This window comes from Blautia sp. MSJ-19, assembly GCF_018918125.1.
In the GTDB taxonomy this organism is placed as follows: Bacteria; Bacillota; Clostridia; order Lachnospirales; family Lachnospiraceae; genus Blautia_A.
The window spans coordinates 1-57,671 of sequence record NZ_JAHLQA010000007.1; the positions used below are offsets into that span (position 1 = coordinate 1).

Below are 57,671 nucleotides of genomic sequence, written 5' to 3' on the forward strand. Positions count from 1 at the left end.
TAGCAAGTAAAACTACGCGTGGCTGGCAGGCCAATAAAAGACCCACTTGTGGGTGGCTAGTAGTAAAGGGCTATGCCCGAAACCGAAAAACCACCCGCTATGCGGGTGGATAATTATTTCTTGTTATACGTGCAAAGGAAATCTCTGACTGAATATGGAGGTTTCTTTTGCACATATGACAATTTGTGATTTTGTGATATGGAAATCAGATCATAAAGGGATGTCTTTATGATTGGGATAAAAGGAGGGAATGACAGTGGGAGAAACTTATGCACTTGAACTTAAGGATATTTCCAAGCGTTTTGGATCCGTCCAGGCGAATGATCATGTAAATCTCACGCTGAGAAAATCAGAGATTCTTGCGATCCTGGGTGAAAACGGAAGCGGCAAGACAACTCTCATGAATATGATCTACGGAATTTATTATCCGGATGAAGGACATATTTTTGTAAATGGCAAGGAGGTAACAATCCGTTCTCCAAAGGATTCCTACGAACTTGGAATCGGTATGGTACATCAGCATTTCAAACTGGTAGATGTACTGACAGCAGCCGAAAACATCGTCCTGGGTCTGCCGGGCAAGGCAAGACTTAACATGAAAAAGATTACCGAGGATATCCAGAAACTTGTCAATAAATATGGATTTGACCTGGACCTTTCAAAGAAAATCTATGAAATGTCCGTTTCTGAGAAACAGACCGTTGAAATCGTAAAAATGCTTTATCGTGGTGCAAGAATTTTGATTCTGGATGAACCGACAGCCGTGCTGACACCGCAGGAAGCCGACCGATTATTTGATATTCTTCGAAATATGAGGGATGACGGATGTGCGATCATCATTATCACACATAAGCTGCAGGAAGTTCTTGCACTGTCTGACCGTGTTGCGATCCTCCGTAAAGGTCAGTATATTGACACTGTGGAAACTGCCCAGGCAAATGTGCAGAGCCTTTCTGAAATGATGGTTGGCGCAAGAGTCGATCTGAATATCGAACGTCCGAAGCCGGAGAATGTAAAGCCGCGTCTGATCATTGAAGGCGTAAACTGTAAGGACAAAGATGATGTCAAAACTCTGGATGATGTGGATCTGACAGTAAATACAGGTGAGATCCTTGGTATTGCCGGTATTTCCGGAAGCGGTCAGAAGGAACTTCTGGAGGCAATCGCCGGTCTGCAGGATGTAGAAAGTGGTTCGATCCGACTTCTGGATGACAATGGAAGTGCAATGGAACTTTCCAAAATGGATTCCATTTCTATCAATGAAGCAGGAATCAGCCTTGCATTCGTTCCGGAGGACCGTATCGGTATGGGACTTGTCGGCGACATGGATATGACTGACAATATGATGCTTCGAAGCTATCGTAATGGAAAGGGACCTTTCCTTGATCGTAAAGGTCCGCGGGCCCTTGCACAGAAGATTAAAGATCAGCTTGAAGTTATGACCCCAAGTATTTCTGCTCCGGTCCGTCAGATGTCCGGTGGAAATGTTCAGAAGGTTCTGGTTGGACGAGAAATCGCGCAGAATCCGAAAGTTCTTCTTGTTGCATTCCCGACACGAGGCGTGGATATCAATACTTCGCATGTTATCTATCAGCTTCTGAATGAACAGAAGAAAAAAGGCGTTGCAGTTGTCTGTGTCATTGAGGATCTGGATGTTGTACTGGAACTCTGTGACCGTATCGCAGTTCTCTGTGGAGGCAGGATCAGCGGCGTGGTTGACGGAAGAACAGCGACTAAAGAGGGAATCGGTCTTCTCATGACGAAACACGAAAAAGGAGGGGCTGTCAATGAATAAAGAACCTTTCTTACAGGTAAGTAAACGAAGAAACAAAGCCGGATGGCAGGAAAGACTTCTGATCCGTTTCATCGCACTGATTCTTGCACTGATCGTGTGTGGTGCGGTGATCGTGGCACTTGTCAAAATGAATCCGGTTGATGTATACAAGGCAATCTGGGATGGAGCCATGGGTTCCGAACGCCGTATCTGGCAGACAATCCGTGATACGATGATCCTTCTGTGTATAGCGATTGGTCTTGCACCGGCATTCAAAATGAAATTCTGGAACATCGGTGCAGAAGGTCAGATCCTGATCGGTGGAGCATGCTCCGCGGCAGTAATGATCTATGCAGGGGACAAAATGTCACCACTTCTGCTTCTGATCGTAATGTTTATTGCAAGTGCCATTGGAGGCATGATCTGGGGAATGATCCCGGCAGTGTTCAAGGCATACTGGAACACAAATGAGACATTATTCACACTGATGCTGAACTATGTTGCGATGCAGGTCGTTACCTACTGCATTGTTTTCTGGGAAAATCCAAAAGGATCCAATACCGTCGGTATCATCAATCAGGCAACGCAGGCAGGATGGCTGCCGGAACTCTTTGGACAGAAATATGGATGGAATGTGCTGATCGTTCTGATTCTGACTGTCGGTATGTTCATTTACCTGAAATACTGCAAACAGGGTTATGAGATCGCTGTAGTTGGCGAGAGTGAGAATACTGCAAAATATGCAGGTATCCATGTAAAGAAAGTCATTATCCGTACAATGGCGATTTCCGGTGCAATCTGTGGTATCGCAGGATTTGTAATTGTCAGCGGCGCAAGTCATACGATTTCCACTGCAACAGCAGGTGGACGTGGATTTACTGCGATCATCGTTGCATGGCTTTCCAAATTTAATACGTTTATTATGGTAGCTGTTTCTTTTGGTATCGTATTCATGGATCAGGGTGCAGTCCAGATCGCTACCCAGTATGGACTGAATGAGAATGCATCTGATGTTATTCTTGGTATCATTCTGTTCTTCCTGATCGGAGCAGAATTCTTTATCAATTACAGTGTTAAGCGTGCAAAGAAATAGGAGGAAGATGCAATGAGTGTACTGACCATTTTTATTCAAAAAGCAATTGTCCAGGGCATCTGTATTCTGTATGGTGCGCTTGGAGAGATCATGACGGAAAAATCGGGTAACCTGAACCTTGGTATCCCGGGAATCATGTACATGGGAGGTATCGCCGGACTGATGGGAGCCTTCCTTTATGAAAAAGACAATCCGAATCCGAATGCTTTTGTCGGAGTTCTGATATCGTTTGTATGTGCATTCGCATGTGCAATGATCGGCGGACTGATCTACAGTATCCTGACGATTACGCTTCGTGTAAACCAGAACGTAACAGGTCTTGCCCTTACCATCTTTGGTACTGGTTTTGGTAACTTCTTCGGTGGTTCCATCTCCAAACTTGCCGGTGGTGTCGGACAGATTTCTGTTAAGGTAACAGGAAGTGCCTATACGGCCAAAATCCCCGGATTATCCAGGATCCCTGTGATCGGACCGATCTTATTTAACTATGGATTTATGACTTACCTCTGTGTGATCGCAGCAATCGCATTGTCATTTTTCTTATTTAAAACAAGAATGGGACTGAATCTCCGTGCAATCGGTGAGAACCCGGGAACAGCGGATGCAGCAGGTATCAACGTTATCAAGTACAAATATCTGTCAACCTGTATCGGTGCAGGTCTTGCAGGACTTGGCGGTCTGTATTTTGTAATGGAATACTCAGGCGGAACCTGGACAGACAACGGCTTTGGTGACCGTGGATGGCTTGCAGTCGCACTGGTTATCTTTGCACTGTGGAAACCGCTCAATGCGATCTGGGGAGCATTCCTTTTTGGCGCACTGTACATCCTGTACCTGTATATTCCGGGACTCGGAAGAAGTATGCAGGAAGTATTCAAGGCACTGCCGTATGTTGTAACGATCATCGTGCTTGTGTTCACAAGCTTCCGAAAGAAGAAAGAACATCAGCCGCCGGCCGCGTTGGGATTGCCGTATTTTAGAGAAGAGAGATAATAAAGAGAATAAAGGATTCCCGGTGAGAGGGAATATATGAAACTCCGGGGAGGGGACTTGCTGTGAGTTATCCGCTGTACTCGTCTCAATTCAGAACTTCTAAGATACCAGGATATCCAGAATTTTGCTAAAAACGATACAGAAAAGAGCTGAACTCGCTACGCTCAGACAGCAGCATTTTCTGTATCAACGCAAAGTCCTGTATAATCCGGTATCTGAACGAAGTTCTTCAGGCGAGACGGATACAGAGGATAATCACAGGCAGTCTTCCTTGTTGGAGTTTTTCTATTTATATTCCTATTTCACCGTACTTTATTTGGGGTAAGGTGATAGCCGCCGGGAGCGGCGGAGCAGGGCCAGCGCGAAGCGCGTCCGTGGCGGGTCCACCCCACGGTAATATGCAGGAAGGGGAAAGTCGGATATAAATATATCGTATGAAACACTGCCATCGGGTATATCCAGGAAGAATGGTATTCATGTGCAGAGGACAGAAAATGCCTGCGAGGCTTTCGTGATGACGTGCAGCGCGGAGCGCGAGCCAGGTGGGGGACCCATGGCAATATAAAATAGAAGATATTGGAAATACACAGGAAGGGGAGAAACTGGATATAAACATATCGGATATAGAAACATCTGCAAGAGTCATTAGAAATACTTGGGTATATACTGGATGCGTTATGGAGAAAAAGCACATTGTTTGAGCCGGTAGGTGAGTTATGTGCTTTTTCTTCATGTTTTTAGCAGACAGGATGTAACCTTAGTATTTCTGGACGATGAAGCCGTTTCAGTATCCGATATGTTTAATAAACAGTTCCCCCTTCCGTCATATACCAACAAATCTTTAATTTTATATTGCATTCTCAGAAAGTTAGTTATATAATACAGACATATAAAAGAAAATTCTTCGGGGCAGGGTGACCGACCTACAAGCAATCGGAATTCCCTACCGGCGGTATAGTCCGCGACCCGCGTAATGCGGCTGATCCGGTGACTGATTTACAGATAGTCAGAATTCCGGAACCGACAGTAAAGTCTGGATGAGAGAAGAACACGAATAATTCATACGTGCTCAGTACCCCGGGAAGATTATCCCGGGGATTTTTTATGCAGTAAAACCGCTTTTACAATAGAAACGCTTTCCACTGCATAACGTAGAATTTTCTTTTAAAAAAAGAACAATTCAAAGGAGAGACAAGTATGAGTGAACAGGTTTTAAGAAATGGAAACGTAATGGAGAGAAGCCGCACCAGGACGATCACACAGATCGCAATGCTCGGTGCACTGGCTGGAGTATTAATGAATATCGAGTTTCCGATTCCGTTCCTGGCACCATCCTTTTACCAGCTGGATTTCTCAGAGATTCCGGTGCTGGTAGGAACATTTGCCATGGGGCCAGTAGCAGGTATTCTGATTGAAGTTGTAAAGGTGCTCGTACACCTTGTAACAATGGGAACCGTAACCGCAGGAGTCGGTGATCTTGCAAACTTCATCTTCGGATGTGCATTTGTAGTACCGGCAGGCCTGATCTACAGACTGCATCATACCAAGAGCCGCAAACACGCCGTACTCGGAATGGCAGCAGGAACCATTCTCACAACAGTTGCAGCCTGCTTTATGAATGCATTTGTACTGCTTCCGGCATATGGCAAAGCATTTGGAATGCCGATTGAAGCATTTATTGAAATGGGCGCTGCAGTTAACTCATCCGTACACAACCTTCTCGGATTTGTAGTACTGATCATTGTTCCGTTTAACTTATTTAAATACACCCTCACTTCTGTGATCGTATTCTTTATTTATAAGAGAATCCGTGTTATCCTTAAAGGAGACTGATAGTGGCTGCCTGTAGGTTTTATCTGCATACAGTTACAGACTGATCAATAAAATGCATGGTATAACCCATGCAGAAAAGAGGAAACCTATGGGAAAGATTCATAATGTAGAAAAAATGACCGACAATCGTTTTGTCAATCTGTATCATGTGGATGCGACCAGCGTACACAATACACCAGTGTCCTATTATGTGGCGTCCAGAGCTAAGGATATTCCGTCACTGAAGCTTAAGACAGGCCGTAATGATCCGGATGGTGTGATCATCTACAGCATTTATGGAGAAAAAAAGGACAAAGTAGTTCTTGTCCGTCAGTATCGCTATACGTTGGGTGACTATATTTATGAATTTCCGGCAGGACTCGTTGAGCCGGGAGAAGATTTTCATGAAGGTGCAGTCAGAGAAATGTTTGAAGAAACTGGACTCAGACTGGAGCCTCTGAAAGTAGATCCTGCTTATGAGAAACCTTTTTTTACCACAGTCGGCATGACAGATGAGTCCTGTGCAACGGTATATGGTTATGCAAGTGGGGAAATCAGTAAGGCTGCTCAGGAAGATACCGAAGAGATTGAGATCGTTCTGGCAGACAGAGAAGAAGTAAAACGAATCCTCAAAGAAGAACGCGTGGCAATCATGTGTGCTTATATGCTGATGCATTTCCTGAAAGATGAAGAACCATTTGCATTTCTTGAGGACTAAATTTCCGGCAGATCACAAAGTTGCATTTGCATGCAGGAGAGTAATGATTCCTGTCAGGATATATTGATGCATAAAAGGTATAAAAAAACACCATAAAAACTATAAAATTACAAAAAGAGCGGGTTGACAAAAACTCGATGACCATGTTATATTTTGTTTGGTTGTAGTGTGTAACTCGATTTTAGGAGGCATTAACTATACATAACGAGGAGTGTTTATGTATATTAGTGCCTTTTTTTGTACAAAAGTTGCTGTAAACAGTAATAAAAACCGGTTGAAAACGCCTTTTATGCATACTCACTTCTATCAAATATATAGAAGGAGAGTCTCAAGATGAAAGACAAGATTTTTAGTGTTTTACAGCGAGTTGGTCGAAGCTTCATGCTTCCGATCGCGATCCTTCCGGTAGCCGGACTTCTTCTTGGTATCGGAAGTTCCTTTACGAACGCAACAACGATCGAGACTTATGGTCTGACAAAGATCCTTGGCGATGGAACAATGCTCCATTCTCTGCTGGTGATCATGAACAGCGTAGGAAGTGCAGTATTTAACAACCTGCCGTTGATCTTTGCAGTTGGTGTTGCAATCGGTATGGCATTAAAAGAAAAAGAAGTTGCAGCTTTATCCGCAGTTATCGCATATTTCGTAATGAATACAGCAATCAATGCGATGCTGACAGTTACAGGACAGATTCTTGACAATGGTGAGATTGCAGAAACTGTTCTTGAAGGAACGATTACTTCTGTCTGTGGTATTCAGTCACTGCAGATGGGTGTATTTGGCGGTATCATCGTAGGTCTTGGAGTAGCAGCCCTGCATAACAGATTCTACAAGATCCAGCTTCCGAATGCACTGTCATTCTTTGGAGGTACCCGTTTCGTTCCGATCATTTCCACGATCGTTTATATGTTTGTGGGAATTCTTCTGTATTTTGTATGGCCGGTAGTTCAGAACGGAATCTATGCTCTGGGCGGTCTCGTAACAGGATCCGGCTATGTTGGAACACTTATTTTCGGACTTATCAAACGAGCACTGATTCCATTTGGTCTTCATCATGTATTCTATATGCCATTCTGGCAGACTGCTGTCGGAGGCACCATGGAAGTGGCAGGACAGATGGTACAGGGTGGTCAGAATATTTTCTTTGCACAGCTTGCTGATTCTGCAAATATTGCACATTTCAGTGCTGATGCGACAAGATACTTCTCCGGAGAGTTCATTTTCATGATCTTCGGTCTTCCGGGAGCAGCACTGGCTATGTATCAGTGTGCAAAACCTGAGAAGAAAAAACAGGCAGGCGGACTTCTTCTGTCTGCAGCACTTGCATGTATGGCAACCGGAATCACCGAGCCACTGGAATTCTCTTTCCTGTTCGTAGCTCCGGCACTGTTCGCTGTTCAGGTTGTTCTGGCGGGAACTGCATACATGATCGCACATATGTTGAATATTGCCGTAGGACTGACTTTCTCCGGTGGACTTCTTGACTTCTTCCTGTTTGGTATTCTTCAGGGAAATGCCAAGACAAGCTGGGTAAGAGTTATTCCGGTTGGTATTATTTATTTCTTTTTATATTATTTTATCTTCAAATTCATGATCAAAAAGTTCAATTTCAAGACACCTGGTCGTGAAGATGATGATGTCGAAACAAAACTTTATACAAAGGCCGATGTAAATGCCCGTAAGGAAGCTGCTCAGAATGGAACAGATACGTCTGCATCTTCTGATCCTGTCAGCGAGGCGATCACACGAGGCCTTGGTGGTAAGAAAAATATCACTTCTGTAGACTGCTGTGCAACACGTCTTCGTTGCTCTGTTCAGGATGCAGATCTGGTAAATGATGGTATATTAAAGGCGACAGGTGCATCTGGTGTCATCCATAAAGGACAGGGTGTACAGGTTATTTACGGACCGAATGTCACCGTTATCAAATCAAACCTTGAGGATTATCTGGAAACAGCACCGGATACTTTGGAAACATCGGCAGAAACCGTCGAAACACAGGAAGTAAGCGAGAAGAAAGAAGAATCCGAAGCGAAAGTCATTGATCGTATCGTAATCTCAAGCCCGATCACTGGTACAGCTGCAGATCTTGCAACAGCACCAGATGAAGCGTTTGCCCAGAAGATGATGGGTGACGGTGCGGTAGTTACACCGGAAGATCCATATGTACGCGCTCCTGAAGATGGAGAAGTTGCCTTTGTCTTTGATACCAAACATGCAATTGGATTTGTAACAGAATCCGGAATCAGCCTGCTGATTCATGTGGGAATTGATACTGTAAAATTAAATGGTGAAGGATTTGAGGCGCTGGTAGAAAGTGGTCAGGAAGTGAAGAAGGGCGATCCGATGCTGAAACTGGATCTGGACTATCTGAGCAAGAATGCACCTTCTATTGTATCTCCGGTTCTTTGTACAGAGCTGGAGGATAACCAGAGAATCCATCTGTTAAATGAGGGTCAGGTCAAAGCCGGAGAGCCGCTTTTCGAAATCGAGGTTCTTCAGTAAGAACCGAACCCGGATGGGGAAGAGAAGCGGATGTTGTACAGGATAGCAAAGATTTTAAATCACAATTCCTTTATGGGAATTCAGGATAAAAACCACCAGGAATGTCTGGTCATGGGAAAAGGAGTTGCTTTTGGCAAAAAGGTCGGACAGACAGTTCCGGTTCCTTCGGAGGCAACAGTCTATTCGCTGAAAGAGATGACGGAGCGGGGAGATGCAAGAGATATCCTCAAAACGGTCTCACCTCTTTGCCTGGAACTTGCGAATGAAGTTTTGAATCAGGCAGAGCAGGAATTCGGAAAGGTTGATCGTTCTATTCTTTTTACCATGGCGGATCACCTGGATTTTGCCGTCCGCCGTGTCCGGAAGGGCGAGCAGATCAGCAATCCGCTGACAGATGACATTCGTGTCATGTTTTACAAAGAATATAAAGTAGCCAGCTGCATTCAGGGTCTTCTGAGAGAAAAGCTTCAGATTGAGATTGATGAGCATGAGATTGGCTATATCGCCCTGCATGTGCATGCGGCCATCGTAGATGAGAATGTTTCGCAGGCAATGGAAATTGCCAGAACAGTCCGGGAATGTATTTCTCTTGTTGAGAAAGAAACGGGCAATTCCATCGATGTCATGTCATTGGGATACAATCGACTGATGAATCATGTGCGCTACATGGTGGCACGTGCCATTCATGGCGAGAAATTAAAAATGAATCTGAATGAATATATGTCCGTGAAGTTTCCGGGACCATTTATGGCGGCAGAGCGCATCTGTCGTCAGATGGAGAAAAGCCTGAAACTTCCAATCCCGGATATTGAGATCGGATATCTCGCAATGCATCTCGAAAGAATGTTGGATACAGATTCTAATGAGTAAGAAAGATAGGGCAAAATGCATCACCGAAGGTGAGTTGCAAATAAAAAATATAATATAAAAGGAGAACAACATTATGAAAACATTTGAGTACACAATTAAAGACGAACTGGGAATCCACGCAAGACCGGCAGGACTTCTTGTAAAAGAAGCAAAGAAGTATGAGTCCGAGTGCACAATTACAAAAGATGGCAAAACAAAAAAACTGACACAGCTTATGATGCTGATGTCCCTTGGCGTAAAACAGGGTGAGACAGTTACTGTAACAGCAGAAGGTGCAGATGAAGATGCTGCAATCGCAGGTCTGAAAGAATTCTTCGAGGCAAATCTGTAATCAGTTTGAGCTAAGGCTTGGATGGGTGTAACATAACAGTAATGCAGGAGGAAGTAAGGATGCAGTGTTTTCAGGGAAAATCTGTATATAAAGGAATTGCGATGGGGCCGATCGTGGTTCTCAAGAAAAATGATTATCAGGTAAAACGTACCAGGATCGAAGATGCAGAAGCAGAAGTAAAACGTGTGGATGAAGCATTAAAAGCTTCTCAGGAGCAGCTTCAGAAACTGTATGACAAAGCGGTCAAAGAAGTTGGAGAAGCCAGTGCAGCAATCTTCGAAGTACATCAGATGATGCTGGAGGATGAGGATTATCTGGAAGCAATCCAGAATATGATCCGCACCGAACAGGTCAATGCCGAATATGCAGTAGCAGTTACCGGCGATAACTTTGCAGAAATGTTTGCTTCCATGGATGATGATTACATGAAAGCACGTTCCGCAGATATCAAAGATATTTCCGAGCGTCTTGTACGTAACTTAAGCGGACAGGGCGATGTAGACTTAAGCTCCATCGAGCCGTCTGTGATCGTGGCAGATGACTTAAGCCCAAGTGAAACCGTACAGATGGATAAGGACAAGATCCTTGCGTTTGTAACTGTTCATGGATCTACGAATTCTCATACAGCGATTCTTGCACGTATGATGAATATTCCGGCACTGATCGGAGTAAAAATGGATCTGGAAGCGCTGCAGAGCGGCATGACTGCTGTTGTAGATGGTTTCCAGGGAACTGTTACCTTTGATCCGGACGAAGAGACAAAAGCACAGACAGAAGCCAAGATGCAGGAAGAAGCAGAGAAACTGAAACTTCTTCAGGAACTGAAAGGCAAGGAAAACGTTACTCTGGACGGACGTAAGATCAATATTTATGCAAACATCGGAAGTGTTGGCGATATTGGCTACGTAATGGAGAACGATGCCGGTGGAATCGGACTTTTCAGAAGTGAATTCCTGTACCTCGGAAGAAACGATTTCCCGACAGAGGAAGAACAGTTCCAGGCATATAAACAGGCTGTTCAGATGATGGCAGGTAAAAAAGTTATCATCCGTACACTGGATATCGGAGCTGACAAACAGGTGGATTACTTCAACCTGGGCAATGAAGACAACCCGGCAATGGGATATCGTGCGATCCGTATCTGCCTGAAACAGCCGGAAATCTTTAAGACACAGCTTCGTGCACTTCTCCGTGCAGCTGTTTATGGAAATCTTTCCATTATGTATCCGATGATCACTTCTACTGAAGAAGTAAAGAAGATTTACGAGATCGTGGCAGAAGTAGAGGAAGAACTGAAAGCACAGGAAATCCAGTACAAGATTCCGGAGCAGGGAATCATGATCGAGACTCCGGCAGCAGCCATGATCAGTGACAGACTTGCTGAGATGGTTGATTTCTTCAGTATCGGAACCAACGATCTGACCCAGTATACTCTGGCGATCGACCGTCAGAATGAGAAACTGGATGAGTTTTACAATCCGCATCACGAAGCAATCCTTCGTATGATTCAGATGGTTGTAGATAACGCACATAAATGTGGTAAATGGGCAGGTATCTGTGGAGAACTTGGCGCAGATGCTACCCTGACTGAGCAGTTTGTACGTATGGGACTGGATGAACTTTCTGTAGCACCATCCATGGTTCTGAAACTTCGTAAGATCGTAAGAGAGATGAAAGTGGAAGAATAATTCATAAAGTGGATAACAGAGACCCGTCTGTTACAGAGATGTGGATAACATCTTCTGTGACAGGCGGACTTTTTTTAGTAAAATGAAAACCGTTTTCATATTGACACTTCATCAGAATGTGCTATAATATGATAACGGTTTTCAATTTATACCAGGTAGGATTGTGAGCGTGCATAGCATGGAACAATCCGCAGGTATTATATTGCATAAAAAGGGGAAGGAACTATGGGAACGAAAGCACCTTATCAGACTAAGCAGATGGCACAGATCGTATCTTATCTGAAAACAGTAGAAGGAACACATGTGACCGCTGCTGATGTCTGTTCTTATTTTAAAGAAAAAGGAATCAATATCGGAACCACTACGGTTTATCGCAATCTTGAGAAGATGGTGGAACAGGGGCTGGTTGCGAAGTACAACGTGGACGGGACGAGCAGTGCCTGTTTTGAATATCTTGGAGCAGAGGAACATTGTCACAAAATGTCCTGTTTCCACTGCAAATGTGAAAAATGTGGAAAACTGATCCATCTTCACTGCGAAGATGTGGTTAAACTGGAACAGCATCTGATGGAGAGTCACGGATTTCAGATGGATCCGTGCAGAACTGTTTTTTACGGAATCTGCGAGGAATGCAGAGGCGTAGAAGATGGAGAAAAGGAGCCGGAAACCGTACATATCAGGGCAAAATGAGTTAGATATAAAGGAAATGAAGCAGACAGGCAGGATATGTGAGGGAATGGTTTGCAGTCAGATTGGCAGGAATATTTTGAGTTATCAGAAAGAGTGAGTAGAAAAATGAAAAAATGGATCACAGGTGCACTTGCGATTTTCCTGGGTGTGATGAGTATTGCAGTTCCTTTTTCGGGAATGCATACAGCAGAAGCCGGGACAAACGATAAGTCAGACAAAAAATTAAAGATTGTAACAACCATTTTTCCGGAATATGACTGGACGAGAGCAGTACTTGGTGAACGGGAGACAGATGTCGACCTGACCATGCTTCTTGACAATGGAACGGATCTTCACAGTTTCCAGCCGGCGGTGAAAGATATTATGAAAGTATCAAGCTGTGACCTTTTGATCTATGTGGGAGGTGAGTCCGATCAGTGGATCGAGGATGCTCTGGAATCCGCACAGAATAAGGATATGAAGACGATCAATCTGATGGAAGTTCTCGGCGATACGATCAAGGAAGAAGAAACTGTCGAGGGTATGCAGGGAAACGGACATGACCATGAGGATGAAGACGAGAAAGAATATGATGAACATGTCTGGACATCCATGCGAAATGCCTCTGTGATCTGTGATTCGATCGCAGAGACCCTGGAGGAAATGGACCCGGAGAATAAAGAGGTCTATGCATCCAATGCAGCAGCTTATCAGACAGAACTTTCGAAGCTGGATGCAGAATACCAGAATACAGTGGACAGCGCGAAACAGAATACACTTCTCTTTGCAGACCGCTTTGCCTTCCGCTATCTGGTAGATGATTATGGACTGAACTATTATGCGGCATTTTCCGGTTGTTCCGCAGAATCTGAGGCAAGCTTCAAAACGGTGACATTTCTTGCAGGCAAGCTGGACGAACTGGGACTTAAAACAGTGCTGACGATTGAAAAATCAGATGACCGGATCGCGCAGACCGTGATCGAAAATACCAAGACAAAAGATCAGAAGATACTGGAACTGAACTCTATGCAGTCAATCACATCCGATGAGATCAAAGACGGAGTGACATATCTTTCGGTGATGAAAGATAATCTGGATGTTCTGAAAGAAGCACTGAACTGAATAATTGCAGGTGGAGACCAAAAGTCATCTGCCTGATACGACAAACTGTCCATGACAGGAGGGAAAACGATGGCACAGCTTACATGCAAAAACCTTACTTTGGGATATGATAACCGGGCGATTCAGGAAGACCTGAATTTCTCCATTGATGCAGGAGATTATCTCTGTATCGTGGGTGAAAATGGTTCCGGTAAATCTACTTTAATGAAAACACTTCTTCACCTGCAGCCGCCGATCAGCGGCACGATCGAACTGGGAGACGGACTTAAGAAAAATGAAATCGGATATCTTCCGCAGCAGACACTGGTGCAGAGAGATTTTCCGGCATCGGTGCGTGAAATCGTACTGTCCGGATGCCAGAGCCGCTGTGGATGGAGGCCTTTCTATAATAAAGAAGAAAAAATAGTTGCGCAGAAAGCCATGGAAAAAATGATGATTCAGGATCTCGCAGATTATTGTTACAGAGAACTTTCCGGTGGGCAGCAGCAGCGCGTGCTCCTTGCAAGGGCACTGTGTGCAGCACAGAAGATCCTTCTTCTCGATGAGCCGGTTTCCGGTCTGGATCCGCGAGTGACCGCAGAGATGTATCAGCTTATCAGGGACTTGAATAAAAAAGATGGAATTACGATCATTATGATCTCGCATGATATTGCAGCAGCAGTAAAATATGCGACGCATATCCTGCATATCGGAGAGCATTGTTTCTTCGGTACCAAGAAACAATATCTGGAGAGTAGTCTGGGCAAGGCGTTTACCGGTCGGGAAGAGGAGGAAGAGTAAGATGTTTGAGACACTTCATATGTATTTTCAGTATCCGTTCGTGCGATATGCACTGATCGTTGGTGTGCTGATCGCTCTGTGTTCTTCCCTTCTGGGTGTTACACTGGTTTTGAAAAGATTTTCCTTTATTGGAGACGGACTTTCTCACGTGGCATTTGGTGCTATGGCGATTGCGTCTGTGCTGAATATTACCAATAATATGCTGTTCATCCTGCCGGTGACCGTGATCTGTGCGATTTTACTCCTTCGTGCAGGGCAGAATACAAGAATCAAGGGAGATGCGGCGATCGCGATGATCTCTGTCGGTGCACTGGCGATCGGGTATTTGCTGATGAATCTTTTTTCTACCAGTCCGAATATTTCCGGAGATGTGTGCAGTACGCTGTTTGGCTCTACTTCCATTCTGACTCTGACAAAAGGTGAGGTATGGTTGTGTGCGATTCTTTCTATAGTAGTTGTTGCGATTTTTATTCTTTTTTATAATAAGATTTTTGCGGTGACGTTTGATGAGAACTTTGCCAGGGCGACAGGCACAAGGGCAAATGCCTATAATCTGCTGATTGCAGTTGTGATTGCAGTGATCATTGTACTTGCGATGAATCTGGTAGGATCCCTGCTGATTTCAGCACTTGTGATTTTTCCGGCATTGTCAGCGATGAGATTGTTCAAATCTTTCCGCTCTGTGACGATCAGTGCGGCGGTGATGTCTGTCCTCAGTGCGACAGCCGGAATCCTGATTTCCATTCTGGCCGGAACCCCGGTAGGATCCACGATCGTGGCAGTGGATATTGCGGTATTTCTGATTTCTTATGGTATTGGAAGAATTACAGGAAGATAAAAAAATTCACAGGAACAGAATTTCTGTGACGAGAAAGAAAAACACAAATCTCAGCCGGAGCATACCTTTCGACTGAGATTTGTGTTATATTGACTTATAACAGGAATTTTTGCAGAACTCAGATTTCTACGAGGATTCCTTTTTCTTTGTCATAACGGCAGTATTTGCCATTTTCGGAAATGAATGGCTGGTATGTATCGGTTCGTGTGTCTTTGACATAAACGATACCGGTTGCGATCATCTCAACGAGAGAGAAGCGTTTACTTAAACTGGAGATCCACGCATAGGTTTTCTCACTGTCAGAATCTGCAGCGATCAGGCTGTAACCACCCTCACAGGATTTCAGTGAGAAATAGATTTTTTCCGGTTTTATGGTTTCCTTAAAGACCTGGCTGGTAATATAAGAAGAGAAATTCTCTTTTACAAATTTCTGGAAGGTCTTTGTGGTATAAACTTCTCCGGATACTTCATCTGTGATTCTGTCACCACGTTCCAGACGGTTCTTGATCAGAGTCAGCACTTCGATCGTCCAGTTGATAAAGGAGATGCTGCTGTAGGTCATGCTTTCCTGTAGCTGGTCGATCAGTTTCTTTGTCAGGACGTTTGATTTCCCCGCTTCGTTAAAAAGTTCTTCGTTCATAGTGTTCCCTCCATATAAAAGTATGTGGTAATTGATAATTTTTATTATAAAATGTGGTTGTGCAAAAAGCAATGAAAAACAATTGAAATAGTATAAAAATTGTGTAAAATACACAGATGAAAAAGATCCGGTTGCGTAGAAAATGATTTCAGGGATTTGTCATATCTGTTCTGAGCTTGGTATATTATGTTGCCAAAGAAGAAGGAATCGGATACAATGGGAATATCTATGAAGAAAAATTTCGAGCAGCAGACAGAATATAGAATGTTGTGAATACTTCAGACAATCGGCAGGATGGATATGGGATGAAGAATACAGAGAAGAAAGAAACCTACTTTTTAAGAGGGGCGATGATGCTCTTCACAACAATACTGATCGCGTTGTTCTTTGTGATCATGGTCATGGTAGGCAGGATCCAGGGAACGGCTCGTGTCATTAATTATGCAGGACTGGTGCGCGGCGGTACGCAGCGTATGGTCAAGCTGGAGATTTCCGGGGAGCCGCAGGATAAGATGTATGAGACGATCTCGTCTTATATACAGGGGCTGCGTTATGGAAGTGACGAGCTGAACTTTGTGCGCCTTGCGGACAAGGATTTCCAGAGCAAGATGGATGAACTTGCACAGTATTTTGAGGAAGAACTCAGAAGAGAACTTCTCCTTGTCAGAGAAAATGGCTACGAAAACACCGATATTATTTCGAAGAGCGAGCATTTTTTCCAGATATGTGACGAAGCAGTTAGCTATGCAGAAGTGTATTCTCAGAAAAAAGCCACCGCGCTGGATCATCTCGAAAAGGTTGTTCTGGCTGATATTCTGGGTCTGATACTGATCATCGGAACGGAACTTGTCAAGGCAGTCCGCTTTGCCGCACAGAACAGGATCCTGCAGAAAAAAGTCTACCTCGATGAGGCGACCGGGCTTCCGAACAAGAATAAATGTGAGGAGATCCTTAATGATCCGGATCCGATCCCGGCAGATGAACTGGTTGCGATGTGCGTATTTGACCTGAACAATCTGCGAACGATCAACAATAATCTTGGCCATGACAAAGGTGATGAATACATTCGCTCTTTTGCAATACAGCTTCGTGAGGCTGTCCCGGAGGAGTTTTTTGCAGGGCGTGATGGCGGCGATGAATTTATTGCAGTTCTGAAAGGACTGGATCACGCGGGAGTGAGGGAAGTTTTGCAGAGTATTCGTAATCATGCGGCAGAATACTCACGCAAAAATCCGGAAATGCCGATCAGTTATGCGGCAGGGTATGCATTGTCCGGTGATTTTGAAGGCAGTACCATGAGAGAGCTGTTCCGTTTTGCTGATAAGAATATGTATATTGACAAGAACCGTGCAAAGATAGAAGAAGCAGCGGAAAAACAGAAGATGAATATTCGGCTTCTGGAAGAGATTACGGAACAGGGATTTCATTTTTCAGACTGTATCTACTGTGATGCATTGCTGGATCAGTATTATGTCCTGCGTGCAGGTTCACAATTTTTCCTTGCAGAAGATGGAAGCTATTCCGGGGCGGTAGAGCAGATCATTCAGGAACTGGGAATGGATGCTAACCGGAAGAATATGAGAAATGAACTGCAGATTTCTTATCTCGCAGAGCATCTTAAGGAAAAAGGGCAGAAAACAGAACTTCCATACCAGTACGAAAAAGATAACCGGCTTCACCGCGGCAGGATGACGGCACTTTTTACGAATAATACAGAAGATGGAAGACTTCATCATTTCATTCTTGGTTTTGAACCATTCCAGAACAAAAATGAAAATACGGCAGATGAGAAAGCGCGTCTGAACCGGTATTATGAGCAGTTGAAGCAGTCGATCGTTGAGAATGGGAACTATGCGGAAGCTCTCCTCCAGACGGCAGATGCGGTATATACGGTTGATCTGACGAATGATAGGCTGGAAAGTGTATACTACCATGAATCAGCTGTTGAATTTGACAATGATACACAGGCACCATGTTCTTATACGGATTACTGCCGTGAACGGAATCAGTATGTGACAGAAGACACCCTTGAGAATTACAGGATCGTAGATTCTTCTTTCAAACTGCTGAAACGATTTGTGACCGGTTCCCGGCAGATTACCGTGGAATACTGTGAGAAGGGGCTGAAAGACCGGCTGATATGGCTGCAAAAGACAGTTCTGATGTCCAGAGACACGGTATATGATGCAAATACGGATAAAGAAAGTTCTGTAGTCCATGGAATCATCCTGTTCAAAAACACATCAGATTTCCATGAGAAAGAGCAGCAGGAGAAAGAACGTCTGCAGATTGCTTTTCAGGAGGCAGACTCTGAAAACAAAGCCAAAACAGAATTTATGAATCGAATGAGTCATGATATCCGAACCCCGATCAATGGTATTATGGGAATGGTAGAGATCATTCGTCGAAACAGAGAGAATCAGGCAAGAGTTGATGACAGCCTGGAGAAGATCCAGCTTTCGACAAGACATCTGCTGGAACTTGTCAGCGATGTACTGGATATGAGTAAGCTGGAAGCAGGAATGTTTGAAATCAGTGAAAGTCCATTTGATATAAATGAGCTTATGGCGGAAGTAGCTGCACTGGTGGAGGCACAACTGGTGGAAACAGGCATTACACATCGCAAACACCGCAAAAATATCCGACATTCTGCACTGATCGGAAGCTCATTGCAGTTACGCCGAATTATGCTCAATCTTCTGAGTAATGCGATTAAATACAATAAGCCAAATGGCTGCATTGACACTTATGCAGAAGAACTTTCCAGTGTGGATTCGGTTGTATGGTATGAATTCAAAATCGCAGATACCGGAATCGGAATGAGCGAAGAATTCATAAAGGAGCAGCTGTTTAAACCATTCACACAGGAAAAAAATGACGCGAGAACATCATACAGGGGAACCGGGCTCGGGATGTCTATTGTCAGGGCACTGGTTGAGAAGATTGGTGGTTCCATTCAGGTCGAGAGTGAGCTGGACGAAGGAACAACATTTACTTTCAGGCTTCCATTCAGAGTGGATGAGACAGTTCATACTGAAACAACAGAATCAGCAGAATTTGAAAAAAAGACGCTTTCAGATAAGAAAATCCTTCTGGTCGAAGATAACGAGATCAATATGGAGATTGCAGAATTTTATCTGACAGATCTCGGCGCATCCGTAGACAAGGCCTGGAATGGAAAAGAAGCTGTGGAGAAATTTGAAGATTCCGCACCGGGAAGCTATGATGTGATTCTTATGGATCTGATGATGCCGGTGATGGGTGGACGCGAAGCGGCACGCCGCATTCGTGCACTGGCACGGGAAGATGCCGCGACAATTCCGATTTATGCCATGACGGCTCAGGTTTCCTCTGAAAGTGTAAGAAAATGCCTGGCGGCCGGAATGAATGGTCATATTGCCAAGCCGATCGATGAGAAAAAACTCCTTGAAAAACTCTTGACCTGAACCTTACTTCAGGGCTTATAATTAAAAATAAATCGTATGTAATTTTTTAAGATATATTAAGGAGGGCAAAACCATGTGCGAGACATGCAGCGCAAAAAAAGTACCGGGAACAGATGGAGATAAGTATATTCCATTCAGCGAGCGTACAGGAGAAACTTCTACCGTATATTTTACAAGAGATCTTTCTGCGGCAGGTTTACAGAAGATATATGATAAGATCCAGGAAAATCTGAAAGGAAAGACCGCAATCAAGCTTCATACAGGAGAAAAGCATGGACCGAATATCATTCCGCGTCCATGGGTACAGAACCTGATTGAAAAAGATATGCCGGATGCAACAATCGTAGAGACAAATACTTATTACGAAGGTGACCGCTATACAACAGAGCAGCACAGAGAAACACTCAAAGTCAATGGCTGGACATTCTGTCCGGTAGATATCATGGACGAAGAAGGAACGGTTGATCTTCCGGTCAAAGACGGAAAATGGTTTGACCATATGACTATGGGAAGCCATATCACAGATTATGATTCCATGCTGGTTCTGACACATTTCAAAGGACATACCATGGGCGGCTTCGGCGGCTCCAATAAAAATATCGGTATTGGCTGTGCAGACGGACGTATCGGTAAAGGAATGATCCATACTGTAGAAGGCTCTTCAAATATGTGGAGCATCGCAGAGGAAGAACTGATGGAGCGTATCACAGAATCTTCCAAGGCAACCGTAGATCATTTCGGCAAACAGATCGCATACATCAACTGCCTGAGAAATATGTCTGTTTCCTGTGACTGCGAAGGGGTGGGAGCAGAACCGGTTGTTACACCAAATATCGGTATCCTTGCATCCGCAGACATTCTGGCAATCGACCAGGCATCTGTAGACCTTGTGTTTGCACTTGGTGAAGAGGATCGTAAGGCTCTGGTAGAGAGAATCACAACACGTCATGGTCTCCGACAGCTGTCTTATATGAAAGAAATGGGAATGGGAAATGACCGTTACCATCTGATCGACATTGATAACGGAGATGTTGAAATTTCACTTGAGGATGCAGTTAAAGATGTTGTTCCGTTCGAAGGTTAAATAATATTCGGAGTAACAGATTAAATAATAAACAAGATAGAACTGGCTCTGCAGATTTGTTGTATGAGCCAGTTCTTTTACATTTTAAGCTTAGTTTTTTTTGTTTGGCAGAAATGAGTAGATTTATATGAGGGATTCTATTATAATGAAAAATATATCAATCTGCGTGAGAATGTTTTGACTTATTCAGAAATTTACGAAAATGATGAGAAGAAAGATATGCAAACAAAGAACGATGTAAAGAATCTGAGAATAAAGGTAGTGTTTGTTTTCTGCCTTGCTTTTTTTATTACACTGACCTGCATGTACATGGTCAATCAGAATCAGGAAAAAAGAGAAAAACTTAAGGCAACTTATACAGCAGAAACGACTGTTGGAAAGATAGAGGCTCAGCTGACCAAATATCTTTCCGAGTCAGAATTTATGAAAAAGATCATAGAGGAACAGTATGAGATTTCAGATGAGGAATTTTCGGAAATCTCCCGTCTGATGCAGGATGAGAATCATGTGATCTCAGCTCATGAACTTGCAAAAGATGGAAGTGTTTCACAGGTATATCCACTTGCAGGAAATGAGGAAGCGATTGGCCTGGATATGCTGCAGGATTCTGAACGAAAAGCTGCAGCAAATCTTGCAAAAGACAGTGGAGAGTACACGATTGCAGGGCCTTTCAATCTGGTTCAGGGAGGTGTCGGGGCACTTCTTTTTGACCCAATCTATACAAAAGATGAATCCGGACAAAAACAATTCTGGGGATTTTCTATCCTGGTCCTTGACTGGAACAACTTTATTGAAGAGACAGAGTTGAGTAAACTTGAAAATGTCGGCTATCATTATCAGATCTGGAAGAAAGATCTGGATACCGGAAAGAAATTAATTATTGCAGAGTGCGACAATCGGAAACTGAGCAATTCACTGGAGGTTGCGTGCGCGGTACCGAATGACACCTGGTATTTTGAAATTGTCCCGGGGAATGGATGGATCAGTAAGACACAGAAAATTTTTATGATATTGATTTCGCTGGCAATTGCACTTCTGTTTGCAGAAGGGTATCTGCAGTATCAGATGAGACGATACAGAGAACGGATTCATGAAGAAGAGCTTAAGAAAGCAGCAGAGGAAGCCAGAAGTGCCAGTGAGGCAAAATCACGTTTCCTGTTTAATATGAGTCATGATATCCGCACACCAATGAATGCAATCATAGGTTTTTCAGATCTTCTGGAAAAATACATTGATGAAAAAGAAAAAGTTCTGGAATATCTGCAGAAAATAAAAGCGTCCAGTTCATTCCTGCTTTCTCTGATCAATTATGTTCTGGAAATGGCACGGATTGAAAGTGGTGAGGCAACTCTGAAACTGGAAGTAGGATGTTTCAGCGAGCTGCTGGAGTCTTTGCAGGCAGTGTTTGAACCAGAAGTCAAAAAGAAAAATCTTTCTTATACATGCGTGATGAATGCAGAGCATCCGTATGTGATCTGTGACAAAACAAAGGTCAGAGAAATCCTTTTGAATATCATCAGCAACTCAATCAAATATACACCGGAAGGTGGAAGTGTACTGGTGGATATTTCAGAGTTTCATTATTCAAAAGAGGGGCATACCTTTTTTAAGATTGTAATTCAGGACAACGGAATTGGAATGAGTGAGGAATATCTGCCGCATATTTTTGAGGAGTTTACCCGTGAACGTACCAGTACAGAGAGTCGGGTGGTCGGAACAGGACTTGGTCTTCCGATCGTCAAAGCTCTGGTAGATCTTATGGGCGGCACGATCAACGTGGAGAGTAAACTGGGTGAGGGAACAAAGACTACAATTGTGTTATCCTTTCCGAGTGCATCCGAGGAGCAGATCAGAGAGGCGGAAGGGGTATGGCCTGAACAGATTGAACGTGATCTGCGTGGAAAAAGGATTTTGCTTGCAGAGGATAATGAGCTGAATGCAGAGATTGCGATGGAACTTCTCGGAGAAAGCGGTCTTGAGACAGAACACGTAATAGACGGTGTTAAATGCGTAGAAACCCTGAAGGCAAAACCGGAGGACTACTATGATCTGATCCTGATGGATATTCAGATGCCGCACATGGACGGCTACGAGGCAACTAAAGCAATCCGCGCCCTTGACGACCCGAGAAGCCGCATTCCGATCATCGCCATGACCGCTAACGCTTTCGAAGAAGACCGCCAGAGAGCTTTCGAAGCAGGTATGGACGGACACATTGCCAAACCGATCGATGTGAAGATCCTTTTTTCAACGCTGGCACAAGTGTTGGGGGAAGAGTAGTTTCAGAAACAATAAGTTACCACCTGACAATTGTTGGGTGGTATTTTTGTGCTTTACAAATGCTGAAAGAGAAGGTATGATTCTTTTATAAAATAATTAATAAAAGAGGTCTGCAAAAATGGCTGGAACAGATAAAAAAACCATCACAAGATCCAGAATTTTGAATTATGTGATCAACAATCAGGTGACATCCAAGGTAGAAGTGTCCAAAAATCTGAACTTGAGCATGCCCACAGTTCTTTCAAATGTAAACGATCTGATCGCAAAAGGAATCATTATAGAAACCGGAGAATATGAATCTACTGGTGGACGCAAGGCAAAAAGCATAGGAATCAATCCATCCTATCGATATTCTGTGGGGATTGTGATCACAGCGAATCATGTGGGAATGGTACTTGTAAACCTGAAATATGAAATTGTGAAATTCAGGCGTGTCCGTATGAAGTTTTCACCGGATGCATCCTACTGTCAGGAACTTTCTGTACTGACATCAGAATTTCTGAAGGACACAGAGTATCAGGATCGGATTCTTGGAATTGGTATTTCGATTCCGGGAATCATCAGTCAGAAAGATCATCTGCTCATAAAATCACATGCATTGCAGCTGGAAAATTACAGCCTGAGTTTTCTGGAACAGGCATTTGATCTTCCGGTTTATTTCGAAAACGATGCGAATGCGGCAATGATGGCAGAGGATATAAATAGATATAGAAATGCAATCTATCTGTCACTGAACAATACGTTGGGGGGAGCATTTTGTATTGACGGAAAGCTGTTTCAGGGAGAGAATCAGAAAGCTGGAGAATTCGGACATATGATTCTGGTCCCGGGAGGGCGTAAATGCTATTGTGGCAAGAAAGGGTGTGCGGATGCCTACTGTGCAGCAAGTGCACTTACAGATGAGACTAATTCTCTGGAAACGTTTATGGAACAGTTAAAATCCGGCGACGAAGCAGCAGAAGAAAAATGGAGTGAATATCTGGATATGCTGGCGGTTCTGATCTCAAATCTGCGTATGGCATACGATATGGATATCATTCTTGGTGGAGAAGTTGGTGGATATCTGGCAGAATATATGCTTCCACTGGGGGAAAAAGTGATGGAATACAATGGCTTCGACCATGATATCCGGTATCTCAGAAACTGCTCCTACAAGAGAGAAGCATCCGCAGTAGGTGCTACGAAACATTTTTTACAGGATTTTATCAAAAATATAGAATAGAAGCTGAGAACTTTTATTTTCAGAAATCTCTGAACAAGGTCTGTCAAAAGGCAGATGCTGCTCAGAGATTTTTTTGTTATGGGATGTTGCACAGTGTATCTATGAAACCTGCACAAAAACTGATTTCTAATATTGTGCAATAGAGAGAAGTGATAAGAACACTCTTGACAAAACAGAGTTCCTGAATAATAATGTAATTACTTTAATAAAACATTTAATAAAAGATAATACATAACAAAACAAGGAGGAAACGATTATGTTACAGCAGGTAATGACAAAACCAGGAGAAATTATTTTCAGAGAGGTTCCGGTTCCGGAAGTAAAGGATGATCAGGTTCTTGTAAAGATCATGAATATCGGAATCTGTGGATCTGATATCCATGTATATCATGGCAAACATCCTTTTACGAAATATCCGGTTACACAGGGACATGAAGTTTCCGGAGAAATCGTAGAACTTGGAGCTAATGTAACAGGATTCCATAAAGGACAGAAGATCACCATTGAACCACAGGTATATTGTGGACACTGCTATCCATGCCGCCATGGAAAATATAATCTCTGCGAGGAACTGAAGGTTATGGGATTCCAGACAACCGGAACGGCATCCGAATACTTCGCAGTAGATGCATCCAAGGTAACACCACTTCCAGAGGAAATGTCCTATGAGGAAGGCGCAATGATCGAGCCGCTGGCCGTTGCAGTTCACGGAGTAAAGCAGATGGGCGATGTGAAAGGCATGAATATTGCAGTTCTTGGAGCTGGTCCGATCGGAAATCTGGTAGCACAGGCTGCTAAAGGAATGGGAGCTGCAAAAGTCATGATCACAGATGTCAGTGACCTTCGTCTCAAAAAAGCAGAGGAATGTGGAATTGATGTCTGCGTCAATACAAAGAACAAAGATTTTGGAGAAGCAATGGTAGAAGCTTTTGGACCGGATAAAGCAGATGTGATCTATGACTGTGCAGGAAACAATATCACAATGGGACAGGCAATCAAATATGCAAGAAAGGGCAGCGTGATCGTACTGGTTGCAGTTTTTGCAGGAATGGCAGAGATCGATCTGGCTGTAGCAAATGATCATGAGCTGGATATCAAGAGTACCATGATGTATCGTCATGATGATTATGTAGATGGCATTAATCTTGTAAATGAAGGTAAAGTTCATTTGAGACCTCTGATTTCCAAAACATTTGCATTCAAGGATTATCTGGAAGCATATCACTACATTGATGACAACCGTGAAACAACAATGAAAGTCATTATCAACGTACAGGAAAAATAAAGCGAAGGAAGCAGGAGAAGCCATGGGAAAAGAATTTAAAGATGGAAAAGTGCCGCTGATCAGCAAGATCGCGTATGGATTTGGAGATGTAGGTTGCAATTTCAGCTGGATGTTTGTGAGTAATTTTCTGATGATCTTTTATACGGATGTTTTTGGAATCAGCATGACGGCAGTTTCAGCACTGATGCTTTTTTCAAGATTCTGGGATGCGATCAATGATCCAATCGTCGGAGGACTGACTGATAAGACCAAGACGAGATGGGGCAGATATCGTCCGTGGCTACTGGTTGCAGCACCGGTTACAGCAATCCTTCTGATGCTGACTTTCTGGGCACATCCGGACTGGTCAGACAAAGCAAAAATTATATATATGGTTGTCACTTACTGTCTGTTGGTTCTGGGATACACCTGTGTAAATATTCCATATGGAACTCTCTGTGGAGCAATGACACAGGACATTGATGAGCGTGCCAAGATCAACACATCCCGTTCTGTAGCGGCAATGATCGCAATTGGAATCATCAATATCATCACTGTTCCGTTGATCAGTAAACTCGGAAGCCACAGCGCAAAAAATGGCTATCTGTTTGTAGCAATCATTTATGGATGTATTTTTGCAGCATGTCATTTCTTCTGTTTTGCAAAGACAAAGGAAGCTGTGACAACACCGGAAAAAGAAAAAATCTCCATCAAAATTCAGTTAAAAGCGGTTATGCAGAACCGACCATACATACTTGCACTGATCGGACAGGTACTTTTTGGATTTACTCTTTATGGAAGAAATGCAGATGTCCTGTATTACTTTACTTACGTGGAGGGAAATGCATCTTATTATACAACATATTCCATGTGCATCATTATTCCGTCGATCATTGGAGCGGCATGTTTCCAGCCTGTATTCCGCAAACTTGACAATAAAGGAAGAACTGCATCCGTTTTTGCACTGCTTACCGGTATTTCCATGTTGAGCATGTATTTCTTCAATGTAAAAGAAAGTGCGGTTATTTTCTATGCGCTGGCAGGAGTGACACAGTTCTTCTTCTCCGGATTTAACACCGCAATTTATGCGATCATACCGGACTGTGTGGAATATGGAGAGTGGAAAACAGGTCTTCGAAACGATGGATTCCAGTATGCATTTGTCTCACTGGGAAATAAGATCGGAATGGCGATCGGAACTGCGATGCTTGCAATGCTTCTTGGTAAATATGGTTATGTTGCGAATCAGACACAGAATTCTGCTGTCATCAGTATCATGAAACACTCATTTTCAACAATTCCTGGAATTCTCTGGATCGTGACGGCAATTGTACTGTTCTTCTATCGTTTAAACAAAAAACGCTACAATGAAATTGTAGAGGATCTTAAGAATGGAAAAAGAGGACAGTGTTAAAACAAAAATTTTTGACTTTCTTTTACGAAAATAGTATCATTTACCCGAATTGGGAATGAAGTTCTCCCATGGGAAACCTAAACTGCTTATACAGAGCTGATGACTTCTACGATTATTCAGTCGCAGAAGTTGTCAGCTTTTTTGCGTCTGAAGGAAAATAAAAGGAGGAAATTTTTTATGCTTATGTCACTGGCACTTATCATCATTCTTCTCAAAGCCGGACTGTCGCTGAATCTGGAAGACCTTAAGAAAGTAGGGCATCCGGCGGTCGTGGTTCCGCGAATGGTAAGACTGATAGAAACAAAATATGGTACAGGCAAAACAATCCCGCAGATGATCCTGTCCGCAGCAGTCATGGCGATCATCATCACCGCCCCGCTTGGTGCGTTTGGCATGGATATGTTGAATAACTTCTGGAGAAAGACTAGGATATAAATGAAAAGCTACGTGCAGTTTACAAAAAGATTGGGTATAACTGAATCTTTTTGGACAGAATTGGTCGATGAGGAGCAGAAATAAATCTGTGACAATGCATTTTTGTGTTAAGCTTAATATGAGAGAACTATATGTGAGAGATTTGGGGAAAATAAATTTACATTATTTTTAACGAGGTAAAGAAATGAAAATCACATGTAAAAAAGGTCATAATGCACAGAAAATGCTGCGACTGGTTATGAATCTGATAGAAAAAAAGAGTCTGGAATACCCGTTTCTGGATGATGACATGGAAATCGAGATCACACTGAGAGACAAAGACGGACAGATTTTTCCAGAGGATGAGCAGATTTACTGTTTTGGAGAAGAAGAGCTGGAGACAGTGAAGATGATGGAAGAGGATGCGTCTTTTTATTATGAACACGATGCACTTACAAAATTGTTCAACCGTGGAAAATATGACCGTGATATCAATCATTTTAAGGTAATTGGATACCAGCGACTGACTTGTGTCTATATAGATGCGGTGGGACTTCACGAAATCAATAATCATCTGGGACATAAGGTTGGAGATGAAATGCTGTGCTGTATCGCAGATGGAATACGCAAATTATTTCCAAACAGTCTTGCTTACAGGATTGGCGGCGATGAATTTGTAATATTAAGTCCTGGTCATGGAGTTGATGAAGTCAGAGAAGTGGCGGCTGTTTTGAAGAGAAAAATCAAGAAACAGGACTATGAGATTTCTCTTGGAATCGGGGAGAGTACAGACAAGGATACCCTGATCAATACGATCAATGAAGCGGAAAACGCCATGCGTGCGGATAAAGAGGCATTTTATCGTCAAAATGGTGCTGAGAGACAGATGCGTACACTGAATCATAAGCTGGAAAGGATTCTGCTTGAGAAACAGGACGCCAGTCAGTTCCTGAACGTGATCGCACCAAAATACAAGGGTGTTTATATGGTCAATCCGAGGGATGACAGTTGCCGTTACATTTATATCCCAAAGTATTTCCGCCGAATGCTGGAAGAAAATGACGGGCACTTTGTTGTGTCGATCAAAGAGTACTGCAGGAAGATGATTCGTCCGGAATATCATGAACAGTTTGATGAGTTATGTGATTATCAGTCGATTCTTCAGAGACTGAAACAAGGCGAGACCATCAATATGACCTATCAGAAACTGGATGGTAACTGGGTCAATCTGAAGATTACGATTTACGACCAGAATGATATAGACAATGATGAAATGCAGTGGATTTTTGTGGATGCAAACTGAGAATTGCAGAATTGAAAGAATCCCTGGCAGGAACAGGATATCGTGAGAAGTAGCCTGATGGTACAATGAAGTATCATCGGGCTTTCTTTTTGCCCGCAATACAATCATTGGAGAAAAAGGTGGATAAGAGGATGGAAAAGAAGCAGAATCTTACATTGCGTTACAGTCTCATGCATTTTACACACTGGGCAGCTTCTACTGGAGCGGTAAGCTTTGCAACGGCATATCTGATCGGAAGAGGGCTTGAACCGGCTGCTGCGGGCTTTTTGCTGGCACTATCGGGATTGCTTTCGTGCGTGACACAGCCCGTTCTGGCATCAGTGGCGGATAAAGCACAGAAATTTGTACTGGTAAAGATGCTTCTGGTGATGTCAGTGGTATCCTGCCTTGCATTGGGCATGCAGCTGTTTTCTGGAATTCCTGTTTATGTGGCAGGAATTATCTATATGGCAGGAATATGGAGTGCAGATGCAATGGTTTCCCTGCAGAATGCTCTGCAGGTAGCCTATGAAGATGCCGGCTATGTAATAAATTACGGTGTGGGTCGTGGAATCGGTGCGATCGCATCAGCAGTTTCAGCATTGGTTGCGGGCATTGTGATCGCACGGTATGGTGCTGTCTGGATGGTAGTTTTCCTTCTTGTGTTCAGAGGACTGAGTATGATGGTTCTTGCAGGCTTTCCTGTGATTCAGAAGAAAACTTCCGAACATGTATCAGAAAAGAAGCGTGGCAGCAGTTCGGTCTTACATTTTTTCGCTCAGTACAAATGGTACTGTTTTTCACTGATTGCAGTATTGTTCCTCGGAATGTTTCATGCTATGACTGAAAATTATCTTTTTGCGATTATGGGAAGACTGGGTGGAGACAGCAGTCATGCCGGCGTTGCTGTTTTTATTGCATGTATCGTAGCATTTCCGGTAATTTTCTGTTACAGTGCGATTCGAAAACATATCTGTGATATTCAGGTCATGAAGATCGCGGCAGTGTCTTTTCTGATTAAGTCCGTGATTTTTTATGTTGCACCGAATATTACATCAATTTACTTTATACAATTGCTGCAGATTACATCGTATGCACTGCTTGCTCCGGCACAGGTGTATTATGCAAGGGCAAAAGTGCGGGACTGCGATATGGTTAAAGGGCAGGCGTTTATGACAGCTGCCTATGCGCTGGGATGTTCCTGTGGGAATTTTGCCGGTGGCTGTCTTCTTGATTTTGGTGTGGAGAGACTTTTGCAGGCCGGAATCGCTATGGCATCAGCAGGTACGCTGATCATGTTTGTGACCGCAGATCGAGTTGACAACAAAGACGACGGGAATCTATAATCAGAAAGACTGATAAAAGTATCAGAACAGGAAAGCTGCGGGATAGAGAGGACAGAAGACATGATTAAAATTGCTTTTTTTGATATAGATGGAACAATGATCGATATGGAGAGTAAACAGATTACGGAGAAGATGCTGGAAACGCTGAGATGCCTTCAGGAAAATGGCATTAAGATCTGCATCGCAACAGGCAGATCACCGCTTGGACTCCCGAAAATTGAAGGAATTGTATTTGATGCGTATCTTACTTATAACGGATCTTATTGTTACAGTGGCAGTGATGTGATTCTGAGCCATTCTATTGAGAAAGGTGATGTACACAGAATTATCAGAAATGCGGCAGAAATAAACAGACCTGTCGTGCTGGCAGGGAAAAAACGTATGGAAGCGAATGGGATTGATCAGAATCTGAGTGATTATTTTGCAATTGGAAAACAGGAGCTTATTGTCGCAGATGATTTTGAAAGTCTGGCAGATGAGACCACTTATCAGATGATGATCGGGTGCAGAAAAGAGGAATATGCACAGGTTTTAAAAGATGTCCGGTCTGCACAGATCACTGCCTGGTGGGATCGTGCGGCAGATATCATTCCGGCAGGTGGTGGTAAAGGTGTCGGTGTAACTGCGGTTTTGAAATATTATGGAATGGATGCATCAGAGGCAATTGCATTTGGGGATGGCACGAATGATATAGAAATGCTTCAGGCAGTTGGACATGGCGTTGCGATGGGAAATGCGACAGAGGATGTCAAAGAAACAGCTTCTGATGTGTGTGGATGTGTGACAGAAGATGGAATTTATCATTATTGCAGAGAGCATAAGCTGATCTGACAAAAAGCTGTGTTGCGTTTTTACTATGCTGTCGCTATAATGGGAATCAACAGAATGTTATATACGGAGATGTACAAATGAGTTATATTTTTCAAAAAGCAACAGCAGATGATGTGAGAAAAATTTTTCCTCTCTATGAGGAGAGACTTAAGTGGATGGATGAGGGTGGAATCAGACAGTGGAATACAACGGATTATCTTGAAGTCTATCCACTTGCTTATTATGAGGAAAAGCAAAGCCGGGACAGGCTTTTTATATTAACAGAAAAAGGAACAGAGGAAATTGTTGCTGCGGCTGTACTTCTTGATGAAGATGCAAGATGGCCGTCAGATACAGGTTCCTCTGCTTTTTATATTCACAATCTGGTGACGGCATGTCATACAAGAGGTGCAGGGAAGCGGATGATTGAAGAACTGGAGCAGTTTGCAGTATCCTGTGGAAAGAACTATATGAGGCTGGACTGTACAGATGACAGTGAATTTCTTAATCAGTATTATGAAGGACTGGGATATGAACCGGTAGGATATTGCGTAGATGACCTATATCGGGGAATCCGACGTGAAAAGAAACTGTAGATTTCAGCGTGGATAAAATAAATAAGGGTTGTCAATAGCAATTATTATATAAAAACGTTGCATGAGCAAAGAGAGGTGCAGATATCATAGACATTAAAATTCGTACAGCAAGAGTAGAAGATGCAGGAAAACTGCTGGATATTTACAGTTATTATGTAAAAAAGACAGCGGTAACTTTCGAATATGAAATTCCTTCTGTAGAGGAGTTTCAGGAACGAATCCGACATATTTTGGAACATTACCCTTATCTTGTCGCAGAAGAAGATGGACAGATCATCGGATATTCTTATGCAGGACGTTTGCGTCCAAGAGCAGCTTTTGCATGGGATGTGGAGATGACGATTTATCTGAAACATGATATGCGAAGAAGCGGTTTAGGGCGACGTATGTATACTCTTATGGAAGATATTCTGAGAGAGCAGGGAGTTGTAAATGCAGTTTCATTGATCACAAAACCGACGGATGAATATTCTGATTTTAACAGTGTACAGTTTCATGAAAAGATGGGGTATATGCATGCTGGTGAGCTGAAAGACTGTGGTTATAAATTCAATAGATGGTATGCACTTTTATATATGGCTAAACAGATTGGAATACTGCAGGGAGAAATGTTGCCGATCAAAGATTTTGATGAGGTCAGAGAGAAATTTAATCTGTAATTTTAACACAGGAGGAGATTTATTATGAATATAAACATCAGAGAATACCGTACCGAAGATGCTGAGGCTGCTAGTGAGATCTGGAATCAGGTTGTGGATGACGGGGTGGCATTTCCGCAGGAAGAAGATCTTACCACAGAGGCAGGAGACGTTTTTTTTAAGGAGCAGACTTACACGGGAATCGCAGAAAATACAGAGACCGGGGAAGTAGTCGGACTTTACATTCTGCATCCGAACAATATCGGAAGATGCGGGCATATCAGCAATGCAAGTTATGCAGTACGCAGAGATATCCGAGGAGAACATATCGGAGAAAAACTGGTCCTGGACTGCCTGAGGATGGCAAAAGAAAAAGGATTCCGTGTGATGCAGTTTAACGCAGTTGTGGCATCCAATACACATGCACTGCACCTCTACGAGCGTATCGGATTTACGAAACTCGGTGTGATCCCGGGCGGTTTCCGCATGCCGGATGGTCATTATGAGGATATCGTTCCACATTATTATGTACTGTAAAAGGAGGACATTATGTCATTAAAAAGAGCAGAAGAATATCTGGAAAGCAAGGGATTTCTGGATCATGTGATCGAACTTGAGGAATCCACAGCAACGGTTGCAATGGCGGCAGAAGCACTCGGCGTAGAACCTGGAATGATCGCCAAGACGATGTCCTTTATGCAGGGGGAAAATGCGGTTCTGATCCTTACAGAGGGCACTGCAAGAGTCGATAATCGTAAGTACAAAGACACCTTTCATGTCAAGGCCAAAATGATCCCGTTCGATCAGGTAGAGGAAGTGATCGGACATGCCCCGGGCGGCGTGTGCCCATTTGGGATCAATGATGATATCGAGGTCTATCTGGACGAAAGTCTCCGGAAATTTGACACCGTATACCCGGCAGCAGGCAATGACCACAGCGCAGTAAAGCTCACGATCCCGGAACTTGAACAGGTCGCAGATGCAAAAGGATGGGTGGATGTGTGCAAGGAAACGGAGAATTGATTTTGAAAAAAAGAATATAGAGACTGGTATCACATATCGAATAAATCACTATGTGTACCTGTTCGAGAAAGAGTAAGAACAAGAATGCCATCTTCAATACGATAGATCAAAAGCCAGTCGGGTTGAATATGGCATTCTCTGTGTCCACTCCAATTACCAGATAAAGCATGGTCTCGATACCTGGCATCCAGTGCTTCGCCATTTGCCAGTTTTGAGATAATATCTTTGAGAAGTGAAAGATTTAAGCCGCGTCGTTTGGCAAGCTTATAATCTTTCTTGAACTGCGTGGTGTGCTTGATTTCGTATTTGGTCATGCATCAAGATCTGCAAATAATTCATCTACATCGTGGTATCCTTTTACAGAGGAATCCTTTGCAATCCTTTCTGCTTCCAACATGGCGGAAACGGTTTCTTTGTTAGGAGTATCTTCTGTAATTCGAAACGGGATACCTCGTTCTCTTAATGCCTGACGAACAAAGATATTAAAAGCAGTACTGAGATTCATACCAAGTTCGTCGAATAGTGCTTCAGCGGCAGCTTTGAGTTCATTATCCATTCGGATACTGATATTGCTGGTTGAAGATTTAGCCATAATAGCACTTCCTTTCATTTTTTTGTATTGATATTATATGATGATTGCACGAAAATATCAATAAATTACACGAAAAAATAAAAATATTTTTTGATGATAAATTTATTGTAACGTTTCTGATACCTGCGTCGTCATATATGTGAAGGAGGAAAACACCAATGCTGAATATTCAGAAAGTATACGAACAATATTTCACTGTCGTATACCGTTATCTGCTTTCGCTTTCGCATAATACCCATATCGCAGAGGAACTCACACAGGAAACATTTTTCAAAGCTCTGAAAAAAGTCGACGATTTCAGAGGCGACTGCGATCTGCGTGTATGGCTTTGCCAGATTTCCAAAAACACATATTATGACTATCTGAAGAAAAACAAAAAGTACGCACCGGAATCTCAGGAAGAAACAGAGGACACTTTTGTACCGGATCTGTTCCAGAACTTTGCAGACAAAGAAACTGCATTTCAGGTTCACAAAGTCCTGCACAGACTTCCGGATCCGTACAAGGAAGTTTTTTCCCTTCGTGTGTTTGGAGAACTGTCATTCACCACGATTTCCTCGCTGTTTGAAAAAAGCGAAAGCTGGGCAAGAGTCACTTATCACAGAGCATGTAAGAAGATCAGGGAGGAACTAAACCATGAAGATCACCTGTAACATCATAGAAGACCTGCTTCCGCTTTATGTGGACGACATGGTCAGCGAAGACAGCCGCCAGCTTGTAAAAGAACATCTCAAAATGTGTCCCGCCTGCAGGAAGATGCAGGAAGAAATGATGCGAGAAAACCGCCTGACAGCCACCCCAAAAGGAAACAATTCAATACAGACAAACAAAACAGAAGCAGAGCCTCTGCGAAAAATCCGTCGAAAGATCCGTAAGAAACGAATCACATCTGTCCTTCTGGCGGTCATTCTCGTAGTGGCAGCAGGCGGGATTGGACATTACTGGTACTATGACAAAGAGAATTATATTTCCTGGGATGATGCGAACATATCCGTAAAAGACAGAAAAGTATATTCCACAGTAAATCCACTGGGACGGATGAAATCAATCCTGTCCGTAGATCAGAAAAATATGTTCTACATGCTGTCAGAAACCATGTGGACCCGCAAAGAATATCCATCCGATTCGAATGCAGAAAATGAACTCTGGAATCTGCAGGATTTCCAGAATGCATATGAACGTGGAGCGGAGGAATCTACAGATGAAACATCGTTTCCAACAGGGATTGAACATGTCTACTATGTAGATCCGGAGAATGTAAAAGAAGCTTTTGCACTCTGGGATTATCAGGATGAACCAGAAAAAGCGCAGCAGAAAGAAGAAGAGCTGGCAGCGAAATGCCACCTGCTCTGGAGTGCAGATGATACAGAATCAGTGGCTGCAGAAAGCACGGCGAAATAGGAATTGTTTGTAACTGAATAAAATTCTTCTTGCTTTATGTACGAAATCGTACTATGATAAAAGTACGATTTCGTACATTATTGCGCAAAAAGGACAACAAACGTCCATTTAATACTTTCAGGAGGAATTTTATGCAGATTGAATTATCGGAGCATTTCACCTACAGCAAACTGCTCCGCTTTACATTTCCATCTATTATTATGATGGTACTGACCTCGATCTATGGCGTTGTAGATGGCTTTTTCATTTCAAACTTTATTGGGGCAGAGCCTTTTGCCGCAGTCAATATTATCATGCCGTTTCTGATGATCTTTGGTGCGGTTGGATTTATGATCGGAACCGGAGGCAGTGCTCTCGTTGCCTACACACTTGGTGTTGGCGACAGAAAGAAAGCGAACGAGATTTTTTCCCTGCTTGTGTATCTGCTGATCAGTCTGGGACTTCTGTTTACTGCGCTCGGTGAGATTTTTGTCGGACCGATCGCACATCTTCTGGGAGCAAGTGCAGAACTGCTCCCGTACTGTGTGACTTACGGCAGGATTCTGATGCTGGCTCTCGTTCCGTTTATGCTTCAGAATGTATTTCAGAGTTTTCTTGTCACAGCAGAGCGTCCGCAATTGGGACTTGTTACAACATTGGTATCCGGTGTGTTAAATATCGTGCTGGATGCGTTGTTTATCGCTGTATTTCGGTGGGGAGTGGCAGGTGCTGCATCTGCTACAGCACTCAGTCAGGCAATCGGCGGGATTGTGCCACTGACCTTTTTTATCGTGTCAAAGAACAGCAAACTTCGCCTTGGAAAAACCCACATGGATTTGCGGGCGATCGCAAAAGCCTGTACAAACGGAGCCTCAGAGTTTATGACAAATGTTTCAATGTCAATCGTAAATATGCTTTATAACTGGCAGTTGATGCGAATGCTCGGCACAAACGGTGTTGCGGCATATGGCGTGATCATGTATGTGAACTTTATTTTTCTGTCTATTTATATCGGCTATTCGATGGGAAGCGCACCGATCGTAGGCTACCATTATGGTGCGGGAAACAGAGACGAACTGAAGAATCTTTTCAAAAAAAGCCTCAGGATCATTCTGGTCATGAGTGTAGTCCTGACCATAGCGGCAGAACTTCTGGCAAGAACGCTGTCGATGATCTTTGTAAGCTACGATACGGAACTTCTGGAAATGACGACATACGCATTTGCCGTATATTCCATTTCTTTCCTTGTTTCAGGGTATAATATTTATGCATCATCGTTCTTCACTGCATTGAACGACGGATTTACTTCTGCAGTGATTTCATTTGCAAGAACGCTGATTTTTGAAGTAATTTGTGTTCTGGTACTTCCGATCCTGTTTGGAGCATATGGAATCTGGTATGCGGTGATTGCAGCAGAAATTTTTGCACTGGTCCTGTCGATTTTCTTCCTGATACGCAACAGGAAAAAATACGGTTATATTTAAGTAACTATTTATAGAGAATATTCCGCGAGGTGTTTTGGCATGTATATGACAAAATCCCGAGACATACGGGGCAAAATGCCATCGCCGAAGGTGATTTGGAATGCATTTTGACCAAATTACTGTGAGCGAAGTGAACAGTAATATATTTGAGAGTGGAGGGAGTAGTTTATGGAATCAAGATTTAAAGAATGGAGTTATATCGAAGGCCTGGTGCAGAGTGCTTACCACGAGGCGGCGCTTAAGATGAATCTGTCAGACAGTGAATTCTGGATTTTGTATGTATTCAATTTTCACCAGGAAGGCTGCAACCAGAGCGCTCTCTACAAAGAAGCCTGCCTGACAAAATCCACCGTAAATTCAGCAATCCGCAAGATGGAGCAGAAAGACCTCATCTACCTTACTCCGGGAGAAGGCCGCAACACCATGGTCTTCCTCACCGAAAAAGGTCGCAAACGGATGGAAGACACCGTCTACAAAGTCATCCAGATCGAAAACATGATCTACGACACCTGGACATCCGAAGAGCAGGAACTCTTTATGAAACTCAACTGCGATTTCGCCGAGAAACTGCAGGATAAAATTAGAGAACTATGATAGCAGGGACTGCCAAACGGCAGTCCTATTTTGATACAGTAAGCTTAAGTCCAAGTGGTTTGAGGAGTTTCAGTAATGTTGTGAGATTAGGTGTAATCTGAGAAGATTCTATCCGCGCAACAGAAGACTGCGGCATACCGCAAAGAGAAGCAAGATCACGCTGACTCAGCCCAAGGGCGTGGCGCTGTTGTATCATGGCACTGATTATAGCGGCCTGTTCTTCGACTTCAGTTAACTCCTGCGTTGTATCAGGATCAACGGACTGAATATAATGTTTGTAATCATTCCACGTTTTCATTGTTATCAACTCGCTTTCTGGAAAGATAATCGTCACGCTCCGCTTTGGCTTTGAGGATTTCACGTTTGGGTGTTTTTTGTGTTTTCTTACGGAAACTATGTAGAAGAACAAAACTGTTATTATCAAAATAAAAATAGAAGATGCGGTTATTACCCGGACGTAGTTCCCAGATGTCATCTTCAATATGTTTGGTAATATTGTTGGGAAGTAAAGTCCCGTTATTCTGCAATAGTTCAATATAAAGAAGAATCTGTTTATATTGTATGCGGGCGTTTTTATTTTTAAGTGATTTCTGATGTAATTCTTCTAGAAAATCCCAAATTTCAGATTTTCCATTTTCTCGTTCGTAGAATATGATTTCATAGGTCATAATATCTCCAATCTGTGTATTTCATATTCTAATTTTATGATAGCATATATGCTGTCAAAAGGACAATATAAAAATGCAAAAAATATATTACAGATCTGGTCATGGAATCCAGCACGGCTTTGTGGTAAGATAAAACAAAGCGAGGTGACGGCGATGGATGTGGCTACAATGGTAGCAATCAATAATCTGAATATGCTGACGATGATGTCAGCAATGCAGCAGACACAGAATTTTATTACAATCATTGATGGTGAAAAGGAGTATCAGGATATGAGTGGTTCAATGTTAGATCAGTATGTAGGACAGGATTGTGTAGTAAGTCTTTTTAATGAAGTTGGTGCGATCAAGGGAAGATTCGTCGAGGCAGATACCCAGTGGGTCAAAGTAGAAACACCAAAGAAAGGCACACAGCTTATCAACCGGAATATGATCCGGAATATTACGTTTGATAAATAAAAAAGCTTTATAGTTCATTCAGGAGACCTTTATGAAAGATGATCCATTCAAAGAATATTTACGGCAGACGGAGCCGGAAAAACAGTATAAAGGATATGCGTGGCATACCGCGGTTGGTCTGCAGGCAGTAGATGGATTAAAACCTTCGGAATATTTGCTTGAAACAGCGGTGCAGAATATTGAAGGTAAAATTACAATAGATGAAGCGCAGGCATTGTTGGATTCGTATTATGAAGAAAGTCATGAGAGAGACAGCACCAGGGACAGGACAGAAGAGGCAGATAAAGTTTCTGTTCGAATTGCAAAATTACTTTCGGAAAATGCGTTCAGTTTTACACCGAATGAATATATCTCAATTCACAAGAAACTGTTTACGGGAATCTATGATCATGCAGGGAAAATTCGTGACTATAACATAACAAAAAAAGAATGGGTACTGGATGGAGAAACTGTCCTTTATGGAAGTGCATCAGAACTTGAAGCAACTCTGGAGTACGATTTTAATCAGGAAAAAAATTATAGTTACAAGGGTTTGACGATGGATGAAATCATTCATCATCTTGCCGTTTTTGTATCACGTTTATGGCAGATTCATATTTTCGGCGAGGGAAATACAAGAACAACAGCGGTATTTTTTATAAAATATCTCCGGACACTTGGATTTCAGGCAACAAATGATATTTTTGCGGAAAATGCGTGGTATTTCAGGAATGCACTGGTGCGGGCAAATTACAATAATCTCAGGAATGGAATTCATGAAACAACAGAATTTCTGGAATTATTTCTGAGAAATTTGTTATTGGACGAAAAGAACGAACTTCATAATAGAGCTATGCATATCAGTGGGAAGTTTGCAGAGAGCGAAAAAGTGAATATTCGCAATGAAAAAGCGAACATTCAAAACAAAAAAGTGAACATTCATGATGAAAAAGCGAACATTCATAAAAAAACAGTAACAAATGTTCAGGAAATTTATCCGAATCAGTTGAGAGATGTTTCGAGAAAAACGCTTCCGCATATTCAATGTATGTATGATTCTTTCCGTACGAAAGTCGTGTTCGGACGGTCTGATGCACAGCATGTTACGGGATTGAAACCAACTCGTACATCTGAAATTTTAAAAGAATTAGCAGATAAAAATGTAATAGTAGCTGTGAGGGGACAGGGAAAGGGAAAATACAAGTTTGTAAGTACTGAACAATAAAAATTATGTAGCAATACGTGAAAACAGGAGCAAAAATGAACAATATAATTGAAATCAACGACATCACCGCCCCGGAATTAGATGTATACGCGCGGACATCGGAAGTGCAGCTTCTGCGGTATTATGAGCCGAAGCCGGGGATTTTTATTGCGGAAAGTCCGAAGGTGATCGAGCGTGCATTAAATGCGGGCTACGAACCGCTTTCTTTCCTTGTCGAGCACAAAGATCTGGAAGGCGAGGCGAAGCAGATCCTGGAGCGATATCCGGGAATTCCGGTATACACAGCAGAATATGATGTCCTTGTGGAAATGACCGGCTATGCGCTGGCGAGGGGCATGCTTTGTGCCATGAAACGCCGCCGGCTCCCGTCTGTAGAGGAAATCTGTCAGAATACCAGCCGCATCGCAATCCTGGAAAATGTTGTAAATCCGACAAATATCGGAGCCATTTTCCGCAGTGCAGCGGCACTTCATATGGATGCGGTCCTTCTGACCAGTGGATGCAGCGACCCGCTTTATCGAAGAGCTGCCCGTGTGAGCATGGGTACGGTTTTCCAGATTCCATGGACATATTTTGACAAAAAATCCTCCTGGCCAGAGGAGGGGATGAAAGCAATCCGGAACCTTGGTTTCAAAACCGTGGCAATGGCACTTCGTGAGGATTCTTTCAGCATTGATGATCCAAAGCTTCTCGCAGAAGAAAAGCTTGCCATCGTTCTCGGTACAGAAGGAGATGGACTGGCATCACAGACCATTGCAGACTGCGACTACACAGTAAAGATCCCAATGTCACACGGCGTCGATTCCCTGAATGTAGCAGCTGCAAGTGCCGTAGCATTCTGGGAACTCGGCAGAAGGAGATACGACAAATGTTAAAAAGATTTTCAAAATATGTTTTTCAGAGTGTGGCAGGTATGATGGGGATGTCCGTTTACATTCTTGCGGACACTTTTTTTATATCGATCAGCTCAGGTGCAGACGGGCTGGCTGTTCTTAATCTGATATTGCCGGTATTTGGAATGATGTATGCGATCGGATCAATGATCGGGATTGGTTCTGCGACGAGATATGGCATCAGCAAAGCCAAAGGCGAAGATGCAGACCATTACTTTATGCAGTCGGTCTGTTGGACGCTGCTATGCAGTATCCCGTTTATACTGACAGGAATTTTTGTCCCGGATAAATTTCTGGCACTCCTTGGGGCAGATGCAGGTCTGGTCGAACTCGGCAAAACTTATCTGCGGATCGTTCTTGTTTTTGCACCGTTCTTTATGTGTAATTATTCTGTTACCGCATTTGCGAGAAATGACAATGCAACTTCAACAGTAATGGCGGGTTCTCTCGCCGGCAGTGCCTTTAATATCGTATTCGACTATATTTTTATTTTTCCGGCAGGTCTTGGATTCTCCGGAGCAGCACTGGCAACTGCGTTTTGCCCGATCGTCACTATGCTGACATGTTCGAAACATTACCTGAGCAAAAAATGTAACATTGGTTTTAAATGGAAAAAACTGTCCCTGCGGCATCTGATCTCCTGCTGTCAGCTTGGCGTGTCTGCGTTCGTGGGAGAAATTTCCTCCGCAGTGCTCACATTCATCTTTAATATGCTGATCCTTGGACTTACCGGAAGCACCGGTGTTGCTGCATATGGAGTTGTGGCAAACCTGTCACTTGTGGGAATGGCGATCATGAATGGTATGGCACAGGGCGCACAGCCTATGATCAGTGAATACTATGGCAGAGGTGCGGCTGATGCAGTAAAAAAACTTCTTGGCTGGGCTTTAAAGAGTGTGGTTGTTGTAGAAATTGTCATGGTCGCACTGGTCTGGATCTTTACAGATCCTTTTATTGCGGTATTCAACAGCGAAAATAACCAGCTTCTTCTGGAATACGCACACACAGGCCTGCGTTTATACTTCCTGGGATTTTTATTCGCAGGAGTCAATATCATGCTTGTTGCCTATTTTTCCGCAACAGCAAACGCGCGTCCGGCGATCATCGGTTCTCTGCTTCGAGGTGCGATCGCGATCGGAATCTGTGCGATCGTACTTTCCAGGGTCCTGGGAATGAACGGTGTGTGGCTGTCCTTCCTGGCATCTGAAATGATCACCCTGGCAGTTATTCTGATTTTGTCGAAACACAAAGAAAGCAGGAAAACAAATGAATACGCTTGAGATTTTGCTTCAGCAGATCGGTCTGTTTGTAATCTACATTCTGGCAGGCATGATCCTGGTAAAAACAAAAGTACTGAACGGTGAAACTCTCGATCCGATCTCAAGATTTGTGATCAAGATGGCACTGCCGGTGATGATCTTTGTCAATATCATAGACGGTGTGGAGCGGGATACGCTTTTTCATTCCCTATCTATTCTGGTTATCGCAGCAGTATTTTATATCTGCATGTTCCTTATAAGTCTGGGAATGACAAAATTATTTCACCTTGAGGGTGACCAGGCAGGAATCTATCAGGCAATGACCATGTTTGGCAATGTTGGTTTTATGGGCATCCCGATCATTATGAGTATTTTTCCACAGAATGGAATCCTCTATGTTTCCGTATTTACCGTGATCGATCAGCTTATGTTGTGGACAGTGGGGGTAAAACTGACGACTCCATGTGGAAAAGGCAGATTTAATCCACGAAAACTGATCAATCCGGCAACTGTGGCGATCTTTGCCGCACTTTTTCTTGTGATAACAGGAATTAAGATTCCACAGCTTCTGGATACAGGACTGCAGAAGATAGGCGCGACCGCATCTCCGCTTGCCATGATTTATGTGGGCGGCGTATTTGCGTGCATTGATATCCGCAGATACCTGAAAGAACTTGCCCTTTACGGAATCGTACTGGTCAAGATGCTTCTGATTCCGGTCATCATGTATGGTGTTCTGCATCTGTTTACGATTTCAGAAGAAATCCATCTGACAATGGCTCTGATCGCAGGAATGCCGGCGATGACTTCTGTAGTTATGATGGCAAACAGTAGCGGGTCAGATGGCGATTATGCACTGGGCGGTGTGTTCGTGACGACGATATGCAGCATCGTGACACTGCCGTTTATCTGCTGGCTTTTGCAGTACATATGATAAAAAAGAAGACGGATATCTGACCCCAATTTTTGGAACAGATGTCGGTCTTCTTTTTTGTGTGACCAAGTTACCGTGAACGGAGTGAACAGTAACGATATATCTTCTCAATAATGAAAGTGGAAAACTCTTGCATGACTTCTGCGATTAGTTTATACTAACCATAGAGTTAGAGAAAAGAAACTCTTGCGTGAATAAATCAGCCAAAGCCCGGCATAAATGTTGGAAGCTGTGCTGAAAGGTAGTAGAAAGGGGATTAATCATGTACCTTGAGATTGAAAAAGTAGTAGGAAGAGAAATTCTGGATTCCAGAGGAAATCCGACAGTAGAAGCAGAAGTTTATCTGCTGGATGGAACTGTAGGAAGAGGAACCGCACCGAGTGGAGCATCTACAGGTGAATTTGAAGCACTGGAGCTCAGAGATGGAGATAAAGCACGTTACCTCGGAAAAGGCGTTCAGAAAGCCGTTGAAAATATCAATACAGTCATCAATAAGGCAATTGAAGGACTGGATGCAAGCGATATTTATGCAGTGGATGCAGCTATGATTGCAGCAGACGGAACAAAAGATAAATCAAATCTGGGTGCAAACGCAATCCTTGCAGTATCTATTGCATGCTGCAGAGCAGCAGCTACAGCACTGGAGATTCCGCTGTATCGTTTTCTTGGCGGGGTATCCGGAAATCGTCTGCCGGTTCCGATGATGAACATTGTAAATGGTGGATGCCATGCACTGTCTTCAGGACTGGATGTTCAGGAATTCATGATCATGCCGGTTGGGGCACCTTCTTTCAAAGAATGCTTAAGATGGTGTGCAGAAGTTTTCCATGCACTTGCTTCTATCCTGAAAGAGCGTGGACTTGCTACATCAGTAGGTGATGAAGGCGGTTTTGCACCGGCACTCAAATCCGATGAAGAAGCAATCGAAACAATTCTGGAAGCTGTTAAAAAAGCAGGATATGAACCAGGAAAAGATTTCAAAATCGCTATGGATGCAGCATCTTCTGAATGGAAGAGTGAAAAAGGCAAAGGTTACTATAAACTTCCAAAAGCGGGTACAGAATATACAGCAGAAGAACTCATTGAGCACTGGGCAAAACTCTGCGAGAAATATCCGATCATTTCTATCGAAGATGGTCTGGATGAAGAAGACTGGGAAGGATGGCAGAAACTTACTGCAAGACTTGGTGACAAAGTACAGCTTGTCGGTGATGACCTGTTTGTAACTAATACAGAAAGACTTGCAAAAGGTATCGAACTTGGTGCAGGAAATGCAATCCTGATTAAACTGAATCAGATTGGTTCTGTTTCCGAAACTCTGGAAGCGATCAAGATGGCTCACAAAGCAGGATATACAGCAATCTCCTCCCATCGTTCCGGTGAAACAGCAGATACAACAATTGCAGATCTTGCGGTTGCCCTGAATACCTGCCAGATCAAGACCGGTGCACCAAGCCGTTCTGAGCGTGTTGCAAAATACAATCAGCTTCTCCGCATCGAAGAAGAACTTGGTGCAAGCGCAGTATATCCGGGAATGAAAGCATTCAACGTAAAACAGGATTAATTTTCATTTATAGATACTTATTCATTCAATAATAGTCATTCATAAATAACATTCACAAAAAAATCTCCGACATAACTGACAGGTGTTTTGGGTCATCGGTCAGCAGCCGGAGATTTTTATTTTGTTCAGGAGTTTAAGGAGGATGGATAATTCTGCTCAGATTACATTAGAAAGGCCTTTCTGGAGTGCAATAATCTTATCATAAACTGCCTCGGCCAGTGCGGCATGCCCCTTTTCATCCATATGTTCACGGTCAGTAATGCTTGGAGTTGCAAAATCAGCAGCATTTAAGAAGGCAGCATGATTCTGGAGTGCAACCTTACGGTATTCACTGGCAAGATTCCGGGATACGGTCTCTGAAGCCGGGTCAAATTCCGGATCAAAATCGGCATCTCCGACACCGGCTCCCAGATGGATCGGGGAGATAACCAGCAGGTCAAAGTGCTGAGATGCATTCTGGCGTGCTTTTCGAATCACCTGATTCAGACCATTGGCAATTACACTGGCGGAAGCGCGATAGCGGGTCTTGCAGTCATTCGTGCCGAGCATGATAATGACGAGGTCGATCGGGTTGTGCATCTCGACAGTAACCCCGATCAGATCCAGTCCGCGGCGACCTTCACGAAGTTCATCCTGAAAGACAGTCGTTCTGCCGCAAAGCCCTTCTTCAATAATATGATATTCCGGTCCGAGTTTTTTCTGCAAAAGCCCGGTCCATCTTGTTTTTTCATCAAAACGTCCGGATTTGTCCGGCTTGTATCCCCAGGTATTGGAATCACCAAAACATAAGATGTTCATAAGATCACGCTCCTTAATTAAATAAAACCATATAAACATACCAAACAAATATGTTAATATAATAAACGTTTTATTATCAAATGTCAAGTAGTTGCGAATGAAATGAACAGCAAAATAACAATGCTGTCCGAGATTTTATTTTCGGACAGCATTATCATAGAAGCGGAAATGATCCGGGCGGTGGCGGGACTGGGTGTACTCGAACATTACGCCATCACTGTTATAAGTCTGGCTGCTGACAACAGCAACACAGTTATAGTCTTTGATATTCAGAGCCAGATATTTTTCATCAATTTCAGTGACTTTTTCGACAGTCATGATCCTTTTGCTGTTGACGATGGTCATATGCAGTGTGTTTTCAAGATACTGATAGATAGAATGTTCAGCTATTTCCTTTGTCAGGCCAGGCACAGCTTCTTTGAGAAAATAATTGTGGTTGATGATCAGCGGAACATCATCAAGATAATGAATTCTCTGAATATAATAAACTTCTGCATTTTCGGGAAAACCGGTCATGGCGGCCTGTTTTTTATTTAACTGAAGTTCGGTGAACAGTGCGACCCGGGTAAAAGCCTGCTGTCCGTTTCTCACAGCAGATTCTGTGAAGGTCTCAATCTCACCGATCGTAAAGGCAGTCTGCTCACATGGCTGATAAATATTGCGGACTCCTTTTCCCTGCATGGTCTGCACATACCCATCGTTTACAAGCAGCCCTACGGCACGGCGCAGCGTGTTGCGGGAACAGCCGTATGTCTGGATCAGACTGTTTTCGGGGGGCAGAAGTTCCTGATAAGCAAATGTATTGTTTTCTATTTTTTGTTTTAAGTCTTTGTATATATCCTCATAAATGCTTTTTGGCATTTGTTTCTCCTTTCCTGTGTATGTGTAACTGATGATGTCTGAGAAATGTTTTTCATTTGGCAATTCTTATTTTCTATTATAAAGCCCCTGAAAAGAAAGTGCAACGAAAAACGAATAACTTGTTCAAACAAATTTTAAAAATGTAATTGACATGTTTAAACAAATATGATATAAAAGAATTACGATAAAGATGTTTAAACAAGTTGAATGTAAATGGAGGAGAGAACGATGGGCAAATATGCACAGGATGCAGAAGAACTGCTGCGGTTGGTTGGCGGCAGAGAAAACATTGCAGCAGTATCACATTGTGTTACCAGAATGCGTTTCGTGCTGACAGATACATCAAAGGCTGATGTGGAGGCAATCGAAGCCATGAAAGTAACGAAGGGATGTTTCACACAGGCAGGTCAGTTTCAGGTAATCATTGGAAATGCAGTCGCAGACTTTTACAATGACTTTGTCAAAGCTGCCGGCGTGGAGGGTGTTTCCAAAGACGCAGTCAAACAGGCGGCGAAGAAAAATCAGAACATCATCCAGAGGCTGGTTGCAGCACTGGCTGAGATTTTTGCTCCGCTGATTCCGGCAATCATTACCGGCGGTCTGATCCTGGGCTTCAGAAACTGCATTGACAGTATTTACTTTTTTGAAAAGGGAACGAAGACACTGTGCGATATCAGTCAGTTCTGGGCAGGTATGGACAGCTTTCTGTGGCTGATTGGCGAGGCAATCTTCCATATGCTGCCAGTAGGAATCTGCTGGTCTGTTACCAAGAAGATGGGAACCACACAGATGCTTGGAATCGTGCTTGGTCTGACACTGGTTTCCGGACAGCTTTTGAACGCTTATTCCGTAGCAGGTACAGCCGCTGCGGATATTCCAAAGTGGGATTTCGGATTTGTCAAAGTTAATATGATCGGTTATCAGGCACAGGTACTGCCGGCAATTCTGGCAGCGTTCGTACTTGTATATCTGGAGAAATTTTTCAGGAAGATTACACCGCAGGTGATATCCATGGTCGTTGTTCCATTCTGCAGCCTGGTACTTGCAGTTATGGCAGCACATTTTGTAGTTGGACCGATTGGCTGGAAGATCGGATCCGCAATTTCAGCAGTTGTATATGCAGGAATCACAGGTTCTTTCAAAGTTGTATTTGGAGCAATTTTTGGATTTGTTTATGCTCCGTTGGTTATCACAGGACTTCATCATATGTCAAATGCAATTGACCTTCAGCTTATCGCTGACTACGGCGGAACCATGCTGTGGCCGATGATCGCTTTATCCAACATCGCGCAGGGTTCTGCAGTTGTAGCCATGATGATTCTCCAGAAGAAGAATTCAGCAGCCCAGGAAGTCAACGTTCCGTCAGGAATTTCCTGTTATCTTGGTGTTACCGAGCCGGCAATCTTTGGTGTCAATCTGAAATACGGTTTCCCGTTTATCTGTGGAATGATTGGATCTGCAGTTGCTGCAATTGTATGTGTGGCAACAAACACAACAGCAAATGCGGTAGGTGTCGGTGGAATTCCGGGAATCCTTTCTATTCAGCCGAAATATATGGGAAGCTTTGCAGTATGCATGGTGATCGCCTTTGTGATCCCGTTAGTCCTTACTTTCATTGTTGGAAAGAAAAAGCTTTCTCCGGTGGAAATGGGACAGGCTGGCAGTGAAAAAAACGAGGTGGCACAGAGTACAGAAGAAATCACAGTACAGAGTGAAGATACAGGAACAAAAAATACACAGGAAACAGTATCAGTTCTGAAAGCTTTCCTTACAGGAAAAGTGATTCCATTAAAAGAAGTAAATGACGGCGTTTTTTCTGAGGGAATGATGGGAGAGGGACTTGCGATTGTGCCGGAAGACGGTATTTTATATGCACCGGCAGATGCGGAAGTAACCATGCTGATGGAAGAATCAAGACATGCTTGTGGACTTGTACTGGCGAATGGAATGGAAATTCTGCTTCATGTTGGAATTGATACCGTAGAGATGAAAGGTGATGGATTTGAATATCTGGTCTCTGAAAATCAGAAGGTAAAAGCGGGTACACCATTGATTCGTTTTGACAGAGAGAAGATCAAAGCGGCGGGGCATCCGGACGTAACGGTCTGCATTATCACAGAAGAAGGAGATGCAAAGAAGATTCAGTTCAGAACCGGTATGCAGGCAGAAGCAGGCAAGACAGAAATTGCATCATTTGAATAAATGAAGGTGTTGTGAACATTGACAGAAAGGGAGTACAGTATGCTGGAATTAGGAAATAAAGTTGTATATCAGATTTATCCGAAATCGTTCAAAGATTCCAATGGCGATGGTCATGGCGATATCAGAGGAATCATTCAGAAGCTGGACTATCTGAAAGGGCTCGATATCGATTATCTGTGGATCACACCGGTATTCGTTTCACCGATGAATGACAATGGTTATGATGTTGCTGATTATTACAGGATCAATCCCCGGTTCGGCACAATGAAAGACATGGATGATCTGATTGCAGGATGCAATGAGCGAAATATCGGACTTATGATGGACATGGTGTTTAATCATACTTCCACAGACCATGAGTGGTTCCGGAAGGCACTCGCCGGTGAAAAAGAATATCAGGATTACTATATTTTCAGAGACGGAACACCGGATCAGGTACCGACCAACTGGCAGTCCAAATTCGGCGGCTCTGCATGGGAGTATGTTCCGGAGCTTGGCAAATGGTATCTGCATCTTTATGATGTCAGCCAGGCAGATCTGAACTGGGAAAATCCAAAGGTGCGTGAAGAGCTGAAAAAGGTTATTCGCTTCTGGAAGGACAAAGGAGTGAAAGGATTCCGCTTCGATGTGGTAAACGTAATTTCCAAACCGGAAGTATTTGAAGATGATCTTGAGGGAGACGGAAGAAGATTTTATACAGATGGCCCGCATGTTCATGAATATCTCAAAGAACTAACGGCGAACACAGGGATTGCAGATATGATCACAGTCGGAGAAATGTCTTCCACTTCTCTGGATAACTGTGTCCGCTATTCCAACCCGGAAGAAAAAGAACTCTCCATGTGTTTCAATTTTCATCATCTCAAAGTAGATTACAAAAATGGCGATAAATGGTCGCTCATGGAGCCGGATCACATGGCACTCAAGAAACTGTTCGAAGACTGGCAGGAGGGCATGCAGGAAAACAATGGTTGGAACGCACTTTTCTGGTGTAACCATGATCAACCGCGTATTGTATCCAGATTCGGAGATGAAAAGAGATACTGGAAAGAGTCTGCCAAAATGCTTGCTGCATCTGTTCATCTGATGCGTGGAACTCCTTATATTTATCAGGGAGAAGAGATTGGAATGACGAACGCGCATTATACTGATATTTCCCAGTATCGCGATGTGGAGAGTCTGAATTATTATGAGATTCTTCTCTCAGAAGGAAAGTCCAAAGAAGAGGCGTTGGAAATCCTTGCAGCAAAGTCCAGAGACAACAGTAGAACTCCAATGCAGTGGTCCGCGGAGAAAAACGCGGGATTTTCAGAGGCAGAACCATGGATTTCTGTAATTGAAAATTACAAAGACATTAATGTAGAAAAAGAAATGCAGGATCCAGATTCCATTTACTCCTTTTATAAGAAACTGATTGAACTCCGCAAAGAGAAAGCAGTGATCTCTCAGGGAACAATTGAATTTTTGGAGAGGGACAATGCAGATGTGCTTGCATATAAAAGAAATTACAAAGAAGAGGAACTGGTCGTATTCAATAATCTGACTGGTGGAAAAATCGTGCTCCAGATGAATCTAGAGTGGAAAACTTATCATAAACTTCTGGGAAATTATGAAAGCAGCAGCCGAGATGAGAAAGACGGACGCAACGAAATTGTATTGCAGCCGTATGAGACACTTGTACTGGAAAAATAAAATATGGAGTTTGTGTAATGATGTGAGGTGTCTGATACAATAGAAAGTTAAATGACCTGATTTTCAGAAATGGAAAGAGGGTCATTTTTTGCTGTGTTTATACATAGTGTAAAATTTGATGAAATATGTATTGCAGGGTGGAGTGGAAGAGGGTATAATGATTTGTATAAGTTAAATAAAACTAACTTATACAGCGAATGAACGTTTCAGAAGGATATTGCATATATTGTAAACAGAATGGCATTTGAATCTGGCTGCCTGAATGGTAATCATCGAATGCACAATGGAGGAAGAGGATGAATTTAAATGTATTTTATGGGATTTTGATTCCGTTTATCGGAACATCAGCCGGTGCTGCCTGCGTCTTTTTTATGAAGAAAGACCTGAATCAGTGGGTACAGCGATGTCTGACCGGATTTGCAGCAGGAGTTATGGTTGCTGCATCTGTATGGAGTCTCTTGATTCCGGCACTTGAACAGTCAGAAGAAATGGGAAAGCTCTCGTTTGTCCCGGCAGCAGCTGGTTTCTGGGCGGGAGTGTTATTCCTGCTTTTACTGGATCATATTATTCCACACCTGCATCAACAAACTGATAAAGCGGAAGGTCCCAAGAGTCGTCTGCAAAAAACAACAATGCTTGTACTTGCGGTTACTCTCCATAACATTCCGGAAGGAATGGCGGTTGGTGTTGTTTATGCCGGTTATCTGACCGGAAATGCTCAGATCACACTGATGGGTGCACTGGCACTGTCACTTGGAATTGCAATCCAGAATTTCCCGGAGGGGGCGATCATTTCCATGCCTCTCCGCTCCGAAGGAATGGGAAAAACAAAGGCCTTTGTTGGGGGTGTGTTATCCGGAATCGTGGAGCCGGTCGGTGCAGTATTGACGATTCTTGCAGCCGGACTGATCGTTCCGGCACTGCCGTATCTCCTGAGTTTTGCGGCGGGAGCCATGCTTTACGTTGTTGTAGAAGAGCTGATACCGGAGATGTCTGCCGGGGAGCATTCCAATGTTGGAACGATTTTTTTTGCAGTCGGATTTACGTTGATGATGATTCTCGATGTAGCGTTGGGATAATATAAGCTAGTACAGCATTCACGAAATAACTATGTCAATCGTTTGCCTGCGTAATTGATATAGTTATTTGCGGAATACTGTACCAGGTAAAAGTGCATAAAAAAATGCTGATATAATTGTAAAATATATCTAAACTTGCTGTTGATATTTTAGAAAAAAAGGAGTAAAACATTAGATAAATAAAAAAGAGAAATGCATCGAACAGGACAGGTCACAAAAGGAAACCGGATTACAGAGAGCCGCTGATGGTGAGAAGCGGCAGAAAGTATTTTGTGATATCACCCGGGAGCATCCCACTGAATTTTGAGTAAGCTGGGACGTAGTCTTCACGTTACAGAAGAAACTGTTTACAGAGACAGTAACGAGAGATCATATTTAGTAATAGATATGGTAATACAAAGTGGTACCACGGAACATTCCGCCTTTGTTATCCAACCGGATAGCAGAGGCGTTTTTTTACTTTACAGGAAATTACTTCGTAATATTCCAATAAAGTAAAAAACGCTCTGCGAGAATGCGACTAGATGCATTTGGAATATGTCTGCTAAAGCAGACTGCATCTAGCGCGCAAAGCGTAGCAAGTCCCTTAATGATTGAGGGATTCAGGGAGTTTGGAGCGGACTTGTCCGCTTTGATCTATATACAAAATTATACCAAAAGAAAAGGGGAAAGATTATGAGTGGAATATTAATGATGGTAATAGCCATAGTAGTGCTCGGTGGAGCATATCTTCTGTATGGCCGTTATCTCCAGAACAAATGGGGAATTGACCCAAAAGCCAAAACACCGGCATATGAAATGGAAGACGGAGTAGACTATGTACCGGCAGATACCAATGTAGTATTTGGCCATCAGTTTGCATCGATCGCAGGTGCGGGCCCGATCAACGGACCTATCCAGGCAGCAATTTTTGGATGGCTTCCGGTAATGCTCTGGATTCTGATCGGTGGTGTCTTCTTTGGAGCTGTACAGGATTTTGCTTCCATGTATGCATCTGTAAAGAACAAAGGACGTACAATCGGATATATTATTGAAGAATATATTGGTAAATTAGGAAAGAAATTATTTCTTCTGTTTTGCTGGCTGTTCTGTATCCTGGTTGTTGCAGCATTCGCAGATGTTGTAGCTGGAACCTTTAACGGATTTGCGACAAGTGATGCAGGTGCTGTTACAAAAGTAGCCGCAAACGGAGCCGTTGCAACTACTTCCATGCTGTTTATTCTGGAAGCAGTCGCACTTGGATTTTTCCTTAAATATACAAAGTTTAACAAGTGGGTCAACACTGCGGTAGCAATCTTATTATTGGTAGCAGCAATCGCTCTTGGACTGAACTTTCCAATGTATGTAAGCCTTGGAACATGGCACATCATTATATTTGTATATATTCTGATTGCCAGTGTTGCCCCGGTATGGGCTTTGCTTCAGCCACGTGACTATCTGAACAGTTACCTGCTTATATTTATGATCGTCGGCGCTGTTATTGGTGTGTTTGTAGCAAATCCGTCCTGTAATCTTAAAGCATTTACAAGCTTTAATGTAGACGGACAGTATATGTTCCCGATCTTATTTGTAACAATTGCCTGTGGTGCAGTTTCCGGTTTCCATTCACTGGTTTCTTCCGGTACAGCATCCAAACAGATCAAAAATGAAAAGAACATGCTTCCGGTTTCCTTTGGTGCAATGCTTATGGAAAGTATGCTTGCAATCATCGCACTGATCGCAGTTGCATCTTTTGCAGACGGCGAGGCAGCAGCACAGGGACTGACTACTCAGCCGCAGATCTTTGCAGGAGCTATCGCAAACTTCCTTTCTGTAGTTGGTCTTCCGCATTCACTCGTATTTACACTGATCAACCTTGCGGTATCAGCTTTTGCACTGACATCCCTTGACTCAGTTGCCCGGGTAGGTCGTCTGTCATTCCAGGAATTTTTCATGGATTCTGATACAGATGAGGAAAATATGAGCCCGTTCCTGAAAGTGGTAACCAATAAATATTTTGCAACTGTCATCACACTGGTACTTGCCTACATGCTTACAAAAGTCGGATATGCGGAGATCTGGCCGCTGTTTGGTTCTGCAAACCAGCTGTTATCTGTACTTGCACTTGTTGCGTGTGCGGTATTCTTAAAGAAAACCAAACGTCAGGGCTGCATGCTCTGGATCCCGATGGTGTTCATGATGGCTGTTACCTTTACAGCACTTGGAATGACAATTACAAAACTTTCAAAAGCACTGTTCTCAACAGGCCTTGATCTTGGAAATACATTACAGCTTGTATTTGCAGTATTACTGCTGATCCTTGGTGTACTGGTAGCAATCCAGGGTGTTAAGAAACTGTTCGAAAAACAGGAAGCATAATAAAGATAAATGAAGAAGAATAAACGTAAATTATAAATCAGCGGCAGTATGAGGAAGGTTTGCAGTTTCTTTGTAAATATAGAAGATACCGCCGAAAAATCCGAGGATCAGACCTGCATAGCCACCGGAACAAAGAATAACAGTTGCTTTGACAAGTGTGGCTGTATTCTGGAGGAGCGGACAGATCAGAGTTCCGATAAAGAGTCCGATAACTGTCCAGCCAAGCACCAGAACAGGGAGAAAAACGGTTGCGGTAGAAAATTTTTTTGAATGTTTGCTGACATAGTTCCATAAAGTTTTATACATTGTAATCCCTCATTTCTTAATGAAAAATGATTGTTTTTTGATTTGTTTTCATTATAGTGAGGGATTGTAAAATACAAATGCGGAGTAATGAAAAATCTTTGTAAAATCATGAAGGAATTCACTGCATCTTGTTTTTATGATTCTTTTTCCAATAACCATTTCGAAATAGGAATTACTTCAATGTTGATTCCATCGCAGTCAATAATATTCGGAATGCTGCGGAAGAGACTGTGTTAAAAGAAATTGTGTATATTTAATCCAATACGCGCATTATTTAATGTGGACACACATAAACTAAAATGGGTATATTCTCCTTGACAAACTTTTTTGGAAAGGCTAAGCTATGTTCAGTGATCGCACTATGGAAACTTGAGAAGCTCATAGTCCGGAAGGCTCCTACGGGAGCCTTTCGTTATTTATATGGATAAATTTGTAAAGCAGATGAATGTTCTTACGATCGGGCAGTTATCAAAAATATATGCCAGTCAGAAGGGACGCATACAGATTAAAGTCTGTCAGGACTTTGGACCTCTGAAGGTAAATGAACTGGGAACGGATTAGGAGAATCAAAAAATACACGAAGTCAGAAATATATCGAATTATTTGAAGGACTGCTGTTCAGTAGAGATATCAATTCTACGAGCAACAGTCCTTTAGATTATGTCATTTTTGCAAAAATGACAATTCTATATCATGAGAGGCACGAGACATTGAGATGCAATGCCTGCGTATTATGATAGATAAGATATATTTGAAAATAAATATAATCTGTAGTGAACTTTTTAACGGATATTATGGTTATATAAATGTAGGATATTTTATGATTGGAGAAAACGCTATGAAAGACAGTGAATTAATTCAGAAAATACATAGCGGAAATAAAGAGGCCGTTGGTATTGTTGTCGAAAGATATTATGAAGATATTTACCGTTTTTGTCTGTATATGATTCAAATGGAGGACGATGCTTATGATATTGCCCAAGAAACATTTTTGAGGTTTATGAAATATGGAACCTCGTATAAGCATAAAAATCTCAAAGGATACCTTTTGATGATTGCAAGAAATATATGTTTTGACTATTTCCGGAATAAAAAAGAAAAAGCTATCGCAGTCGAGTATGAAAAAATTATTGACATACCAAACATGCAAGATCAGCTGGGCGACACAGAAGATGTTATTTATTTAAGAAATTTATTAGAAAATCTTTCACAGAATATTAAAGAAGTTATTATTCTGCGTATTTATGAGGAAATGAGATTTAAAGATATTGCAAAGATTATGGGATGCAGTGTTTCTACAACAAAATCCCGTTTTCGATTAGGAGTAAAACAATTGAAAAAATTAGTGGAGAATGATTATGAAAAGTAATGAAATAAAGAATCTTTTTGCAAAAGCAGATGAACAACTTTGTATAGATGAAGTAAAGAAAAAAGAGACATATGATGCAATGCTTGATGAACTGGAGAAGAGAAGACGACCAGTAATGTCTGTGAAAAATATTTTGCGCTATCAATTCTGGTATATAGATAAATTATTTTTTATTCTTTACGGGGTTTTTATCTGCTTTGGAATGATTGCACTTGGTATATTACAACATATAGGAATGGAGCAAACGGAGATGATCTCAGTATGTATGGTTTGGGCTGGGATTTTGAGCATAATTTCAATCAGTGCAATTGATAAAATGTTTTTCGGGAAAATAGGTGAATTGGGAAAAAGCTGTTATTTTGGCACTAAACAATGTGTTGCGGTATGGTTGTTATTGTCAGGACTGATAAATATAGCGGTATTGTTTTTGATGGCTGGTTATTTGAATTATCATTGGAAAGTCGAACTATTACAGGTGGGGGTGTATATTTTAACTCCGTACTTGATAGCTGACATAATTTTTTTAGGAATTTTATCGACAGAAACAAAGGGCGCGAAAACAGCTTTATTTGGCATGGGTGCAATTTTTGTATCGGTCAGCTATGTGGTGGTTGGACAGGCTCCGGGAATCCTTCAGGCAACGTCTTTGAGCTGGTGGATAGCAGTGTTTCTTGTAGCTGGCTTTTTATTGATTATGCAGGTAAAAAGGCTGTTCAGTAAAATAGAAAGTGGAGAAGTTTTATGCACAAATTAAAATTGACGGATGTACAGAAAAAATATAAGGACAAAGAAGCGGTCAGAAAATTTAATTATACATTTACAAACGGTGTATATGGACTATTAGGAGAGAATGGAGCAGGAAAAACAACATTAATGCGGTTGATTTGCGGAGTTTTAAAGCCTACAGGGGGAAAAATTTATTGCGATGATATTGAAATCTCTTATATGGGAGCAGAATATCGTGGGTTATTAGGTTATTTACCGCAGGATTTTGGATATTATGGTGGATTTACGGCAGAACGCTTCCTTAGATATATGGCTGCTTTGAAAGCCTTGCCAGCAGAGTATGCGGATAGCCGAATTGATGAACTTTTAGATGCTGTAGAACTGAAAAATATGAAAAAGAAAAAACTAAAGACTTTTTCAGGTGGAATGTTAAGGAGAATAGGGATTGCACAGGCTCTTTTGAATGATCCTGAAATTTTGATATTAGATGAACCAACAGCAGGACTTGATCCGAAGGAAAGGGTACGTTTTCGTAACGTGATTAGTTCTCTTGGGGAAAAAAGAATGGTATTATTGTCCACACATATAGTATCTGACATAGATTATATTGCGGATCGAATTTTGATTATGAAAAATGGCGAACTGCTTCTGGAAGGAACGGAAAAAGGAATTATGGAAAAAATCAAAGATTACGTTTGGAAATGTATTGTTTCCCAAGAAGAAGCAGAACAAATAGAGAATAATTATATTGTAAGTAATATGAGAAACTATGGGAAAAATGTAGAATTAAGAATTGTTTCGCAAAAGATTCCGACAAAAGATGCAGAGAATGTGGAAGGTACACTTGAAGATGCATATCTTTATCTTTCGCAAATAAAGGGAGGCGAAAGAATTGCGACTTTATAGAATGGAACTTTATAAGATTTTTCATAACAAGATTTTTAAAATTGGAATGTTAGCTATGGCAGGGTTACTGTTATTATATTTTGGACTTGTTGAAGTGGGTGGAGAGATTGCAACCATAGATGGAAAGTATTTGTTGAAATGCTTCAGTTTGGACTGATTCTTGGGAGTATAATGATTATTTGTGTTATATCGACTATTTTTGCTGAGGAAAGCCAAACCAAAATGCTGTCATTGATTTTTAGTACGAAAGAAGGGAGAAGAAAGGATATTACCGCAAAAGTACTAGCTTCTTTTACATTTACATGTTTTATATTTTTATGTATTGTACTGAGTAATTTGATATTATGTTGGATGGTATATGGTTTGGAAGGAGCTGAGAATATATCAGCACTGGTACTTTCTGATTGCAGGATGCAGCCAATATTATTTTTTAAGTATTTAATAGTTTTGATTAGTTTGAATTTTCAGGCTGTATTATCATTAAATGCAATTACTATGTGCGTTTCAGCATACCAAGAGAGCTCGTTTGGTGCAGTGATTGTCGCTGGCGTGTGTTGGGGCATGCCTGTTTTAATAAGAGTATTTTTTGGAGGATTTTTGGCGGTTATCGTAAATGCTATGCCAGTATTTCTGATTATGACGGGGACAGTAAATGATATCTATTATAATTACATGAGTGAGATTATATGGGGAATAAACCTCTTAGTTGTGGCAGGATGTCTAGTGAAGGGAATAATAACTTATAAAGAAAAGCAACTGGCATAAAATAGAATAAACAGATATCTGAAAAGAGAGTATTTATGCCGGATCAGAAAATAGATAATCTTCTTAATCTTGCTATGGATGCCACACCGCAGGAACGGGCGAAATCAGAAAATCTGAATGTGGGATACGATTCCGCAACAAAGCTGTGGGATGTGATCGTGAAATACAGTGGGCCGGAAAACGGACTTGGCGGTGATGGAATTCGGGTAGTTCCGTTATTGGGCGGGTATGCGGTGGTGACTTTACCGGAAGCTGAGCTTGATGTATACTCTGCCAGAGAGCAGGTGGAGTTTATCGAAAAGCCAAAGCGTCTGTATTTTGAGACGTTTGAGGCGAGAGAGGCGAGCTGTATTCTGCCGGTGCAGAGTGGAGCTGATGGATTGACTGGCGAGGGCGTACTGGTCGGCGTTGTTGATTCTGGGGTAGACTATTTTCACCCGGATTTCAGGAACGAGGACGGCAGCAGTCGGATTCTGCGATTGTGGGATCAGAGTGTGAATGGAAATCCACCGGAAGGTTATGTGACAGGAACAGAATATACGAAAGAAGAAATAGATAAGGCGCTTGCACTTGGAGAAACCGAGGGCAGGCGTCTTATTCCGTCCAGGGATTTGAGCGGGCACGGGACTGCGGTTCTTGGAATTGCAGTGGGAAATGGGCGGGCATCGGGTGGAGTGAACCGTGGTGTTGCGTATAAAAGTGATCTGCTTGTTGTAAAGATGGGAAATGCACGGGAAAATTCTTTTCCGAGAACAACGGAATTGATGGAAGGGATTGACTATCTGGTACGGCAGGCAGTGAAGATGGGAAAGCCCATTGCTATAAACCTCAGTTTTGGTAATAATTATGGTTCACATCAGGGTGATTCGCTGTTGGAAACATATCTTAGCAATGTGGCGAATGTAGGACGGTCTGTCATCTGCGCCGGA

General features: G+C 42.6%; 54 protein-coding genes, 1 pseudogene, 2 riboswitches and 1 other annotated feature (1 of these 58 running past the window's edge). Of the genes and pseudogenes, 47 read left to right on the forward strand and 8 right to left on the reverse strand.

The genetic code is table 11. The features are described 5' to 3' along the window. Nucleotides 1–256: 256 nt before the first annotated feature. From KQI91_RS03140 to KQI91_RS03200, 13 genes are all read left to right on the forward strand, one after another. Nucleotides 257–1,795: an ABC transporter ATP-binding protein gene (locus KQI91_RS03140; RefSeq protein WP_216391428.1), complete on the forward strand. Its 1,539-nt coding sequence runs from the start codon at nucleotides 257–259 to the stop codon at nucleotides 1,793–1,795. Further along, nucleotides 1,788–2,867 (forward strand): ABC transporter permease, encoded by a 1,080-nt coding sequence (locus KQI91_RS03145; RefSeq protein ID WP_216391429.1) that lies wholly within the window; start codon nucleotides 1,788–1,790, stop codon nucleotides 2,865–2,867. Before KQI91_RS03140 ends, KQI91_RS03145 begins: the two co-directional genes overlap by 8 nt. A gap of 12 nt (nucleotides 2,868–2,879) precedes the next feature. Continuing rightward, entirely contained in the window at nucleotides 2,880–3,860 is a 981-nt protein-coding gene (locus tag KQI91_RS03150) for an ABC transporter permease (protein ID WP_216391430.1), read from the forward strand. Nucleotides 3,861–4,756: 896 nt separating this feature from the next. After that, nucleotides 4,757–4,913: riboswitch (FMN riboswitch) on the forward strand. 144 nt (nucleotides 4,914–5,057) lie between these two features. After that, nucleotides 5,058–5,693, forward strand: a complete 636-nt coding sequence (locus tag KQI91_RS03155) for an ECF transporter S component (RefSeq protein ID WP_216391431.1) — start codon at nucleotides 5,058–5,060, stop codon at nucleotides 5,691–5,693. An 88-nt stretch (nucleotides 5,694–5,781) separates the two neighbouring features. Beyond that, nucleotides 5,782–6,390 carry an NUDIX hydrolase gene (locus KQI91_RS03160; protein ID WP_216391432.1) on the forward strand — a complete coding sequence of 203 codons (609 nt, stop codon included), beginning with the start codon at nucleotides 5,782–5,784 and terminating at the stop codon, nucleotides 6,388–6,390. A 333-nt stretch (nucleotides 6,391–6,723) separates the two neighbouring features. Continuing rightward, the gene (locus tag KQI91_RS03165) at nucleotides 6,724–8,895 is read left to right on the forward strand and encodes a PTS transporter subunit IIABC (RefSeq protein WP_216391433.1); all 2,172 of its coding nucleotides are present in this window, start codon (nucleotides 6,724–6,726) and stop codon (nucleotides 8,893–8,895) included. A gap of 30 nt (nucleotides 8,896–8,925) precedes the next feature. Next, the gene (locus KQI91_RS03170; protein WP_216391434.1) at nucleotides 8,926–9,765 is read left to right on the forward strand and encodes a PRD domain-containing protein; all 840 of its coding nucleotides are present in this window, start codon (nucleotides 8,926–8,928) and stop codon (nucleotides 9,763–9,765) included. Nucleotides 9,766–9,838: 73 nt separating this feature from the next. Further along, nucleotides 9,839–10,096: an HPr family phosphocarrier protein gene (locus KQI91_RS03175; RefSeq protein WP_022214023.1), complete on the forward strand. Its 258-nt coding sequence runs from the start codon at nucleotides 9,839–9,841 to the stop codon at nucleotides 10,094–10,096. A gap of 59 nt (nucleotides 10,097–10,155) precedes the next feature. Further along, on the forward strand, nucleotides 10,156–11,784 hold the full coding sequence (gene ptsP, locus KQI91_RS03180; RefSeq protein WP_216391435.1) for a phosphoenolpyruvate--protein phosphotransferase: 1,629 nt from the start codon (nucleotides 10,156–10,158) through the stop codon (nucleotides 11,782–11,784). Nucleotides 11,785–12,009: 225 nt separating this feature from the next. Continuing rightward, a complete protein-coding gene (locus KQI91_RS03185; RefSeq protein ID WP_216391436.1) occupies nucleotides 12,010–12,474 on the forward strand; it encodes a Fur family transcriptional regulator in 465 nt (154 codons plus the stop codon). A gap of 105 nt (nucleotides 12,475–12,579) precedes the next feature. Next, on the forward strand, nucleotides 12,580–13,575 hold the full coding sequence (locus KQI91_RS03190) for a metal ABC transporter substrate-binding protein (protein ID WP_216391437.1): 996 nt from the start codon (nucleotides 12,580–12,582) through the stop codon (nucleotides 13,573–13,575). Nucleotides 13,576–13,644: 69 nt separating this feature from the next. Next, nucleotides 13,645–14,355 (forward strand): metal ABC transporter ATP-binding protein, encoded by a 711-nt coding sequence (locus KQI91_RS03195; protein WP_216391438.1) that lies wholly within the window; start codon nucleotides 13,645–13,647, stop codon nucleotides 14,353–14,355. 1 nt (nucleotide 14,356) lies between these two features. After that, nucleotides 14,357–15,193, forward strand: coding sequence for a metal ABC transporter permease (locus KQI91_RS03200; protein ID WP_216391439.1), 837 nt, complete (start codon nucleotides 14,357–14,359; stop codon nucleotides 15,191–15,193). 118 nt (nucleotides 15,194–15,311) lie between these two features. Here the strand turns inward: KQI91_RS03200 and KQI91_RS03205 are convergent, their stop codons facing one another. Further along, a complete protein-coding gene (locus KQI91_RS03205) occupies nucleotides 15,312–15,833 on the reverse strand; it encodes a hypothetical protein (protein WP_216391440.1) in 522 nt (173 codons plus the stop codon). Between the two features lie 305 nt (nucleotides 15,834–16,138). On the opposite strand from KQI91_RS03205, the gene KQI91_RS03210 reads away from it, so the two are divergent. The 14 genes and pseudogenes from KQI91_RS03210 to KQI91_RS03275 all read left to right on the forward strand — a co-directional run bounded on the left by KQI91_RS03210 (nucleotide 16,139) and on the right by KQI91_RS03275 (nucleotide 32,652). Further along, the gene (locus tag KQI91_RS03210; protein ID WP_216391441.1) at nucleotides 16,139–19,279 is read left to right on the forward strand and encodes an ATP-binding protein; all 3,141 of its coding nucleotides are present in this window, start codon (nucleotides 16,139–16,141) and stop codon (nucleotides 19,277–19,279) included. A 73-nt stretch (nucleotides 19,280–19,352) separates the two neighbouring features. Further along, nucleotides 19,353–20,363: a DUF362 domain-containing protein gene (locus tag KQI91_RS03215; RefSeq protein WP_216391442.1), complete on the forward strand. Its 1,011-nt coding sequence runs from the start codon at nucleotides 19,353–19,355 to the stop codon at nucleotides 20,361–20,363. 219 nt (nucleotides 20,364–20,582) lie between these two features. Continuing rightward, the gene (locus tag KQI91_RS03220; RefSeq protein ID WP_216391443.1) at nucleotides 20,583–22,643 is read left to right on the forward strand and encodes an ATP-binding protein; all 2,061 of its coding nucleotides are present in this window, start codon (nucleotides 20,583–20,585) and stop codon (nucleotides 22,641–22,643) included. A gap of 118 nt (nucleotides 22,644–22,761) precedes the next feature. Next, nucleotides 22,762–23,865, forward strand: coding sequence for an ROK family transcriptional regulator (locus KQI91_RS03225; protein WP_216391444.1), 1,104 nt, complete (start codon nucleotides 22,762–22,764; stop codon nucleotides 23,863–23,865). A gap of 256 nt (nucleotides 23,866–24,121) precedes the next feature. Beyond that, on the forward strand, nucleotides 24,122–25,150 hold the full coding sequence (locus tag KQI91_RS03230; protein ID WP_216391445.1) for a zinc-dependent alcohol dehydrogenase: 1,029 nt from the start codon (nucleotides 24,122–24,124) through the stop codon (nucleotides 25,148–25,150). A gap of 22 nt (nucleotides 25,151–25,172) precedes the next feature. Next, complete coding sequence (locus KQI91_RS03235) at nucleotides 25,173–26,543, forward strand: MFS transporter (RefSeq protein WP_216391446.1); 1,371 nt, start codon at nucleotides 25,173–25,175, stop codon at nucleotides 26,541–26,543. Nucleotides 26,544–26,585: 42 nt separating this feature from the next. Next, nucleotides 26,586–26,659: riboswitch (Fluoride riboswitch) on the forward strand. Between the two features lie 64 nt (nucleotides 26,660–26,723). After that, nucleotides 26,724–26,894: pseudogene (locus KQI91_RS16380) on the forward strand (cation:proton antiporter); the annotation flags it as partial. 268 nt (nucleotides 26,895–27,162) lie between these two features. Beyond that, nucleotides 27,163–28,260 carry a GGDEF domain-containing protein gene (locus KQI91_RS03245; protein ID WP_216391447.1) on the forward strand — a complete coding sequence of 366 codons (1,098 nt, stop codon included), beginning with the start codon at nucleotides 27,163–27,165 and terminating at the stop codon, nucleotides 28,258–28,260. 131 nt (nucleotides 28,261–28,391) lie between these two features. Next, nucleotides 28,392–29,585, forward strand: coding sequence for an MFS transporter (locus KQI91_RS03250; protein ID WP_216391448.1), 1,194 nt, complete (start codon nucleotides 28,392–28,394; stop codon nucleotides 29,583–29,585). A 60-nt stretch (nucleotides 29,586–29,645) separates the two neighbouring features. Further along, nucleotides 29,646–30,416, forward strand: a complete 771-nt coding sequence (locus KQI91_RS03255; protein WP_216391449.1) for an HAD family hydrolase — start codon at nucleotides 29,646–29,648, stop codon at nucleotides 30,414–30,416. Between the two features lie 77 nt (nucleotides 30,417–30,493). Further along, nucleotides 30,494–30,991, forward strand: coding sequence for a GNAT family N-acetyltransferase (locus KQI91_RS03260; protein WP_216391450.1), 498 nt, complete (start codon nucleotides 30,494–30,496; stop codon nucleotides 30,989–30,991). Nucleotides 30,992–31,089: 98 nt separating this feature from the next. Further along, on the forward strand, nucleotides 31,090–31,650 hold the full coding sequence (locus KQI91_RS03265; protein WP_330654449.1) for a GNAT family N-acetyltransferase: 561 nt from the start codon (nucleotides 31,090–31,092) through the stop codon (nucleotides 31,648–31,650). Between the two features lie 24 nt (nucleotides 31,651–31,674). Further along, nucleotides 31,675–32,166: a GNAT family N-acetyltransferase gene (locus tag KQI91_RS03270; protein ID WP_216391451.1), complete on the forward strand. Its 492-nt coding sequence runs from the start codon at nucleotides 31,675–31,677 to the stop codon at nucleotides 32,164–32,166. Between the two features lie 12 nt (nucleotides 32,167–32,178). Beyond that, nucleotides 32,179–32,652 carry a YbaK/EbsC family protein gene (locus KQI91_RS03275; RefSeq protein ID WP_216391452.1) on the forward strand — a complete coding sequence of 158 codons (474 nt, stop codon included), beginning with the start codon at nucleotides 32,179–32,181 and terminating at the stop codon, nucleotides 32,650–32,652. 29 nt (nucleotides 32,653–32,681) lie between these two features. On the opposite strand, the gene KQI91_RS03280 is transcribed toward KQI91_RS03275, so the two are convergent. Both KQI91_RS03280 and KQI91_RS03285 read right to left on the reverse strand, forming a co-directional pair. Continuing rightward, nucleotides 32,682–32,966, reverse strand: a complete 285-nt coding sequence (locus KQI91_RS03280; RefSeq protein ID WP_216391453.1) for a type II toxin-antitoxin system YafQ family toxin — start codon at nucleotides 32,964–32,966, stop codon at nucleotides 32,682–32,684. Further along, on the reverse strand, nucleotides 32,963–33,244 hold the full coding sequence (locus KQI91_RS03285) for a type II toxin-antitoxin system RelB/DinJ family antitoxin (RefSeq protein ID WP_216391454.1): 282 nt from the start codon (nucleotides 33,242–33,244) through the stop codon (nucleotides 32,963–32,965). Before KQI91_RS03285 ends, KQI91_RS03280 begins: the two co-directional genes overlap by 4 nt. A gap of 158 nt (nucleotides 33,245–33,402) precedes the next feature. Here KQI91_RS03285 and KQI91_RS03290 point away from each other — a divergent pair, with 158 nt between their 5' ends. The 4 genes from KQI91_RS03290 to KQI91_RS03305 all read left to right on the forward strand — a co-directional run bounded on the left by KQI91_RS03290 (nucleotide 33,403) and on the right by KQI91_RS03305 (nucleotide 36,702). Further along, a complete protein-coding gene (locus tag KQI91_RS03290; protein ID WP_216391455.1) occupies nucleotides 33,403–33,897 on the forward strand; it encodes an RNA polymerase sigma factor in 495 nt (164 codons plus the stop codon). Next, a complete protein-coding gene (locus KQI91_RS03295; RefSeq protein ID WP_216391456.1) occupies nucleotides 33,881–34,645 on the forward strand; it encodes a zf-HC2 domain-containing protein in 765 nt (254 codons plus the stop codon). The genes KQI91_RS03290 and KQI91_RS03295 overlap by 17 nt, the downstream gene beginning before the upstream one ends. 131 nt (nucleotides 34,646–34,776) lie before the next feature. Then, on the forward strand, nucleotides 34,777–36,108 hold the full coding sequence (locus KQI91_RS03300) for an MATE family efflux transporter (protein ID WP_216391457.1): 1,332 nt from the start codon (nucleotides 34,777–34,779) through the stop codon (nucleotides 36,106–36,108). 168 nt (nucleotides 36,109–36,276) lie between these two features. After that, nucleotides 36,277–36,702 (forward strand): MarR family winged helix-turn-helix transcriptional regulator, encoded by a 426-nt coding sequence (locus KQI91_RS03305; RefSeq protein WP_216391458.1) that lies wholly within the window; start codon nucleotides 36,277–36,279, stop codon nucleotides 36,700–36,702. 25 nt (nucleotides 36,703–36,727) lie between these two features. On the opposite strand, the gene KQI91_RS03310 is transcribed toward KQI91_RS03305, so the two are convergent. Both KQI91_RS03310 and KQI91_RS03315 read right to left on the reverse strand, forming a co-directional pair. Then, nucleotides 36,728–37,000, reverse strand: a complete 273-nt coding sequence (locus KQI91_RS03310; protein WP_216391459.1) for a helix-turn-helix domain-containing protein — start codon at nucleotides 36,998–37,000, stop codon at nucleotides 36,728–36,730. Beyond that, nucleotides 36,984–37,370, reverse strand: coding sequence for a type II toxin-antitoxin system RelE/ParE family toxin (locus KQI91_RS03315; RefSeq protein WP_216391460.1), 387 nt, complete (start codon nucleotides 37,368–37,370; stop codon nucleotides 36,984–36,986). The genes KQI91_RS03310 and KQI91_RS03315 overlap by 17 nt, the downstream gene beginning before the upstream one ends. A 153-nt stretch (nucleotides 37,371–37,523) precedes the next feature. On the opposite strand from KQI91_RS03315, the gene KQI91_RS03320 reads away from it, so the two are divergent. The 6 genes from KQI91_RS03320 to eno all read left to right on the forward strand — a co-directional run bounded on the left by KQI91_RS03320 (nucleotide 37,524) and on the right by eno (nucleotide 43,680). After that, complete coding sequence (locus KQI91_RS03320) at nucleotides 37,524–37,826, forward strand: hypothetical protein (protein WP_216391461.1); 303 nt, start codon at nucleotides 37,524–37,526, stop codon at nucleotides 37,824–37,826. Nucleotides 37,827–37,857: 31 nt separating this feature from the next. Further along, nucleotides 37,858–39,030, forward strand: a complete 1,173-nt coding sequence (locus KQI91_RS03325; protein ID WP_216391462.1) for a Fic family protein — start codon at nucleotides 37,858–37,860, stop codon at nucleotides 39,028–39,030. A 35-nt stretch (nucleotides 39,031–39,065) separates the two neighbouring features. Beyond that, nucleotides 39,066–39,905, forward strand: coding sequence for a TrmH family RNA methyltransferase (locus tag KQI91_RS03330; RefSeq protein WP_216391463.1), 840 nt, complete (start codon nucleotides 39,066–39,068; stop codon nucleotides 39,903–39,905). Then, nucleotides 39,899–41,203, forward strand: a complete 1,305-nt coding sequence (locus tag KQI91_RS03335) for an MATE family efflux transporter (RefSeq protein ID WP_216391464.1) — start codon at nucleotides 39,899–39,901, stop codon at nucleotides 41,201–41,203. Before KQI91_RS03330 ends, KQI91_RS03335 begins: the two co-directional genes overlap by 7 nt. Beyond that, on the forward strand, nucleotides 41,190–42,116 hold the full coding sequence (locus tag KQI91_RS03340; RefSeq protein ID WP_216391465.1) for an AEC family transporter: 927 nt from the start codon (nucleotides 41,190–41,192) through the stop codon (nucleotides 42,114–42,116). The genes KQI91_RS03335 and KQI91_RS03340 overlap by 14 nt, the downstream gene beginning before the upstream one ends. Nucleotides 42,117–42,375: 259 nt before the next feature. Continuing rightward, a complete protein-coding gene (gene eno, locus KQI91_RS03345) occupies nucleotides 42,376–43,680 on the forward strand; it encodes a phosphopyruvate hydratase (RefSeq protein WP_334300690.1) in 1,305 nt (434 codons plus the stop codon). A 156-nt stretch (nucleotides 43,681–43,836) separates the two neighbouring features. Here eno and KQI91_RS03350 read toward each other — a convergent pair whose 3' ends face one another. Together KQI91_RS03350 and KQI91_RS03355 are read right to left on the reverse strand one after the other, a co-directional pair. Beyond that, the gene (locus tag KQI91_RS03350) at nucleotides 43,837–44,478 is read right to left on the reverse strand and encodes a GDSL-type esterase/lipase family protein (protein WP_216391467.1); all 642 of its coding nucleotides are present in this window, start codon (nucleotides 44,476–44,478) and stop codon (nucleotides 43,837–43,839) included. Nucleotides 44,479–44,613: 135 nt separating this feature from the next. Then, nucleotides 44,614–45,339, reverse strand: coding sequence for a UTRA domain-containing protein (locus KQI91_RS03355; RefSeq protein WP_216391468.1), 726 nt, complete (start codon nucleotides 45,337–45,339; stop codon nucleotides 44,614–44,616). Between the two features lie 228 nt (nucleotides 45,340–45,567). Here KQI91_RS03355 and treP point away from each other — a divergent pair, with 228 nt between their 5' ends. From treP to KQI91_RS03375, 4 genes are all read left to right on the forward strand, one after another. Next, nucleotides 45,568–47,541, forward strand: a complete 1,974-nt coding sequence (gene treP / locus KQI91_RS03360; RefSeq protein ID WP_216391469.1) for a PTS system trehalose-specific EIIBC component — start codon at nucleotides 45,568–45,570, stop codon at nucleotides 47,539–47,541. A gap of 39 nt (nucleotides 47,542–47,580) precedes the next feature. Further along, nucleotides 47,581–49,233 (forward strand): alpha,alpha-phosphotrehalase, encoded by a 1,653-nt coding sequence (gene treC, locus KQI91_RS03365; RefSeq protein WP_216391470.1) that lies wholly within the window; start codon nucleotides 47,581–47,583, stop codon nucleotides 49,231–49,233. Nucleotides 49,234–49,529: 296 nt separating this feature from the next. Continuing rightward, the gene (locus KQI91_RS03370; protein ID WP_216391471.1) at nucleotides 49,530–50,312 is read left to right on the forward strand and encodes a ZIP family metal transporter; all 783 of its coding nucleotides are present in this window, start codon (nucleotides 49,530–49,532) and stop codon (nucleotides 50,310–50,312) included. Nucleotides 50,313–50,500: 188 nt separating this feature from the next. Beyond that, nucleotides 50,501–50,741: a binding site (T-box leader), on the forward strand. Between the two features lie 246 nt (nucleotides 50,742–50,987). Then, nucleotides 50,988–52,670 (forward strand): carbon starvation CstA family protein, encoded by a 1,683-nt coding sequence (locus KQI91_RS03375; protein WP_216391472.1) that lies wholly within the window; start codon nucleotides 50,988–50,990, stop codon nucleotides 52,668–52,670. A 30-nt stretch (nucleotides 52,671–52,700) separates the two neighbouring features. Here KQI91_RS03375 and KQI91_RS03380 read toward each other — a convergent pair whose 3' ends face one another. Next, complete coding sequence (locus tag KQI91_RS03380; protein WP_216391473.1) at nucleotides 52,701–52,976, reverse strand: hypothetical protein; 276 nt, start codon at nucleotides 52,974–52,976, stop codon at nucleotides 52,701–52,703. 420 nt (nucleotides 52,977–53,396) lie between these two features. On the opposite strand from KQI91_RS03380, the gene KQI91_RS03385 reads away from it, so the two are divergent. The 6 genes from KQI91_RS03385 to KQI91_RS03410 form a co-directional block, all read left to right on the forward strand. Further along, nucleotides 53,397–53,537 (forward strand): Abi family protein, encoded by a 141-nt coding sequence (locus tag KQI91_RS03385; protein ID WP_216391474.1) that lies wholly within the window; start codon nucleotides 53,397–53,399, stop codon nucleotides 53,535–53,537. A 277-nt stretch (nucleotides 53,538–53,814) separates the two neighbouring features. Beyond that, the gene (locus KQI91_RS03390; protein WP_216391475.1) at nucleotides 53,815–54,345 is read left to right on the forward strand and encodes an RNA polymerase sigma factor; all 531 of its coding nucleotides are present in this window, start codon (nucleotides 53,815–53,817) and stop codon (nucleotides 54,343–54,345) included. Next, the gene (locus KQI91_RS03395) at nucleotides 54,335–55,099 is read left to right on the forward strand and encodes a hypothetical protein (protein ID WP_253288343.1); all 765 of its coding nucleotides are present in this window, start codon (nucleotides 54,335–54,337) and stop codon (nucleotides 55,097–55,099) included. Before KQI91_RS03390 ends, KQI91_RS03395 begins: the two co-directional genes overlap by 11 nt. After that, nucleotides 55,087–55,977: an ABC transporter ATP-binding protein gene (locus KQI91_RS03400; protein WP_216391477.1), complete on the forward strand. Its 891-nt coding sequence runs from the start codon at nucleotides 55,087–55,089 to the stop codon at nucleotides 55,975–55,977. The genes KQI91_RS03395 and KQI91_RS03400 overlap by 13 nt, the downstream gene beginning before the upstream one ends. A gap of 138 nt (nucleotides 55,978–56,115) precedes the next feature. Next, on the forward strand, nucleotides 56,116–56,742 hold the full coding sequence (locus KQI91_RS03405) for a hypothetical protein (RefSeq protein WP_253288344.1): 627 nt from the start codon (nucleotides 56,116–56,118) through the stop codon (nucleotides 56,740–56,742). 35 nt (nucleotides 56,743–56,777) lie between these two features. Next, nucleotides 56,778–57,671, forward strand: the 5' portion of a protein-coding gene (locus tag KQI91_RS03410; protein WP_216391478.1) for a S8 family peptidase. It continues 834 nt past the right edge of the window; only the first 894 of its 1,728 coding nucleotides appear in the window; the start codon lies at nucleotides 56,778–56,780; the stop codon falls past the right edge of the window.

Bases quoted from the DNA above. Each gene is read 5' to 3' on its own strand.
- KQI91_RS03145 (WP_216391429.1), top strand. From the start codon at position 1,788: ATGAATAAAGAACCTTTCTTACAGGTAAGTAAACGAAGAAACAAAGCC.
- KQI91_RS03150 (WP_216391430.1), top strand. From the start codon at position 2,880: ATGAGTGTACTGACCATTTTTATTCAAAAAGCAATTGTCCAGGGCATC.
- KQI91_RS03155 (WP_216391431.1), top strand. From the start codon at position 5,058: ATGAGTGAACAGGTTTTAAGAAATGGAAACGTAATGGAGAGAAGCCGC.
- KQI91_RS03160 (WP_216391432.1), top strand. From the start codon at position 5,782: ATGGGAAAGATTCATAATGTAGAAAAAATGACCGACAATCGTTTTGTC.
- KQI91_RS03165 (WP_216391433.1), top strand. From the start codon at position 6,724: ATGAAAGACAAGATTTTTAGTGTTTTACAGCGAGTTGGTCGAAGCTTC.
- KQI91_RS03170 (WP_216391434.1), top strand. From the start codon at position 8,926: ATGTTGTACAGGATAGCAAAGATTTTAAATCACAATTCCTTTATGGGA.
- KQI91_RS03175 (WP_022214023.1), top strand. From the start codon at position 9,839: ATGAAAACATTTGAGTACACAATTAAAGACGAACTGGGAATCCACGCA.
- ptsP (WP_216391435.1), top strand. From the start codon at position 10,156: ATGCAGTGTTTTCAGGGAAAATCTGTATATAAAGGAATTGCGATGGGG.
- KQI91_RS03185 (WP_216391436.1), top strand. From the start codon at position 12,010: ATGGGAACGAAAGCACCTTATCAGACTAAGCAGATGGCACAGATCGTA.
- KQI91_RS03190 (WP_216391437.1), top strand. From the start codon at position 12,580: ATGAAAAAATGGATCACAGGTGCACTTGCGATTTTCCTGGGTGTGATG.
- KQI91_RS03195 (WP_216391438.1), top strand. From the start codon at position 13,645: ATGGCACAGCTTACATGCAAAAACCTTACTTTGGGATATGATAACCGG.
- KQI91_RS03200 (WP_216391439.1), top strand. From the start codon at position 14,357: ATGTTTGAGACACTTCATATGTATTTTCAGTATCCGTTCGTGCGATAT.
- KQI91_RS03205 (WP_216391440.1), bottom strand. From the start codon at position 15,833: ATGAACGAAGAACTTTTTAACGAAGCGGGGAAATCAAACGTCCTGACA.
- KQI91_RS03210 (WP_216391441.1), top strand. From the start codon at position 16,139: ATGAAGAATACAGAGAAGAAAGAAACCTACTTTTTAAGAGGGGCGATG.
- KQI91_RS03215 (WP_216391442.1), top strand. From the start codon at position 19,353: ATGTGCGAGACATGCAGCGCAAAAAAAGTACCGGGAACAGATGGAGAT.
- KQI91_RS03220 (WP_216391443.1), top strand. From the start codon at position 20,583: ATGCAAACAAAGAACGATGTAAAGAATCTGAGAATAAAGGTAGTGTTT.
- KQI91_RS03225 (WP_216391444.1), top strand. From the start codon at position 22,762: ATGGCTGGAACAGATAAAAAAACCATCACAAGATCCAGAATTTTGAAT.
- KQI91_RS03230 (WP_216391445.1), top strand. From the start codon at position 24,122: ATGTTACAGCAGGTAATGACAAAACCAGGAGAAATTATTTTCAGAGAG.
- KQI91_RS03235 (WP_216391446.1), top strand. From the start codon at position 25,173: ATGGGAAAAGAATTTAAAGATGGAAAAGTGCCGCTGATCAGCAAGATC.
- KQI91_RS03245 (WP_216391447.1), top strand. From the start codon at position 27,163: ATGAAAATCACATGTAAAAAAGGTCATAATGCACAGAAAATGCTGCGA.
- KQI91_RS03250 (WP_216391448.1), top strand. From the start codon at position 28,392: ATGGAAAAGAAGCAGAATCTTACATTGCGTTACAGTCTCATGCATTTT.
- KQI91_RS03255 (WP_216391449.1), top strand. From the start codon at position 29,646: ATGATTAAAATTGCTTTTTTTGATATAGATGGAACAATGATCGATATG.
- KQI91_RS03260 (WP_216391450.1), top strand. From the start codon at position 30,494: ATGAGTTATATTTTTCAAAAAGCAACAGCAGATGATGTGAGAAAAATT.
- KQI91_RS03270 (WP_216391451.1), top strand. From the start codon at position 31,675: ATGAATATAAACATCAGAGAATACCGTACCGAAGATGCTGAGGCTGCT.
- KQI91_RS03275 (WP_216391452.1), top strand. From the start codon at position 32,179: ATGTCATTAAAAAGAGCAGAAGAATATCTGGAAAGCAAGGGATTTCTG.
- KQI91_RS03280 (WP_216391453.1), bottom strand. From the start codon at position 32,966: ATGACCAAATACGAAATCAAGCACACCACGCAGTTCAAGAAAGATTAT.
- KQI91_RS03285 (WP_216391454.1), bottom strand. From the start codon at position 33,244: ATGGCTAAATCTTCAACCAGCAATATCAGTATCCGAATGGATAATGAA.
- KQI91_RS03290 (WP_216391455.1), top strand. From the start codon at position 33,403: ATGCTGAATATTCAGAAAGTATACGAACAATATTTCACTGTCGTATAC.
- KQI91_RS03295 (WP_216391456.1), top strand. From the start codon at position 33,881: ATGAAGATCACCTGTAACATCATAGAAGACCTGCTTCCGCTTTATGTG.
- KQI91_RS03300 (WP_216391457.1), top strand. From the start codon at position 34,777: ATGCAGATTGAATTATCGGAGCATTTCACCTACAGCAAACTGCTCCGC.
- KQI91_RS03305 (WP_216391458.1), top strand. From the start codon at position 36,277: ATGGAATCAAGATTTAAAGAATGGAGTTATATCGAAGGCCTGGTGCAG.
- KQI91_RS03310 (WP_216391459.1), bottom strand. From the start codon at position 37,000: ATGAAAACGTGGAATGATTACAAACATTATATTCAGTCCGTTGATCCT.
- KQI91_RS03315 (WP_216391460.1), bottom strand. From the start codon at position 37,370: ATGACCTATGAAATCATATTCTACGAACGAGAAAATGGAAAATCTGAA.
- KQI91_RS03320 (WP_216391461.1), top strand. From the start codon at position 37,524: ATGGATGTGGCTACAATGGTAGCAATCAATAATCTGAATATGCTGACG.
- KQI91_RS03325 (WP_216391462.1), top strand. From the start codon at position 37,858: ATGAAAGATGATCCATTCAAAGAATATTTACGGCAGACGGAGCCGGAA.
- KQI91_RS03330 (WP_216391463.1), top strand. From the start codon at position 39,066: ATGAACAATATAATTGAAATCAACGACATCACCGCCCCGGAATTAGAT.
- KQI91_RS03335 (WP_216391464.1), top strand. From the start codon at position 39,899: ATGTTAAAAAGATTTTCAAAATATGTTTTTCAGAGTGTGGCAGGTATG.
- KQI91_RS03340 (WP_216391465.1), top strand. From the start codon at position 41,190: ATGAATACGCTTGAGATTTTGCTTCAGCAGATCGGTCTGTTTGTAATC.
- KQI91_RS03350 (WP_216391467.1), bottom strand. From the start codon at position 44,478: ATGAACATCTTATGTTTTGGTGATTCCAATACCTGGGGATACAAGCCG.
- KQI91_RS03355 (WP_216391468.1), bottom strand. From the start codon at position 45,339: ATGCCAAAAAGCATTTATGAGGATATATACAAAGACTTAAAACAAAAA.
- treP (WP_216391469.1), top strand. From the start codon at position 45,568: ATGGGCAAATATGCACAGGATGCAGAAGAACTGCTGCGGTTGGTTGGC.
- treC (WP_216391470.1), top strand. From the start codon at position 47,581: ATGCTGGAATTAGGAAATAAAGTTGTATATCAGATTTATCCGAAATCG.
- KQI91_RS03370 (WP_216391471.1), top strand. From the start codon at position 49,530: ATGAATTTAAATGTATTTTATGGGATTTTGATTCCGTTTATCGGAACA.
- KQI91_RS03375 (WP_216391472.1), top strand. From the start codon at position 50,988: ATGAGTGGAATATTAATGATGGTAATAGCCATAGTAGTGCTCGGTGGA.
- KQI91_RS03380 (WP_216391473.1), bottom strand. From the start codon at position 52,976: ATGTATAAAACTTTATGGAACTATGTCAGCAAACATTCAAAAAAATTT.
- KQI91_RS03385 (WP_216391474.1), top strand. From the start codon at position 53,397: ATGGATAAATTTGTAAAGCAGATGAATGTTCTTACGATCGGGCAGTTA.
- KQI91_RS03390 (WP_216391475.1), top strand. From the start codon at position 53,815: ATGAAAGACAGTGAATTAATTCAGAAAATACATAGCGGAAATAAAGAG.
- KQI91_RS03395 (WP_253288343.1), top strand. From the start codon at position 54,335: ATGAAAAGTAATGAAATAAAGAATCTTTTTGCAAAAGCAGATGAACAA.
- KQI91_RS03400 (WP_216391477.1), top strand. From the start codon at position 55,087: ATGCACAAATTAAAATTGACGGATGTACAGAAAAAATATAAGGACAAA.
- KQI91_RS03405 (WP_253288344.1), top strand. From the start codon at position 56,116: ATGCTTCAGTTTGGACTGATTCTTGGGAGTATAATGATTATTTGTGTT.